General features: G+C 51.8%; 54 protein-coding genes and 1 tRNA gene (1 of these 55 running past the window's edge). 22 read left to right on the forward strand and 33 right to left on the reverse strand.

Going from position 1 to position 57,671, the window contains the following annotated elements:
• Nucleotides 1–75: 75 nt before the first annotated feature.
• Nucleotides 76–152, reverse strand: a tRNA-Pro gene (locus tag B3Z23_RS02410).
• 123 nt (nt 153–275) lie between these two features.
• The gene (gene eptB / locus B3Z23_RS02415) at nt 276–1,970 is read right to left on the reverse strand and encodes a kdo(2)-lipid A phosphoethanolamine 7''-transferase (protein WP_294901111.1); all 1,695 of its coding nucleotides are present in this window, start codon (nt 1,968–1,970) and stop codon (nt 276–278) included.
• Nucleotides 1,971–2,209: 239 nt separating this feature from the next.
• Here eptB and B3Z23_RS02420 point away from each other — a divergent pair, with 239 nt between their 5' ends.
• The 4 genes from B3Z23_RS02420 (at nt 2,210) to B3Z23_RS02435 (ending at nt 5,824) form a co-directional block, all read left to right on the forward strand.
• The gene (locus tag B3Z23_RS02420) at nt 2,210–2,812 is read left to right on the forward strand and encodes an HD domain-containing protein (RefSeq protein ID WP_294901113.1); all 603 of its coding nucleotides are present in this window, start codon (nt 2,210–2,212) and stop codon (nt 2,810–2,812) included.
• A 132-nt stretch (nt 2,813–2,944) separates the two neighbouring features.
• The gene (locus B3Z23_RS02425) at nt 2,945–3,658 is read left to right on the forward strand and encodes a DUF3053 domain-containing protein (RefSeq protein ID WP_038015497.1); all 714 of its coding nucleotides are present in this window, start codon (nt 2,945–2,947) and stop codon (nt 3,656–3,658) included.
• A 377-nt stretch (nt 3,659–4,035) separates the two neighbouring features.
• On the forward strand, nt 4,036–5,307 hold the full coding sequence (locus tag B3Z23_RS02430; protein ID WP_294901119.1) for an OprD family outer membrane porin: 1,272 nt from the start codon (nt 4,036–4,038) through the stop codon (nt 5,305–5,307).
• 154 nt (nt 5,308–5,461) lie between these two features.
• Nucleotides 5,462–5,824, forward strand: a complete 363-nt coding sequence (locus B3Z23_RS02435) for a YibL family ribosome-associated protein (RefSeq protein WP_294901122.1) — start codon at nt 5,462–5,464, stop codon at nt 5,822–5,824.
• A gap of 15 nt (nt 5,825–5,839) precedes the next feature.
• On the opposite strand, the gene B3Z23_RS02440 is transcribed toward B3Z23_RS02435, so the two are convergent.
• The 3 genes from B3Z23_RS02440 to B3Z23_RS02450 form a co-directional block, all read right to left on the reverse strand.
• Nucleotides 5,840–6,784, reverse strand: coding sequence for a VirK/YbjX family protein (locus B3Z23_RS02440; RefSeq protein WP_294901127.1), 945 nt, complete (start codon nt 6,782–6,784; stop codon nt 5,840–5,842).
• A 362-nt stretch (nt 6,785–7,146) separates the two neighbouring features.
• Nucleotides 7,147–7,764 carry a superoxide dismutase [Mn] gene (gene sodA / locus B3Z23_RS02445; protein ID WP_294901130.1) on the reverse strand — a complete coding sequence of 206 codons (618 nt, stop codon included), beginning with the start codon at nt 7,762–7,764 and terminating at the stop codon, nt 7,147–7,149.
• Between the two features lie 197 nt (nt 7,765–7,961).
• Nucleotides 7,962–9,302 carry an aspartate aminotransferase family protein gene (locus B3Z23_RS02450; protein ID WP_294901133.1) on the reverse strand — a complete coding sequence of 447 codons (1,341 nt, stop codon included), beginning with the start codon at nt 9,300–9,302 and terminating at the stop codon, nt 7,962–7,964.
• A 187-nt stretch (nt 9,303–9,489) separates the two neighbouring features.
• Between B3Z23_RS02450 and B3Z23_RS02455 the strand changes: the two genes are divergently transcribed.
• Nucleotides 9,490–10,269, forward strand: a complete 780-nt coding sequence (locus B3Z23_RS02455) for a DeoR/GlpR family DNA-binding transcription regulator (RefSeq protein WP_294901136.1) — start codon at nt 9,490–9,492, stop codon at nt 10,267–10,269.
• Here B3Z23_RS02455 and fdhD read toward each other — a convergent pair.
• The 7 genes from fdhD to B3Z23_RS02490 all read right to left on the reverse strand — a co-directional run bounded on the left by fdhD (nt 10,251) and on the right by B3Z23_RS02490 (nt 17,940).
• On the reverse strand, nt 10,251–11,105 hold the full coding sequence (gene fdhD, locus B3Z23_RS02460; protein ID WP_294901139.1) for a formate dehydrogenase accessory sulfurtransferase FdhD: 855 nt from the start codon (nt 11,103–11,105) through the stop codon (nt 10,251–10,253). The two genes, B3Z23_RS02455 and fdhD, sit on opposite strands and share 19 nt — an antisense overlap.
• Before the next feature lie 193 nt (nt 11,106–11,298).
• Nucleotides 11,299–13,368, reverse strand: coding sequence for a glycine--tRNA ligase subunit beta (gene glyS, locus B3Z23_RS02465; RefSeq protein ID WP_294901142.1), 2,070 nt, complete (start codon nt 13,366–13,368; stop codon nt 11,299–11,301).
• A gap of 9 nt (nt 13,369–13,377) precedes the next feature.
• Nucleotides 13,378–14,289 (reverse strand): glycine--tRNA ligase subunit alpha, encoded by a 912-nt coding sequence (gene glyQ / locus B3Z23_RS02470; RefSeq protein ID WP_038015522.1) that lies wholly within the window; start codon nt 14,287–14,289, stop codon nt 13,378–13,380.
• A 491-nt stretch (nt 14,290–14,780) separates the two neighbouring features.
• The gene (locus tag B3Z23_RS02475; protein ID WP_294901148.1) at nt 14,781–15,746 is read right to left on the reverse strand and encodes a GlxA family transcriptional regulator; all 966 of its coding nucleotides are present in this window, start codon (nt 15,744–15,746) and stop codon (nt 14,781–14,783) included.
• A 30-nt stretch (nt 15,747–15,776) separates the two neighbouring features.
• Entirely contained in the window at nt 15,777–16,316 is a 540-nt protein-coding gene (locus B3Z23_RS02480) for an isochorismatase family protein (RefSeq protein ID WP_294901151.1), read from the reverse strand.
• A 108-nt stretch (nt 16,317–16,424) separates the two neighbouring features.
• Nucleotides 16,425–17,072: a LysE family translocator gene (locus B3Z23_RS02485; RefSeq protein ID WP_294901154.1), complete on the reverse strand. Its 648-nt coding sequence runs from the start codon at nt 17,070–17,072 to the stop codon at nt 16,425–16,427.
• A gap of 49 nt (nt 17,073–17,121) precedes the next feature.
• Nucleotides 17,122–17,940 carry a helix-turn-helix domain-containing protein gene (locus B3Z23_RS02490; protein WP_294901157.1) on the reverse strand — a complete coding sequence of 273 codons (819 nt, stop codon included), beginning with the start codon at nt 17,938–17,940 and terminating at the stop codon, nt 17,122–17,124.
• A gap of 359 nt (nt 17,941–18,299) precedes the next feature.
• Here B3Z23_RS02490 and B3Z23_RS02495 point away from each other — a divergent pair, with 359 nt between their 5' ends.
• Nucleotides 18,300–19,175 (forward strand): SDR family oxidoreductase, encoded by an 876-nt coding sequence (locus tag B3Z23_RS02495; RefSeq protein WP_294901160.1) that lies wholly within the window; start codon nt 18,300–18,302, stop codon nt 19,173–19,175.
• A gap of 114 nt (nt 19,176–19,289) precedes the next feature.
• Nucleotides 19,290–20,546, forward strand: coding sequence for an AGE family epimerase/isomerase (locus tag B3Z23_RS02500; RefSeq protein WP_294901163.1), 1,257 nt, complete (start codon nt 19,290–19,292; stop codon nt 20,544–20,546).
• A gap of 45 nt (nt 20,547–20,591) precedes the next feature.
• Here B3Z23_RS02500 and B3Z23_RS02505 read toward each other — a convergent pair whose 3' ends face one another.
• The 5 genes from B3Z23_RS02505 to B3Z23_RS02525 form a co-directional block, all read right to left on the reverse strand.
• Nucleotides 20,592–21,062, reverse strand: a complete 471-nt coding sequence (locus B3Z23_RS02505) for a DUF1456 family protein (protein ID WP_294901166.1) — start codon at nt 21,060–21,062, stop codon at nt 20,592–20,594.
• A gap of 160 nt (nt 21,063–21,222) precedes the next feature.
• The gene (locus B3Z23_RS02510) at nt 21,223–22,266 is read right to left on the reverse strand and encodes an LLM class flavin-dependent oxidoreductase (protein ID WP_294901169.1); all 1,044 of its coding nucleotides are present in this window, start codon (nt 22,264–22,266) and stop codon (nt 21,223–21,225) included.
• 335 nt (nt 22,267–22,601) lie between these two features.
• Nucleotides 22,602–23,309 carry a DUF554 domain-containing protein gene (locus B3Z23_RS02515; protein ID WP_414716451.1) on the reverse strand — a complete coding sequence of 236 codons (708 nt, stop codon included), beginning with the start codon at nt 23,307–23,309 and terminating at the stop codon, nt 22,602–22,604.
• Nucleotides 23,310–23,333: 24 nt separating this feature from the next.
• Complete coding sequence (locus B3Z23_RS02520; RefSeq protein WP_294901171.1) at nt 23,334–23,954, reverse strand: UbiX family flavin prenyltransferase; 621 nt, start codon at nt 23,952–23,954, stop codon at nt 23,334–23,336.
• A gap of 21 nt (nt 23,955–23,975) precedes the next feature.
• The gene (locus B3Z23_RS02525) at nt 23,976–25,466 is read right to left on the reverse strand and encodes a UbiD family decarboxylase (protein ID WP_294901174.1); all 1,491 of its coding nucleotides are present in this window, start codon (nt 25,464–25,466) and stop codon (nt 23,976–23,978) included.
• Nucleotides 25,467–25,677: 211 nt separating this feature from the next.
• Here B3Z23_RS02525 and B3Z23_RS02530 point away from each other — a divergent pair, with 211 nt between their 5' ends.
• From B3Z23_RS02530 to mmuM, 3 genes are all read left to right on the forward strand, one after another.
• The gene (locus B3Z23_RS02530) at nt 25,678–26,577 is read left to right on the forward strand and encodes a LysR family transcriptional regulator (RefSeq protein WP_294901176.1); all 900 of its coding nucleotides are present in this window, start codon (nt 25,678–25,680) and stop codon (nt 26,575–26,577) included.
• Nucleotides 26,578–26,699: 122 nt separating this feature from the next.
• Nucleotides 26,700–28,118 carry an S-methylmethionine permease gene (mmuP, locus tag B3Z23_RS02535; protein ID WP_294901434.1) on the forward strand — a complete coding sequence of 473 codons (1,419 nt, stop codon included), beginning with the start codon at nt 26,700–26,702 and terminating at the stop codon, nt 28,116–28,118.
• Nucleotides 28,105–29,049 (forward strand): homocysteine S-methyltransferase, encoded by a 945-nt coding sequence (gene mmuM, locus B3Z23_RS02540; RefSeq protein WP_294901178.1) that lies wholly within the window; start codon nt 28,105–28,107, stop codon nt 29,047–29,049. Before mmuP ends, mmuM begins: the two co-directional genes overlap by 14 nt.
• A 48-nt stretch (nt 29,050–29,097) precedes the next feature.
• Here mmuM and oxlT read toward each other — a convergent pair whose 3' ends face one another.
• The 3 genes from oxlT to B3Z23_RS02555 all read right to left on the reverse strand — a co-directional run bounded on the left by oxlT (nt 29,098) and on the right by B3Z23_RS02555 (nt 32,482).
• Complete coding sequence (gene oxlT / locus B3Z23_RS02545) at nt 29,098–30,369, reverse strand: oxalate/formate MFS antiporter (protein ID WP_294901181.1); 1,272 nt, start codon at nt 30,367–30,369, stop codon at nt 29,098–29,100.
• A 260-nt stretch (nt 30,370–30,629) separates the two neighbouring features.
• Nucleotides 30,630–31,415 (reverse strand): ABC transporter ATP-binding protein, encoded by a 786-nt coding sequence (locus B3Z23_RS02550; protein ID WP_294901184.1) that lies wholly within the window; start codon nt 31,413–31,415, stop codon nt 30,630–30,632.
• On the reverse strand, nt 31,412–32,482 hold the full coding sequence (locus B3Z23_RS02555) for a FecCD family ABC transporter permease (protein ID WP_294901188.1): 1,071 nt from the start codon (nt 32,480–32,482) through the stop codon (nt 31,412–31,414). The genes B3Z23_RS02550 and B3Z23_RS02555 overlap by 4 nt, the downstream gene beginning before the upstream one ends.
• A 418-nt stretch (nt 32,483–32,900) precedes the next feature.
• Between B3Z23_RS02555 and B3Z23_RS02560 the strand changes: the two genes are divergently transcribed.
• Complete coding sequence (locus tag B3Z23_RS02560; protein ID WP_294901191.1) at nt 32,901–34,040, forward strand: ABC transporter substrate-binding protein; 1,140 nt, start codon at nt 32,901–32,903, stop codon at nt 34,038–34,040.
• 71 nt (nt 34,041–34,111) lie between these two features.
• Here B3Z23_RS02560 and B3Z23_RS02565 read toward each other — a convergent pair whose 3' ends face one another.
• Nucleotides 34,112–34,744, reverse strand: coding sequence for a TetR/AcrR family transcriptional regulator (locus B3Z23_RS02565; protein WP_294901194.1), 633 nt, complete (start codon nt 34,742–34,744; stop codon nt 34,112–34,114).
• A 171-nt stretch (nt 34,745–34,915) separates the two neighbouring features.
• Between B3Z23_RS02565 and B3Z23_RS02570 the strand changes: the two genes are divergently transcribed.
• From B3Z23_RS02570 to B3Z23_RS02585, 4 genes are read left to right on the forward strand one after another with little or no spacing between them, the layout of a single operon-like run.
• Entirely contained in the window at nt 34,916–36,382 is a 1,467-nt protein-coding gene (locus B3Z23_RS02570) for an efflux transporter outer membrane subunit (protein WP_294901197.1), read from the forward strand.
• The gene (locus tag B3Z23_RS02575; protein WP_294901200.1) at nt 36,379–37,974 is read left to right on the forward strand and encodes an MFS transporter; all 1,596 of its coding nucleotides are present in this window, start codon (nt 36,379–36,381) and stop codon (nt 37,972–37,974) included. The genes B3Z23_RS02570 and B3Z23_RS02575 overlap by 4 nt, the downstream gene beginning before the upstream one ends.
• 11 nt (nt 37,975–37,985) lie before the next feature.
• On the forward strand, nt 37,986–39,023 hold the full coding sequence (locus B3Z23_RS02580) for an HlyD family secretion protein (RefSeq protein ID WP_294901202.1): 1,038 nt from the start codon (nt 37,986–37,988) through the stop codon (nt 39,021–39,023).
• Nucleotides 39,024–39,044: 21 nt separating this feature from the next.
• Nucleotides 39,045–39,371 (forward strand): DUF190 domain-containing protein, encoded by a 327-nt coding sequence (locus B3Z23_RS02585; RefSeq protein ID WP_294901204.1) that lies wholly within the window; start codon nt 39,045–39,047, stop codon nt 39,369–39,371.
• A gap of 105 nt (nt 39,372–39,476) precedes the next feature.
• Here the strand turns inward: B3Z23_RS02585 and B3Z23_RS02590 are convergent, their stop codons facing one another.
• Nucleotides 39,477–40,028, reverse strand: coding sequence for a helix-turn-helix domain-containing protein (locus B3Z23_RS02590; RefSeq protein ID WP_294901206.1), 552 nt, complete (start codon nt 40,026–40,028; stop codon nt 39,477–39,479).
• Between the two features lie 101 nt (nt 40,029–40,129).
• Between B3Z23_RS02590 and B3Z23_RS02595 the strand changes: the two genes are divergently transcribed.
• Nucleotides 40,130–40,804 carry an AzlC family ABC transporter permease gene (locus tag B3Z23_RS02595; protein WP_294901208.1) on the forward strand — a complete coding sequence of 225 codons (675 nt, stop codon included), beginning with the start codon at nt 40,130–40,132 and terminating at the stop codon, nt 40,802–40,804.
• A complete protein-coding gene (locus B3Z23_RS02600; RefSeq protein WP_294901210.1) occupies nt 40,794–41,117 on the forward strand; it encodes an AzlD domain-containing protein in 324 nt (107 codons plus the stop codon). Before B3Z23_RS02595 ends, B3Z23_RS02600 begins: the two co-directional genes overlap by 11 nt.
• Nucleotides 41,118–41,182: 65 nt before the next feature.
• On the opposite strand, the gene B3Z23_RS02605 is transcribed toward B3Z23_RS02600, so the two are convergent.
• The 5 genes from B3Z23_RS02605 to dalD all read right to left on the reverse strand — a co-directional run bounded on the left by B3Z23_RS02605 (nt 41,183) and on the right by dalD (nt 47,665).
• A complete protein-coding gene (locus B3Z23_RS02605; RefSeq protein WP_414716450.1) occupies nt 41,183–42,157 on the reverse strand; it encodes an ABC transporter permease in 975 nt (324 codons plus the stop codon).
• Between the two features lie 8 nt (nt 42,158–42,165).
• On the reverse strand, nt 42,166–43,668 hold the full coding sequence (locus tag B3Z23_RS02610) for a sugar ABC transporter ATP-binding protein (protein ID WP_294901214.1): 1,503 nt from the start codon (nt 43,666–43,668) through the stop codon (nt 42,166–42,168).
• Nucleotides 43,669–43,721: 53 nt separating this feature from the next.
• The gene (locus B3Z23_RS02615; protein ID WP_414716452.1) at nt 43,722–44,660 is read right to left on the reverse strand and encodes a substrate-binding domain-containing protein; all 939 of its coding nucleotides are present in this window, start codon (nt 44,658–44,660) and stop codon (nt 43,722–43,724) included.
• A gap of 129 nt (nt 44,661–44,789) precedes the next feature.
• Nucleotides 44,790–46,259, reverse strand: coding sequence for a xylulokinase (gene xylB, locus B3Z23_RS02620; protein WP_294901216.1), 1,470 nt, complete (start codon nt 46,257–46,259; stop codon nt 44,790–44,792).
• Between the two features lie 11 nt (nt 46,260–46,270).
• Entirely contained in the window at nt 46,271–47,665 is a 1,395-nt protein-coding gene (dalD, locus tag B3Z23_RS02625; protein WP_294901218.1) for a D-arabinitol 4-dehydrogenase, read from the reverse strand.
• A gap of 192 nt (nt 47,666–47,857) precedes the next feature.
• Here dalD and B3Z23_RS02630 point away from each other — a divergent pair, with 192 nt between their 5' ends.
• Nucleotides 47,858–48,820, forward strand: coding sequence for a sugar-binding transcriptional regulator (locus B3Z23_RS02630; RefSeq protein ID WP_294901220.1), 963 nt, complete (start codon nt 47,858–47,860; stop codon nt 48,818–48,820).
• A gap of 167 nt (nt 48,821–48,987) precedes the next feature.
• Here B3Z23_RS02630 and B3Z23_RS02635 read toward each other — a convergent pair whose 3' ends face one another.
• The 5 genes from B3Z23_RS02635 to B3Z23_RS02655 form a co-directional block, all read right to left on the reverse strand.
• Nucleotides 48,988–49,764: a D-glutamate cyclase family protein gene (locus B3Z23_RS02635; RefSeq protein ID WP_294901222.1), complete on the reverse strand. Its 777-nt coding sequence runs from the start codon at nt 49,762–49,764 to the stop codon at nt 48,988–48,990.
• On the reverse strand, nt 49,761–51,089 hold the full coding sequence (locus tag B3Z23_RS02640) for an MFS transporter (protein ID WP_294901224.1): 1,329 nt from the start codon (nt 51,087–51,089) through the stop codon (nt 49,761–49,763). Before B3Z23_RS02640 ends, B3Z23_RS02635 begins: the two co-directional genes overlap by 4 nt.
• A 322-nt stretch (nt 51,090–51,411) precedes the next feature.
• Nucleotides 51,412–52,347, reverse strand: a complete 936-nt coding sequence (locus tag B3Z23_RS02645; protein WP_294901226.1) for a biotin-dependent carboxyltransferase family protein — start codon at nt 52,345–52,347, stop codon at nt 51,412–51,414.
• Nucleotides 52,337–53,065: a 5-oxoprolinase subunit PxpB gene (pxpB, locus tag B3Z23_RS02650; protein WP_294901228.1), complete on the reverse strand. Its 729-nt coding sequence runs from the start codon at nt 53,063–53,065 to the stop codon at nt 52,337–52,339. Before pxpB ends, B3Z23_RS02645 begins: the two co-directional genes overlap by 11 nt.
• A 60-nt stretch (nt 53,066–53,125) precedes the next feature.
• A complete protein-coding gene (locus tag B3Z23_RS02655) occupies nt 53,126–53,551 on the reverse strand; it encodes a VOC family protein (protein ID WP_294901230.1) in 426 nt (141 codons plus the stop codon).
• A gap of 125 nt (nt 53,552–53,676) precedes the next feature.
• On the opposite strand from B3Z23_RS02655, the gene B3Z23_RS02660 reads away from it, so the two are divergent.
• Nucleotides 53,677–54,579, forward strand: a complete 903-nt coding sequence (locus tag B3Z23_RS02660) for a LysR substrate-binding domain-containing protein (RefSeq protein ID WP_294901233.1) — start codon at nt 53,677–53,679, stop codon at nt 54,577–54,579.
• 17 nt (nt 54,580–54,596) lie between these two features.
• Here B3Z23_RS02660 and B3Z23_RS02665 read toward each other — a convergent pair whose 3' ends face one another.
• Nucleotides 54,597–55,499, reverse strand: a complete 903-nt coding sequence (locus tag B3Z23_RS02665; protein WP_294901236.1) for a LysR family transcriptional regulator — start codon at nt 55,497–55,499, stop codon at nt 54,597–54,599.
• 398 nt (nt 55,500–55,897) lie between these two features.
• On the opposite strand from B3Z23_RS02665, the gene B3Z23_RS02670 reads away from it, so the two are divergent.
• From B3Z23_RS02670 to B3Z23_RS02680, 3 genes are all read left to right on the forward strand, one after another.
• Entirely contained in the window at nt 55,898–56,578 is a 681-nt protein-coding gene (locus B3Z23_RS02670) for a nucleoside recognition domain-containing protein (protein ID WP_294901239.1), read from the forward strand.
• On the forward strand, nt 56,571–57,038 hold the full coding sequence (locus B3Z23_RS02675; RefSeq protein ID WP_294901242.1) for a YjiG family protein: 468 nt from the start codon (nt 56,571–56,573) through the stop codon (nt 57,036–57,038). Before B3Z23_RS02670 ends, B3Z23_RS02675 begins: the two co-directional genes overlap by 8 nt.
• A gap of 64 nt (nt 57,039–57,102) precedes the next feature.
• On the forward strand, nt 57,103–57,671 hold the 5' portion of the coding sequence (locus B3Z23_RS02680; RefSeq protein ID WP_294901244.1) for a M20 peptidase aminoacylase family protein. Its footprint extends 538 nt past the window's final position; 569 of the gene's 1,107 nt are visible here — the first part of the coding sequence; it begins with the start codon at nt 57,103–57,105; its stop codon lies beyond the right edge, outside the window.

Genomic DNA, 57,671 nt, shown 5'->3' on the forward strand with positions numbered 1-57,671 from the left:
ACCTCCTTCGGAGGTTCTCATCCTCTTTAAACTCCGGACGTAAATAAACCCGCTAAAAGCGGGTTTCCTTGAAAATGGTCGGCGAGAGAGGATTCGAACCTCCGACCCACTGGTCCCAAACCAGTTGCGCTACCAAGCTGCGCTACTCGCCGATGGGGGCGAATATTACTGCCGCACTCAGATAGCGTCAACCGCTTTTTAGCAAATCAGCCGCTGATTGACTAAAAAGCAGCCGTCAGCCCCACCATTTATTATCAGCACATATGAGCTCAGGACTATCTGACTGATTTATCAACGGATGACTGGCGGCACCAGTTATTCTTCGGATTAATGCCACCATCCGGTGACGTGTATCCCAGGCAACCCAGCAACGAGTCATATAACTCCCGGTGACGGAGAATAATACCGTCTTTCGCCTGTTGCTGAAGTAATGTAAACCTCTGACGGTTAGCATCATCCACCAGATACTTGTCAGAAGCCCACACCAGTACAGGCACGCGGAATTGCTCAGCGGGTGCCATCTCACGGGGAGTTCCATGGAAATGAGTATTGCTACTGATTGACTCCCCATGATCTGCCACATAAAACACGATAGCCTTCTTATCCCGCAACTGATTCAATACCCCTTCGAGCATATAGTCTACATAACGTATTGAATTATCGAATGAATTAATCAATTGTTCTTTTGAACAAGAATCATCGATACCGAGGCATTCGGGCTTATATACGGCAAAACTCCGTGGATAACGTTGCGAATAGAGATAATGAGAACCTTTAGTATGCAGTATCACCAGATGATGTCCCTGCGGATGTGCCTGTAAGGACTGCTGTAATTTCGGAAGCAATAACAAATCATCTACCGGCTTACCATTATTAACCGGCTCAGAACCTATCTGCTCGCGGAAAGCCATATTATTGACGTCGGTCAGCCCATAGAACCAGATTTCACTTTGCATGGCATACAGATCGGAGCTAAACCCCAGTTTCTTCATCACCGCGAATACATTTTGTTCTTTTAAGGTTCTGCCCGGGTCATTAGCAGCCCCCCCTTCCCGGACAAACATACAACGTAATGACAGCTTGGTCGCGGTATCACAGGATTCACCTTTAAAAGCCACCAGATTTTTTTCTTTCGACAGAAGTGGTGTGGTATTCCTTTGATAGCCTAACAGTCCCATGTGATCCCAACGGGTCGTCTCACCGATAACAAAGACAACATAGGTATCATCAATACCTTTCGGCGCCTGATAGGTAAAATGGCGGGCTGGGTCAAACAGATTATCGCCGGATAACTCTTCATCCAGTTTTGACCAGCCAAACAATCCGGTAGCAGTCAACCAGTTCACCGGAAGATAAGAGTGCGCCACCATTCCGCCATAGCTGGGAAGATCAACATTGGTTTGATGTTCACGGTGCTTGTACTGTTGATCCAGCAAACGTAACGGCAGCCATACCATTGCAATACAGACCACCAGTCCCGCCAGTGCCCGAAAACATTGCCTGCGGCTGGTCACTTGTGCTAATAAATTTCCTTCCAGCCGACCGTACCATATCAACCACAGTGGCCCGGCACTGGCAAAAACCAGCCACAGATAAAAATAATATCCCACCACCTCTTTCGAAAGGTCAGTATCCGTCGTGAGTACCGAGGCAATAATCCCGTAACCGATAACCACATTAAAGACCATCATGTAATATGCCGACGCCACGGATATCACTACCACCAGTGAAGCAGAGATCCGGAAAAACAACTTACCACCCAACGATAACATCCGAAAAATAACAAAGCTGGTGAGTAGTGCAGCGACTATTTCGGCTGCCGCAGATGACCATTTCAGCCAGTGGCCGTCTGACCATAACCATAGCCCCTGAAACCTGCGATTAAAAACCGACCAGTTAAGTAATAGTCCGATATATACTGCCAATATCCAGGAGAGCTGGCTGTGAGTTAACAACTTGATTTTATTCATTATTAAATTCCGGAATATCGGACGTGAGAAATTATATTTAACTCAGAGTCCGAATCCCTCCCGGAGTTCGACATAACTTTAAATATTATGAAACATACGGAATATTCCTGAATACACTAAAAATTAAATAAACTTAATATTATCCATTCGTCTGATACTAAAAACTATTATTCTCCACTTGCTGAATCTGTGGCCGGCATTCTATAGTCAGATTATAAATAACGGCCTGGAGAGGACCTATGCATTATTCACTGGAAGAAAAAGCAAAGTTGTTTGCCCGCCAGGTTCACCATCAGGCAGATCAGAAACGCAAATACAGTAATGCTCCCTATATAGTACATCCCCAGGCAGTCGCCGAACTGATTCGTCATACAGGAGCTGATGAGGCAATGCTGGCAGCGGCCTGGCTGCATGATACTCTGGAAGATACCCCGACAACTTTTGGCCAGTTACAACAGCTATTCGGCCAGGAAGTCGCCGTTCTGGTAGCAATGCTCACCAATCCTCAGACTTCCGAAAATGACACCCGGCTACAAAAAAAACAACGCCATCTGCAGCACACAGCCAAAGCCTGCGCCAAAGCACAAACCATAAAACTGGCAGATATCATTGATAACACAAAAGATATAGTCGATAACGATCCGGAATTTGCCCCGGTATATCTGGTAGAAAAGCAGATACAGATAGAGTTACTGCGCGACGGAGATCCGGGGCTCTGGCAACAGGCCGAGACACAGATAAGCCACGCCATTGCCCGGTTATGCCAGCCCCCCTACAATATGCCCGCCAGTTGGTTTACACATCAGGCGGAAAAATATCTGTCCGGCCCGCTGACCGGTTGATAAGACAGAAAGATGATATGCCGCACTTTTTCTGCCCAATTCCCCGTTGGCGGGAGCTGTGCTTTGCACTATCCTTGTGGTCTCTCTGCCTGTAAATATTACAGGTCGTCGAATAACAGGAGTCCGTTCCTTATGGCGTCAGGCATTTTACGTGTTGCGAAGCAGTCCGGAATACTGCTGGCCACAGTGATTATGGTTTTCCAGCTTGCAGGCTGCGGTGATAAAGAAGCCGGGCAAAGCAAGGCATTCAGTGATTTTCTGCAAAATACAGTCATGCGCAGTGGTTCACAGCTACCCACGCTGAGTGAAAATCAGAAAAAAAACTTCGGCAATTTTGCCGGCGACTATGCCATCCTCTATGGTTTTTCTCAGCAGCTTAATAAGGCGATTAACGACGGTATCCGCCCGGTCACCGATGAATTATCGGCAATTAAGGTGCCTGCCGACTATCAGTCACACCGTGACACCCTGCGTCAGGCCGCAGGAGCCCTGAATGTAGTCACTCAGCAGGTACAAAATGCCCGCAATCTGGCCGACAGCAGTAAGTCATCACTGAAGTTACCTGCCGACCTGCAAAAAACCTATGACGCCGCCTATGCCAAAGTAGTCACTCAGCCGGCCAATAGTGTGCTGCCATTACTGCCACAACTGCAGGCCCTTAGCCGCTCCGTTATCGATACCGGTGATTTCCTGCAGGCACAAAACAACAGTGTGAGTTTTGCTAACAACAATGTTCAATTTGCGACCCAGGACCAGGTGAAACAGTACAACACTCTGGTCGCAGACATCGCCAGTGCTGCCCCGGTATTGGTTCAGCTAAAAACCGCCATCAGCAACGTTCAGTAATACTGCCAGCTCCCCGCTATCGCGGGGACTGTCTTTTGTCTGTCCTGAATAGTGAGTTTTTTCTGATAATAAATAATCCGAAATTACCCGGATGATTATCCGTATTTCCCGGAGTTTATTATTAATCATTCTGTACACTCACCGGTTCACCTTATATTTTATCTTAGTCTTAACAAAAAGAGCGTTTTCCGTAATTTAAACAGAGGGTTAACCATATCTGTTGGCAGATAAAAGGCTGTTAATTAATTTATAAGCGTAATAAAATCCTTCGCGGTAATCTATCAGCTTACACAATAATTTTCTTTGGTATGACGACAGCGGAATATGTGGTCACCAGAGATAGATCTATTTTTATAAAAAAAAAGGCACACTAAAAAGTGAAAAAAGAAATACCAGTGATTCTTTGTGGGATATTATGCATGGCCCCGGCTCTGGCGAGCGATCAATCACAAAGTAACGGTTTTATTGCCGACAGCCATTTCGATGTTCTGTTACGTAATGCTTATATTAACCGTCACTATAAAGCTCAGGGAGTCCGTGATCGTGACGAATGGGGCCAGGCCCTTATCGCTGGCTGGCAATCGGGTTATACCCGGGGGGTTGTGGGTTTTGGTTTTGATGCTATTGGCCAGTATGCGGTGCGTCTGGATGGTGGTCGCGGCAGAAGCGGTGCGGGCGGTATCGATTTCTTTAAACAGGGCCATGACGGCAAAGCAAAATCTGATTTGGCAAAATTTGGCGCAACAGCAAAAATGCGCATCTCTGATACCGTCATCAGCTACGGTACTCAGCGCCCCGAGCTGCCGGTAGTCTCAGCCGATAATTCACGCCTGCTGGCAGAAACCTTCACCGGAGCGATGATCACCTCCAAAGAGATTCGTGGACTGGAAGTGAATGCCGGTTATCTGACCGATGAACAGCGTAAAAGTGATGACCGACATAACAGTGGCCTGAAAAGTCTGTCGTTCGGAGGAGCCAGCTACCAGTTTAACGATCAGTTCAGTGGCTCGTTTTACGCGTCAAACGTCAAACAAACGCTTAACAAACAATATCTGGGTCTGAGTTATAAACAACCGCTGGCAGCCGAACAATCTCTGGCAGTTAATTTCAATGGTTATAATTCCCGCTTAACAAAGAAATATGCCAGCCAGCTTGATACCGGACGTAGTAACACTATCTGGAGCCTGGCGGCAAATTATACCTGGTGGGTTCATACCTTTAAACTGGCTTATCAACAGAGCGACGGTAGTACCGGTTATCAGTATGGCGGATACCGTGATCAGGGCGGCGTCGGTGACGGCGGCAACACTATCTGGCTCGACAACTCCTACTGGTCAGACTTTAATGGCAAAGGAGAGCGATCCTGGCAGGCTGCCTATGGCATCGACTTTGCAGGCCTGGGAATCCCGGGACTGGCCTACAACATCGCCTATGTTCGTGGTGACAATATTAAAACCAGCCAGACCAGCAATGGCCATGAACATGAACTGTTTAATCAGATCCAGTACACCGTACAGAGCGGTGCAGCAAAAAATCTGACACTTAAACTGCGTTACTCCATTCTGCGCGTATCAGGAGATGCTGCTGACTACAACACCAGCGGTAACGAGATCCGTGTGTTTGCAGAATACCCGTTCAGCTTCTTCTGAATCGGACTTCGCCCCTTTATGCAATTTGGCATAAAGGGGCCATTCTCCCGACGTCCATGCTAAGCTATGGCATCATATCCAGCCGACAGACGGTTCTGGTTAAGTCCTCTGGAATTTTGGTGTATCCTTGCCCGCTGATTAACAGGAGTCAACGATGAAAGAACAAGAAAAAGCTGAGATTAAACGTCTGAGCGACCTGCTGGATGCGCTTAACCACAAATCACAGGCACTGATTACAGCCGGTGATATGGAAAAACTGGGGGAAATTCAGCAGGAAATACAGACGCTGGAAACTGAAATTACCCGTCTGCGTAATGTCCGTGAGCAGAAACTGAGCACTGAGGCTCAAAAACTGGAAAAACTGCCCTTCCGTCGGGTTATCACCAGGAAAGAGCAAGCAAATCTGGGAGCACTGAAAAAAACTGCCCGCGGAATTGTTATTGTCCACCCGATGACTGCACTTGGCCGTGAAATGGGTCTGAATGAAGTCACCGGTTTTGCTAAAAAGGCCTTCTGATCTGCCACTCAACGACTACCCGCGAGGTATAGCCAGCGCGTCGTTAAACTGCTGATGCAGTTCACTGAGCAACTGATAACGACGCCGGTATTCAGCCCGTTTTTTACTGGCGACCTCTTCCAGAGGTTTACGTAGCACCTGCAAAGGTAAATCGTAATTCCCATCACTGTTTTGCCAGCCCCCCAGGCTTTCCCAGAATTCACTGTAGCTGGCAAAGAACTTATCCTGCTTGCTGTAGCGGTAACGCAGGCTGCGAAATACATGGCTCTTTTCGCTGACAGCCTGAATGCCTTCAATTTTTCCAGCCGCCGATAACCAGAAAATCACATCCATCAACAATCTTTTCGGAAACACACCAAAACTGGCGCGGGTTGCCTGACGGATAATATCGGGTGAGACTTCGCTGCCTGGCCCCTGTAAACCGCCAATAAACAGGACTTTTTTACCGTTCAGTTGGATCACTGAAAACGTCATCATCGCCACGACCTGCTGCTGGTAGTAGAGGCATAACATGACCTCACCTTCCCGATCAAACCTGGCAGGGCCACAGGTCAGACAAAATAGTTGATCATCCTGAGTTGTCCATTGCAACAACGGGGTGGCCGACGGTTGAGTCAGCCATTGGCGTAAGCGTGGATTTTCCAGCCCCGACAGTAGCTGGTAGTGGCTGACAATAGCCTCTGCGCGTTGCCGGACACCTAATCCGGCACTCAGATAAGGGCGATGTATTTTCGCCGGTAGCAATCCCTGCCGCTCAAGCAGCGACGGAAATAACTCCAGTGTGGTCAGAGAATTCAGATAACGGTAGCTGACCGCGGGATAACAGCAGCAGCGCAGCAGAAACTTAAGGCTGAAGGATTTGCTCCTCCAGGCCCTATCCGGGCGATACTTGCCGCTGATCACTGACCAAAGTAGTGAGATGTTATTTTTTTTCAGTGAGTCATTAATAAGTTCAGACATAACAATGCCAGGAGTCCGGAATCAATCCACCTGAGCCTAACTGAAGCAAATTCAACGAAAGTACAATCATGAACAGTCATCAGCCGGGACCAGGCAAAATATGAGTGACGTTTACCTTGTGTTTATTTTTCGTAAGGAGTGATGGCATTTCATTAACAGGCAGTCTGTTTACGGTAAGGCAGGAGGGGGGGGGGGGGGGGATTAACNNGGGGGGGGGGGGGGGGGGGTGATTAACACCTTTTACACAGGACAAAAGCAACCAGCGTTTAGTTAGCCGGATATAGGCAGCATAAAAAAACCGGCAGCACGCAGGCTACCGGTTCAGTGACCGACGGTAAGATTACCGTCAGAAACGCATCAGATTATTTTGCTGAAGCAAAACGCGCTGCAGCTTCATCCCAGTTAACAACGTTCCAGAATGCTTTGATGTAGTCAGGACGTTTGTTCTGGAATTTCAGGTAATAAGCATGCTCCCACACATCCAGGCCCAGGATAGGGAAACCGGAAACACCGGCGACAGCTTCACCCATCAGCGGGCTATCCTGGTTAGCAGTAGAAACGACCGCCAGTTTGTCACCTTTTTTCACCAGCCATGCCCAGCCGGAACCAAAGCGGGTTGCAGCCGCTTTTTCAAATTCTTCTTTGAATTTGTCTACGCTGCCAAAATCTTTCTCGATGGCAGCTTTCAGGTCACCCTGCAGGGTAGTCCCGGTTTTCAGACCTTTCCAGAACAGGCTGTGGTTAGCGTGGCCACCGGCATTGTTACGCAGCGCGGTTTTTTTATCCGCCGGAACCTGATCCAGCTTAGTGATCAGTTCTTCTACCGGCAGACCAGCGAATTCAGTACCTTCCAGCGCTGCATTGGCATTATTAACATAAGTCTGGTGATGTTTGGTGTGATGGATTTCCATCGTTTCCTTATCGAAATGCGGCTCCAGCGCGTCATAAGCGTAAGGCAGGGATGGTAGTGAATAACTCATGTTCAACCTCTCCATTCTAATGTAAGGACAGCACATCCGAAGGGACGTACTGTATAAGCACTGGCTTATATTATAGTTAAATAATTGATCGGGAAAAGGAGAATCAGTGCATTATTGTCACTAAGGAATTGTTTTCTGGTAAAAAAAAGCTGCTGAAATAGCACAATTTCAGCAGTTTCTCAGAACTACGCTACCTGTCAGCGGCCAAGTTCAGTCAGTGACTTGTCCAGTGCCCCCACCAGCCAGTCAATATCTGCTACCTGAAATGCCAGTGGTGGGCGCAGTTTCAGCACATTTCCGTAAGGCCCGGCGACAGACGTCAGTACATGATGCTCACGCAATTTTTCGATCAGGTTAAGTGCCAGTGTTTTATCCGGGGTCTTGCTGTGACGATCTTCCACCAGCTCGAAGCCAATAAACAGCCCGGCACCACGCACATCCCCGATACATTCGTGTCTGTCCATCAGCTTACGCAGTTCAGCCAGCAGCTGTGCCCCTACCACACGACTGTGTTCCTGTAATCCCTCTTCCTCAATCACCCTTAACACTGCCTGTGCGGCTGCCATCGCCACCGGATTACCACCGAACGTATTAAAGTAAGGAATATCATCACTGAATGCTGCCAGAACATCACTTTTCGCCAGCAGTCCGGAGACCGGAATACCGTTCCCCATCGGTTTGCCGGTGGTAATAATGTCCGGCACTACTCTATGGCGACCAAAGCCCCAGAATGCATCACCGGTACGGGCAAAGCCTGGCTGAACTTCATCGGCAATAAAGATTCCGCCGTTTTTGTGTACCACATCGACAGCCTGTTGCAGGAAACCACGCGGGTTAGGTAACACACCATCCGAAGAAAAAATCGAGTCAGCCAGAAAACCGGCGAATTTGATCCCGTGAGCTGCCATATCATCAATCTGTTTCTGAATTTCGGCCGCAAACCAGGCGCCAAGGTCGGGGGCATCGACACGATAATCATCCGGGGGAGACACCAGCCGGGTGGTTGCCGCCAATGGCTGACCACTGCCCAGCGCCGGTGATGCCCCGGAAGTGAGATCACTGGTGCCATGATAGGCTTCTTTGGTCACTATAATACCGGTACCCCCGCTAAATGAACGGGCAACACGAATAGCCAGGTCATTAGCCTCTGAACCAGTGCACATATACATCGCTTTATTAATTTCTGCCGGCGCCGTGGCCAGCAGAGCCTCGCTGTAATCGAGGATAGCTTCATGCAAATAGCGGGTATGAGTATTCAGCATCTTCATCTGCTGAGTGACCGCTTCAATCACGGCCGGATGACAGTGGCCAATACTGGCGACGTTGTTATACACATCAAGGTATTTATCCCCGGCGGCATCCCACAGATACTGGCCCTCACCGCGCACCAGGTGTACGGGTTTACGATAAAACAGGCGATAAGAGTCACCCAGCACTTTACTGCGTTTGTCGGTCAGATGGCGGGTATCCGCATCCAGTGAGGCGGCATGTTCCGCCCGAAAGCTGTTGGTATCCATGATGGTAGAACGAGTGACCATAATTACTCCTGTCGCAATAATCAGTGGGAAAGCCGGGAAGAAATCATCTCTGGGCTCATCATCGCTGATTTTCAGAAAAATGCAACTAAATACACAAAAGCAACAAAATACACATACAGGTTAGCCGGGGCTGCGCTACACTGAGACAACTGTTATCATCCGGCGCAGTTTGCATTGAGGAAATCCTATGTTGCAGGAAACGCGATTACACCGTATACGCTCATTAATCAGTACTCATCATCAGGTCAGTACTGAACGCATTATCAATGAGCTGGGCGTTTCGAGAGAAACTGCCCGCCGTGACATTATCGCGCTGGAAGAACAAGGAGTGGCACGCCGGGTACATGGCGGGATTGTCGCGATAGATGCCCCCGCAGAACCTCCACTTCCTGTACGTTATGCTGCGCGGGAAAAGGAAAAACGCAGCATTGCCCGCTGCGCGACAGAACAGTTACATTCGGGACAAACGATATTCCTCGACTCCGGCAGCACCACAACCCTGCTGGCACGCGAACTCAGAACCATGTCCGGGCTCACTATCATTACCAACAGCTTGCAGGCAGCACTGGTTCTGACGGCAACCGAGGAAAATGAACATCAGCTGCAACATGAAGTGGTTCTGTTGGGGGGAAGCATGTCAGCCGGAACTCAACAAACTCATGGCGGGATCACGGTGAACGAAATCCACCGCTACCAGGCAGATGTGGCCCTGCTGTCACCGGTCGGAGTGGATGCCCTGACAGGTGCCAGTAGTTTTTCTCTGGCGGAAGCGGCAATTGCCGGCGCGATGGCCCGCCAGGCGAAACAGCTCATCCTGCTGGCCGACCACAGTAAACTGGGGATCACCAGCCGTTACTGCTACGCCCAGCCTGCAGATATCGGATTACTGATTTCTGATAGTGCCGCAGCTCAGCATTATGCCTGGCCTGCGCTGAGTCAGACGTTCAGTCAGGTGATGTGTGCCTGATACAGGCGTTGCGGATGGCTATAAATGATTGCACGACCTGGCTTGCTGAATCCCACCAGCGTCAGGCCGCAGCGTTCTGCCACCTCAACAGCGAGCGAGGTAGCTGCTGACACAGCAAACAAAATTTCAACGCCACACATCGCCGATTTTTGCACCATCTCATAGCTGGCACGGCTGGAGGCTACGACGGCTCCCTGCTGCCAACCCTGCCGGCTGCGATGCCCAAGCAGCTTATCTAACGCGACATGTCGGCCAACATCTTCACAGCCCCCGGTTAACTGCCCTTGCTCGTCCATCCAGGCTGCCACATGAGTACAACCGGTCTGACGTCCAATGGGCTGAAAGTCAGACAGTTGTGACAGGCCGCTATCCAGCGCCTGAAGGTTGAAACGGCGGGTAAAGGGCAACGGTGGAATCGGCTTACCGATTTGTTCAAGCTGTTCCACCCCGCAAACCCCACAGCCAGTACGGCCGGCCATCGCTCTGCGATGCTCTTTCAATGCCATAAAACGTCGTGTCGAAAGCTCAATATGGACTTCAATTCCCTGGCACTGCGGCAGGACATCAATACCATAAATTTCTGACGGAGAACTGATAATTCCTTCAGAAAGAGAGAAGCCCACAGCAAAAGCTTCCAGCTGTTGCGGTGTAGCCATCATGACCACATGAGAAATACCGTTATAGACCAGTGCTACCGGCACCTCTTCTGCCAGCCAGTCCTGACGGGATGCGGAGTGAGGCCCATCCTCAACGGCCTGACGCGTCCAGACCTGACGGGTGGTTAGCCCATCGATAGGCGATGCTTCTTCGCCAGAATTCGCAGAAGAAATATTCATAGGGTGGTTCCGCAGGCCTCACTGCTGAAATAGGTATCTCGGGGTTTTAGCATATTACTCCGCACGAGTGTTAACCACATCAGGGGATGTTATCGCAGCCAGGCAAAGCTTCCCTGTGCGGGTTACCAGTGGCAGAGACAAAAAAAGCGAGCCACTGGCTCGCTTATCTGAATCGTGTTTCACCAGTAACGACTTACTGCAGCAGAGAAATATCCGCAACCTGCAGGAACAAATCACGTAATTTAGCCAGTAATGTCAGACGGTTAATACGAATCGCTGGTTCTTCAGCATTCACCATCACCTGTTCGAAGAAGTTATCTACCGCTTCACGCAACTGAGCCAGCTCAATCAGCGCTTCCTGGTAACGGCCTTCGGCGAAGTAAGGTTGCAGTTTGCTGCTCAGTGCACTCACATAGGTTGCCAGGGTAATTTCCGCATTTTCCTTCAGCAGGGATGCCTGCACGCTGTCATTCAGCGGTTCATCTGATTTTGCCAGGATATTGGAAACACGTTTGTTGGCTGCCGCCAACGCAGCTGACTGCTCAAGCGTTCGGAAGTGAGAGACTGCTTTCATCCGTGCATCGAAATCTGCCGGTCGGGTTGGCCGGCGAGCCAGTACCGCCTGCAACGTATCAACGCTGTGCCCTTCTTCCTGATACCAGCTACGGAAGCGGCCCAGCATAAAATCAATCACATCATCAACTACCGAAGGATTGGTCAGCTTATCCCCGTACAGGCGTACCGCTTCTTCAGTCAGAGTCTGCAGATCCAGCGGCAGATTTTTTCCGACAATAATTCTCAGCACCCCCAGCGCAGCACGGCGCAGAGCAAACGGGTCTTTATCGCCTTTCGGATGTTGTCCGATACCAAATATACCGGCCAGGGTATCCATTTTATCAGCAATCGCCAGCGAACAGGACACCAGACTCTGCGGCAGTTCATCACCGGAGAAGCGTGGTTGATACTGCTCGTTCAGTGCCACAGCCACATCTTCGACCTCACCATCATGACGGGCATAGTGCATTCCCATCACGCCCTGGGTGTCGGTAAACTCAAACACCATATTGGTCATCAGATCGCATTTTGACAGCAATCCGGCACGGGTAGCATGACTAACATCGGCACCGATTTTACCGGCAATCCAGCCTGACAATACCTGGATACGATCGGTTTTATCGCGCAACGTTCCCAACTGTTTCTGGAACAGAACACTTTCCAGCCGCGGCAGTTGATCTTCCAGACGCTGTTTTCGGTCGGTGTTAAAGAAGAATTCGGCATCAGCCAGACGCGGGCGCACCACTTTCTCGTTGCCGGAGATAATTTGCTGTGGTTCGGTCGATTCAATATTGGCAACGAAGATGAAATTCGGTAGCAATTTTCCGTCCTGGCTGTAAACCGGGAAGTACTTCTGGTCACCTTTCATGGTGTACACCAGCGCTTCAGAAGGCACCGCCAGGAATTTTTCTTCGAAGGTCGCCGTCATCACCACCGGCCATTCCACCAGAGAAGCCACTTCTTCCAGCAGACTGTCATTCAGATCGGCTTTGCCCCCGAGTTTTTTGGCCGCCGCTTCCGCATCAGCTTTAATCACAGCCTTACGCGCTTCGTAATCAGCGATCACTTTCCCGCGCTCCTGCAGGATCTGCGGATATTGATCAGCATTCTCAATGCTGAACTCCGCTTCCCCCATAAAACGGTGACCACGGATTGTCCGCCCTGAACTCACCCCCAGCAAGGTGGCAGGGATCAGTTCATCTCCCAGTAACAGAGTCACGGTATGCACCGGACGGACGAACTGTACATCACTGTCAGCCCAGCGCATCAGCTTCGGTACCGGAAGTTTCGCCAGCACACCGGCAATCATCTCAGGTAACAGAGAAACGGCTGATTCTCCTTTCACCGCAGCGCGGTAAACCAGCCATTCACCCTTATCAGTCACCAGCCGGTCAGCCTGATCCACGGTGATACCATTACCCCGTGCCCAGCCTTCGGCAGCCTTAGTTGGCTTACCTTCTGAATCAAACGCAGCCGCAATCGCCGGGCCACGTTTTTCTACTTCACGATCGGCCTGAGAAGCACTGAGTGAAGCAATTTTTACCGCCAGGCGGCGCGGGGAAGCAAACCACTCCGTAGCACCATGGCTCAGTCCGGCATTGTCCAGTTCGCTGGTCAGTTGGGAGGCAAAAGATTCCGCCAACTGACGTAATGATTTTGGTGGCAGCTCTTCGGTGCCAATTTCCACCAGTAAGGTTTTATCTGTCATCGCTGCCTCTTACTTGTTGTTATTGCACATCGGGAAGCCCAGGGCTTCACGGGAAGCGTAATAGGCTTCGGCCACGGCTTTGGTCAGGGTACGGATCCGCAGAATATAACGCTGACGTTCGGTGACAGAGATAGCTTTGCGGGCATCCAACAGGTTAAAGCTGTGAGCGGCCTTAAGAATGCGTTCGTAAGCCGGTAGCGGCAGCGGTTTCTCCAGTGCCAGCAGGGTCTGCGCTTCTTTTTCGTACTGCTCGAAACAGTTGAACAGGAACGGGACATCGGCATATTCAAAGTTATAGGTCGACTGTTCCACTTCGTTCTGATGGAACACATCACCATAAGTGGTGGTGCCGAACTGACCATCACTCCAGACCAGATCATAAATGCTGTCAACGCCCTGGATGTACATCGCCAGGCGTTCCAGGCCATAGGTGATCTCACCGGTCACTGGCTTACACTCCAGACCGCCTACCTGCTGGAAATAGGTAAACTGGGTCACTTCCATCCCGTTCAGCCACACTTCCCAGCCCAGCCCCCAGGCCCCCAGCGTCGGGTTTTCCCAGTTATCTTCAACAAAACGAATATCATGAATCTGCGGATCAAGACCCAGCGCCTTTAATGAGCCCAGGTAAAGTTCCTGCATATTCTCCGGCGAAGGTTTAATCATCACCTGGAACTGATAGTAATGCTGCAGACGATTTGGGTTTTCGCCATAGCGGCCATCGGTCGGACGACGTGAAGGCTGGACATAGGCAGAGGCAACGGGTTCTGGCCCCAGTGCACGCAGGCAGGTCATTGGATGTGAGGTGCCCGCACCTACCTCCATATCCAGTGGCTGTACAATGGTACAGCCCTGTTGCGCCCAGTAATCCTGCAAGGTCAGGATCAGGCCCTGAAAGGTCTTGGTATCAAACTTTTGCATGTTGAATTCGCACGCTTTTGGCCGGATGAAAAAAGTGGGTCGTAGTATACCCTTTGACCGGCCGTTGTGCAGCCGGAAATCCGCACATCGCGGCGTTGTCCGCGAAATTCATGTAATACGGTTTTATCTCACGGGATCTATAAATAGCCTCCTGTGACTAGTGTTCCACGGTGAGCACTGTTGAAACCATTGTGGTTCTCAGGAAATATCCTGGCAGGATCGGCCTGTAATAAACTCACTCACCCTCTATAGCACCCGCATGTGAAACCATTGAACGAAGGCATCAAAGCCAGAATGATGGCCATTTGTGAAGGAAAAAAACACCGCGAAAGGGAGTCATGTCGGCCACTGTCTCTATGTATTTTTCTCCGAAAAAATACTGCCCCGGAAACACTGATGAAGTGACACAATGGTGAATTATGAAGATGAAACTGGATCATTATGAGAAAGCAGAGAAAATCAAATCCCTGGTGAGTGCTCTTTAAGCAGTATCAGCTCACTGTCAGCCTTGCGCCTCCAGCAACGGACTCACCGGAACTCTCCTGCAATCTGGATCGGGTACGCCGGAACTGTCTGGCGGAGGAGAATCCTGCCGCCAGCGCAGCTTTCTCGATTCCTTCTCCTTGTTGCAGGCGTTGCCCTGCGACCGCTACACGTAACTGTTGCTGATATTCATGTACAGAGATCCCCAGATAACGACGAAACAGCCGGGTCAGATGGCGGCTGCTGATATGCACGCGCTCCGCCAGCTCACTCAGCGGCCAGGTCTGTTCAGGGTGCTGACTTAACAAATCCTGAACCTTATGAATAGCCGGATGCAGGTGATTGCGGTAACGCAGCCACGGAGATAATTGCGGATCATCGCCGGAACGCCGGAACCAGACCACCATTTCCCGGGCCACTTCAAGCGCCTTACGGGGCCCGAACATCCGGCTAATCAGGTGCAGCGAGAGATCAATCCCTGTGGTGATCCCGGCACTGGTCCAGATCCCCCGATCTTCTATAAATACCCGGTTATCCAGCACACGGGAGTGGGGAGCCAAATCCCGTAAACGGTCCAGCACCTGATGATGTGTGGTACAGGCCACGCCATCCAGTAATCCGGAGCGGGCCGCCAGCAATGCCCCTGCACAGATACACACCAGTGTCACGTCTCCGCGACGGATGGCGGCCTGTTGTGTGATCAGCCAGTTTCCGGCTTCTCTGGCTGCTGTCTGTTCCAGTTGCCAGGCTGAATTTTCCACCCCGGGGATAATCAGTAAACTCCCGGTCGGCAACTGTTCCGGCAGGGGAACAATATCGCTGATGGTCATCTGCGTGGAACTCACCACCGTTGAACAGGGGCCGGTGTACCGCAGTTCGATTTCCGGACCGGCCAGCCGCAGAGTTTCCGCCGGACCGGTCATATCCAGAGCCATCACTCCTGGCAGGGTCAGAAACCAAACCGTTATCGCCATCGTCGTTACTCCACAGGATAGATATCAGGATTATTCGCTAAGTATCTGCAGGCATTCATCTACCGAACAAATTCGCGCAAACCTGCCATTCAGAACCAGTTCAGTTCGTCGAACAATCTGTTCAGCAGAATAAGTGACACCCAGCCACTGCATGTCGAATGTCAGGGTCGCTTCGCTGACAAACAGCACCTTAAACCCTAAGTCGCTGGCCACCCGCGCAGTGGTCTCACAACATTGCTCCGTCCGGAGACCGCTAATCACCAGTTGCTCCACCTGGTGCTGTTTCAGCCATTCCAGCAGCGAAGACTCCGTTAGCGCATTATGCACTCTTTTCTGTACACTGACTGCGGCATTGTGGTTCAAAAAGGACATCCGCTTAACATAGCCGGACTCCGGCGCAAACGGCCCGCTACTGATATGAAACACATCAACTACCGGTAAATCGAGTTGCTGGCACCCGGCGATAAGACGGGTTAACTGTCGGGAAAATTCAGGAAATTCGTCGTCTGACCAGAAATCCCGGTGTAAGAAAGAGTCCTGAACATCGATGACGAGTAATGCGCTTTTCATATCCACTCCTGGCGGCTGTGAGGTTCTGCCGACAGTATCACTGCGATAGCCACAGAAAATAATGCCAAATCGGGACATCCTTACGCCTGGAGCAGACCAGTTTGTGGTTCACAGTGAAAACCCCGCCCAGCGCCACAGAATAATCACCGCAAACAGAATCAGTATGCCGCCCGCCAGTCGTTCCAGTCGCCAGAGAATCCCGGATAATCGTTGCCTGATACTCTTCAGCCCGAGTAAACCCGCCACACCTAAATCCCAAAGCAGCACGACCATCACCATCCATACCCCACAACTAATTTGTTGCAGCAGCGTGATATCCTGGCCAGTCACGCTGGTCAGTAATGCCAGGTAGAACAATGCATTTTTGGGATTCAGCGCGGAAGAAGCCAGGCCACTAAAAAACTGGCGGGAAAATGAGGGACACTGCCCGGTCACAGTTTTTGGCAGACGACTATCTGGCTGACTTCGGGATAATTGCCAGCCTGCCCACAACAGATATCCGGCACCGGCCAGTTCTGTCAGGCTATACAGCCACGGGGTATGGCTCAGCCCACTCCAGCCGGCAATCGCTAATACAATATATCCGCCGTTACCGGCCGCAATTCCACAACAGACTCCGGCACTGCCGCGCACCCGGTAACGGAGAGCATAACTACTGAGCAGAAAAAAATCGGGACCGGGGCTGAGCAATGCCACAAAGTGGGCCAATGCCAGTAACCAGAAATGGCCAGGAAACAGTTGATGTAACAGTGACATGATAACCTCTGCAAATAAATACAGCGGTCATCCTATGAGCCAGATAAGATCAGGTATTGTCAGATATTGATCGCTCTGTAACATATTGGCCTGGAGTGGCGGCCATATAACTGACAAACATCTTGTGAAAATGGCTTTGGTCAGCAAACCCGCTGAGATAGCTGACTCCGGCAATCGTATCTCCTTCACGCAGCCCGGCTTTTGCCAGCTCCAGCCGCGCCTGGGTCAGATAACTGCCAGGGGTCATACCGGTATCACGCCGGAAGGTACGAATCAGCGTCTCTTTACGTAGCGAAAACTGAGTTGCCAGTAAATCCAATCCCGGGGGCGCTTGCAGATTTGCCCGGAGCTGCTGTTGCAACCCTATACTGGTCTCTGATAATTCGGCATCAGTCTGCCAGCACAATCCGGGTAAATCGACTAAGAACTCTGTCACCTGACGGGTAAGCTGGCTGGCAGATACAGTGGCTGAGTGCTCAACAATCTGCAAATAACGCCTGAATAATTGCGGATCACGGATAACCGGCAACTCACTACACAGCAACGGTGTATTATGCGTCACACTCATCTGCTGCCGACACCAGACACTGTTCAGGTACAACATATGATAACTGCGAGGCTGGCTTTCCAACGGGTTACAGCTGTGCATTGCGCCGGGCGGTATCACAATCAAATCGCCGGGCTGCAGAACCCACCACTGTCCGTTCAGCTCGCAGCAGGTTTGCCCGTCGGTAACGGCACCGACAGATAATTGCGGATGATAATGGCTTCTGTAAGCCTGAGTGCTGCGTGCCGTGGAGCGTAATTCAAACCAGGGGGAATCTCTCCTGCGGCGAAACTGCTGACTGATGGCCTTTACCTTGCTCATAACCCTGCCTGAATCCTTGAACAGACCGTCAGTATAGGAGCGCATTCAGAAATTTTCATCGTAAAATCATCTCCTGCGGCCCCTCTGGACACGCTCACCCGCGAGAGTTCCGGTCGCCAGCTCCCGCGCAATAATGATTAAAATAAGTCATCATTTTATCCGCATTCTGCCCCATTGTATCCCCCTTGCGAACATCAATCCGGTCGGTTCAACCCACCCACCGATTAGACAAATCGGCCCACGCTTCTATACTTAAATTATTCTGAAGATTGTGACCATCGGGTCAGACTGGCCTCTGTTGTTTAAGAGGTTGTTCAGGCAGAGGCCGGACCCGGCTGATAAACTCAAACGGAGGAAATATGGTTCAGAAGACAACAATTCATGCACAGTCGCAAACACTGCCAGGCAGTGATGCAAAACTACAACCCGAAGCCTTGTTTATTCGTGAGGACTACCGGGGAAGTGGTAAGCTTGCAGGAAAAGTTGCACTGATTACCGGCGGTGACAGTGGTATCGGTCGGTCTGTAGTCCAGCATTTTGCGCGTGAAGGGGCTGATATTGCACTCACCTGCCTGCCAGACAGTGAAGATGAAGCCAGAGATGCCAAAGTGGCCCGGCAACTGGCTGAGCAGGAAGGTCGTAAATGTGTGGTTTACCCGGTGGATCTGCGCAGTGCCGAAAACTGCCGGCAGTTAATTGCCAGTGTGGTCAGTGAATTTGGTCAGCTAAATATTCTGGTGAATAACGCAGGTACTCAGTATCCGAATGAAGATATCACTACCCTGAGTGATGAGCAGTGGATAAATACGTTTGATGTGAATATCCACTCCATGTTTTTTCTGACCAAAGCCGCGATACCTCACCTCAAAGAAAACGACAGCATTATCAATACCACCTCAGTAAATGCCTATATCGGCCCTGAAATTCTGCTGGACTATACAGCCACCAAAGGTGCCATTGTCAGCTTCACCCGCGCCTTATCAAATCAGATTGTCAGTAAGGGTATCCGGATTAATGCCGTGGCCCCGGGTCCGGTCTGGACTCCGCTGCAACCCGCCACTCTCGGTCACTATAATCCCGAATGGCTGGAAAATTTTGGGCACGAAACCCCAATGGGACGAGCCGGTCAGCCTTCGGAGCTGGGTCCTGTGTATGTATTTCTTGCCAGCCAGGATTCATCGTTTATCAGTGGCCAGGTTCTGCATCCGAATGGCGGAACCATGGTCGGCGGTTAGCCGTAAATTCTCGTTTTCGTGGGATGGCATAGCGCACCCACGACCGGTGTCTGAGAGGTGCCTGCCAGAGCGTGCCCTCAGACTAATGCCCGATACCACTGATTAACAGAGGGAATGATGCTATTTACTCATCTGACTGACAGCTGGCTAAGCAAACCTTATCACCATGACTGGCTTGAAAAAGAGAGCCGCAGACTCATGTCATTTTACCGTCGTTCAAAACACCCTGACGCCGGTTTTGCCGCACTGGACATTCACGGCGAGCTGCCTGCAGACAGCCAGCCAGACACTATGCTGACCGCCAGAATGACACACTGTTTCGCTATCGCCAGCCTGCAAGGGGAACCGGGTGCCGGCGCCCTGGCCCAATGGGGCGTGGAGGCTCTGCTGGGGCCCCTGCGTGATTCAGAGTATGGTGGCTGGCTGGAAGGTAAACCTGAGCAGACTCCGGACGGACGGAAGCAGGCTTACCTGCACGTTTTTGTGACCCTCGCCGCACTCAGTGCGTCACTGGCAGGGACAAAGGGTGCCAGCCAGTTGCTGGAACAGGCAACTTCGGTCATCGACAACCACTTCTGGTCGGAGGAAGAAGGTTGCCTGCAGGAAAGTTTTAACCGTCAGTGGCAGGATCCGGAAGATTATCGGGGCGGTAACAGTAATATGCACGCGACCGAAATGTTTGTTCAGCTGGCGGATGTTACCGGTGACAGTCGCTGGCGTCAGCGTGCGCTGTCAATTGTGACTAAAATCATCCATCAACATGCCCGGGCTAACCACTATCTGCTGGCCGAGCACTTTACCGCTCAATGGCAGGAATGGCATGAGTATAATAAGGACAAACCTACCGACGATTTCAGGCCTTATGGTGTGACTCCGGGCCATGCCTGTGAATGGTCCCGATTGTTGTTACACCTTGAAGCCGCATTGCTGCGACACCAGGAAACGACTCCAGAATGGCTGTTAGAGGATGCAAAGGGTCTGTTTGAGGCCGGGATAAGTTACGGATGGCATGTCGATGGCGCCCCGGGGATGATTTATACTCATGACTGGCAGAAAAAACCGGTGACACAGAATCGTCTGCACTGGACGGTGGCTGAAAGCTGTTGTACCGCGGCCAGCCTTCTGAAACGTACCGGTGATATGACCTATGAAAAGTGGTACCGGACATTATGGGACTATATCGCCAACTATCTTATTGATACCCGACACGGCAGTTGGTGGCATGAACTGGATGCCCACAATCAGCCTTCGTCGGTGGTCTGGTCCGGCAAACCAGACCTGTACCATGCCTGGCAACTGACCCTTAACAGCCGTCTGCCACTGGCCCCCACTCTCGGCACCGCTGTCAAAGCCGGGTTAGACAGGATATAACGCACTGAGGCTGGCCCGGCGGCGGCGACAGCAGCCAGGTCAGCGTTATTTTTTCGCTTTGCGAACCCTTTCCGCCAGCCCTTTCAGGACATAGCGCAGTACCTGGTCGCCACATTCGCGGTAATTTTTATGGCCTTCTTTACGAAATAACGCACTGAGTTCGTTTTCTGACATCGCGAAATCAACCGATTTCAGGATTTGCTGTAAATCTTCAGTTTTCAGCTCAAAAGCTACCCGCAGCTTCTTCAGCATCACGTTATTTGTCACCCGCTTTTCAACTTCCGGTGCAGGAAAACGCGGGTCACGGCCACGCCGGTAGAAAATCAGTCCATTAAGAAAATGCGCCATTACTTTATCATTACACACCTGATAACCGGCATCTTCTTCCTTCAGCAGATAAGCATGCATTTCCTGCAGGCTGACTTCAGCGCCGCCGGAGATCAAAATCTCCAGCATTTTTTCATCACGCAGATCAAGCATATATCGAACACTGCGTAAAACATCATTGTGCATCATAGTGGTAAGTTCCTGCCGCGCTCAGGCCATAGGCCGCAAGCTGTTTACGTTCATCCGGCGGGCATTATACAAGTCTGCCGGGCCGGGTCGCCTGTTAGTTGAAAAAATAGCGAAATAAACCCGGGTCACCGCAGAACCTGGCGGGGAAGTAGCCCCGCCGTCAGGCTGACTCGCCGAGGGCTTTATTGACCGCGGGCATCACCTTGTCGGCCAATAGTTCGATAGAACGGGCCACTTTTTCATACGGTTGCCCACCAATATCCAGTTGAGCCATAAACCGGCGATGACCAAACAACTCATGAACCCGCAGGATCTTATCGACTATCTGTTGTACCGAACCGACATAAACCGGCCCCTGTTCACTGGCCAGTTGCAGATAATCATTATAGTCCGGGGTCCAGCCATGCCGGCCGGCCGGCAGATTATTGCCTATATAATGAGAGTAATAGGGGAAGAATCCCTTCAACGCTTCCTGACTGGTCTCTGCCACATGAAAATGACCGGACACCGCCAGTGGCAGTTGCTGACGGGTAAAACCCTGCTGTTCACCGGCGCGATAGTAGCTTTCTACAAACGGCAGATGAGCGGCCGGTTTGCTGCCAATGATTGCCAGATTCAGCCCCAACCCGTACTTCGCCGCCCGCAGGGCGCTGGCCGGGGTACCTCCCGCCGCAATCCAAACTGGCTGTGAGTTCAGATGGCGCGGTATGATTTCGGCCTGTTGCAAAGAAGAACGAAAATTTCCCTGCCAGTCCAGAGGACGCTCGCCTTCTGCCACAATCTTTAACAACAGAGCCAGTTTTTCCTCATACAGTGCCTCATAATCGTCCAGTGAATAGCCAAACAATGGGAAAGACTCGACAAAAGCGCCTCGCCCGACCAGCAATTCCGTACGGCCATGACTGAGCTGGTCCACGGTGGAATAAGCCTCATATTCGCGCACCGGATCGGAGGAACTGAGTACTGTGACTGCAGTGGTCAGACGAATATTACGGGTGACAGCGGCCAGATGAGACAGTAACACCATCGGTGCCGATACGGCATAGTCAAACCGGTGGTGTTCACCAATACCAAACACCTGTAATCCTGCCTGATCGGCCAGCCGGGCAGCGGCAACAATCTCCTGCAGACGCTGATGAGCGGCAGTACTACCCCGCTGATTTCCGGCCAGATCACCGAAAGTGTAGACACCAAATTCCATCATAGTCACCCTGTCGCAGATACGTGGCAATAATCGTCAGGATACGTAGAGTACCTGGCAGTCAAGGGGGGAGTGTAGCGGAGACAAGGGTATGGATTAAGCCATCTGCAGGGAATTCATTATTTCCAAAGGGGAAACAATATCCCGGCAGGCGTCGTAGCTGCGAATGACAAATGTTCCGCAGAGAAATCAGAATCAGTGGCCGGTAACCGCACGGTTAATGGTATCCAGTACCTGGTGCATCGCCTGCACATCCACCTGCCCCGGGGCCGAAGGTACACCGATCATGCTAAAATTTAGGCGTAAATGTATTTCAATAAAATTAAATACCCGATATTTTAGAAAAAATTCGTCCAGGCCGCAGATATTGGTATAGCCAAAACCAGGGCTGGCAACATATTCGCCACCGGAAAATGTTTAATTCCGCAAATTCTAAATCCGGTCGCAAACATTAACACGCCACCCACCGCCGAAAAGTCTGCCTGCATATTGGCTGTAGTTAATGGCAGAATATATATCGCACCATATGCCAGCAGTAACTGAATAATCAGCTGTGGAACTGCCACAATGGCTACCGCAAAACCTAAAGAAGTGGCAAAAATCGCCGAGGTGAACAAATCCAGTAATGATTTCGCAATTAACACACTGGAATCCCCGGTCATTCCTTCATGCATTGATCCAAATATCCCGGTCCCGCTGGCACAAAACAGCACAATGATAGCCACATAACTTTGCAGAAACGCTTCCTGAGACTGTTGATCGCTGCCTTTGGGAGCAAATAATATCTCGACTAACCCTTTGGCTTTTGCCCCCAGCTTACCAATACCTTTTTCCAGATAAACCAGTTCACCCGGTAATGAGCCCAGGATGACAGATAACACCATCACCGGCATATGTGACAGCTTAACCACCAGTACCACGCCCATACACATCGAGGCGGCACCAAAAATCTGCGGCATACTGGTCCTAATGCGTTCCGGTAACCGGGTACTTAATACCGCACCCACAATACCACCGACTAAAACCGCAGAACCGTTAATACGCAGAACCGTTAATAAAGGGTCCTATTATCATTTATTATTACTCCCGCTTATTGCTGCTATCGACTCTCCCCAGCGCGGTAAATCGGCACAGTCCACACCCAGTAATCCCAGAGAACGGGCAGCACTATGAGCAATGATTTCTTCAACGCTTTGAGGACGAGCATAAAGTGCAGGCACCGGTGGAAAAATGATTCCTCCCATCTCTGTGACCTGCTGCATATTGCGTAAATGCCCTAAATGCAATGGCGTTTCTCTCGCCATCAAAACCAGTCTCCGGCGCTCTTTAAGAATCACGTCTGCGGCTCTGGTGAGTAAATTTTCGGTCATGCCTGTCGCAATGGCGGCCAGGGTATGCATCGAACAGGGGGCCACAATCATGCCATCGGTCCGGAATGAACCGCTGGCAATCGCTGAGCCCACAGCGCGGAAGGGGTAGACCACATCAGCCAGTGCCAGCACATCCTCTTCACTGAGAGTCGTTTCCTGCTCGCGGTTAAGGTGCGCTGAAAGGGAAATCACCACATGGCTTTCCACTCCGGCTTGTCTCAGATAATGCAGTATCTGTACTCCGTACGAGAAACCGGAAGCACCACTGATACCGACGATCACCCTTCTTTTTGCTGTTGTCTGTTGAGCAGACCCTGACATTTTCTTCTCCTCAGTCCATGATTATTTAGCGCTGAAACCCGGGATAAAACGATTCACATCCACTTCAAGGAATGCACTGCGCTGGAACCGGTCCTTCATATCAAAAGGTACGGTACAGTCGAAGATTGTTTTACAGGCAATACCATGACCACGGACAGAGTGACTAAATTCCGGATCGTTAGACGGATCTAACGGATGGCAGCGTACGCCAGGAATAAAAATGGTACTGACATCGCCCTGGTAGCGGGTGGTCATCGCCCACATCACGTCATTCATATCGTAGATATCGACGTCATCATCCACCAGAATCACATGTTTCAGTTCGATAAAGGCAGAGAATGCCAGTAAGGCAGCCTGCCGCTGTCTGCCTTCGTCGGAAGGGATGTTTTTTCTCACTTTCAGAACCGCCAGGAATTTACCGGTACCTGGTGATGGACAGTGAACTTCCTGAACAAATCCGGGTAATGCCCGCTCAACTAACTGCAAAATACTGGCTTCGGTCGGGATACCGGCCAGGTTGGTGTGTTCATCGCTTGGGCCGATACAGGTTTGCAGAATCGGATGTTTGCGGTGAGTAATGGCTTTGACTTTAATCACGGGTAATGCCGCATTCGCCGGTCCGGTGTAACCCGGAAATTCAGGCATCGCTTTGCCGGTATTTGAATTCTGGTCTTCACGCACGGTCACACCAGGCAGGATTTCCCCTTCGATGACCACTTCAGCATTCGCAATCCCGAAGGCACCTTTAACAGAAACCGCTTCGGTCAGCTCTACCGCCTGTTGACGCAGTGCTCCGGCAATCGACAATTCGTCAAAGCCCAGTGGAGTCGTAGGTGGCTCAAAGCAGGCACCGATTTCAATAGCCGGGTCAACACCGATACTGATGGTGATGGGTAACGCTTTACCGGCAGCTTCGGCTTTTTTACGGAACACATCCAGGTGGCGGCCGGGAGCAAAGTACATGGAGATTTCATCTTTGCTTTGCACGCACAAGCGGTGAATGGTGACATCGTGCTCACCGGTCTCAGGGTCAGCGGCATAGCACATACCCAGAGTGAAATACGGACCGGCATCTTCCGGAGTATTGGTCGGTGCTGGCAGAATTTTCAGGATATCGAAGTCAGGATCGGTAGCCCGATGAACCACTTCCTGGCATTTTGCCTGTGCATTTGGGATGACCACAGGAGCAATTGGAGTCGCCACTGCATCCTTCAGCATAAATGCCAGTTTTTCTGGTTCAGTACCGAACAGGCGGGCTACGCGTTTACGTGATGACAACAGGCCAATCAGCACCCGCATATCATCGTAACCTTTAATTTTGTTGAAGATCATCGCCGGGCCAACACGGGTAGGACGCTGGACGGTACCATGTGCACCGACATAACGATAAACCCCGGATAATTCGGCAATAGGATCGACCGGTTCATCGGTATAAATCAGTTCGTCGTCATACTGACTTAAGACTTCAATCGCACTTCGTAAGTCCGTTACTTTTTTCTGGTTATCTGTCATGGTAAAACCTCTCAGACTGATGTCATCGGTAAGAAATCAACGGCAAAAAATCTCAGGTATGTCATTATCATCCCTCAGGATTTTGATCAGTACCTACTGACCTGCGTCGATTTATTTCCCGTCCAGTCTCTGAATTTTGGTGATTATTGTCTAATCACAATAACCGTATTTTTAATAAGTAATCGTTATCAGAAACACCCCGGAGAGCGGCATGGAATACCGGCATTTACATGCATTTGTGGTCCTGTCTGAAGAACTTCATTTTGGCCGGGCGGCAGGGCGACTTAACATCGCTCAGCCCGCCCTGAGTCAGCATATTAAAGCGCTGGAACAGGAAACCGGACTGCATCTGTTTAAACGCGACCGGCGAAATGTGGAACTTACCTATGAAGGTCAGCAATTACTGCCGCAAGCCAGTCTGGCGCTGAGTCACTTCTCTCTATTCCGCGATCATGTCCGTATTCTGAAACAGGGGCTCAAAGGAAATTTAACTCTCGGTTATGTCGGCAGTTCGATTCTCGATCCGGCACTATCAATGTTAATTAACAGTTACCGGCAGCATCAGCCGACGATGGGTATCACAATTGAAGAACATAGCGTTGACGGTCAGATATCACGTCTGCTGAATGATCAACTTGATGCGGCATTAATTCGCTCACCGGTGCCCAGGATTCCGGAACTTGATTACCTGGATGTGGTGACCCGATCAATGATTGCTGTGTTACCGGCGGGCCATTCACGGCTGAAACAACCCTGCCTCACACTGGATGAACTGGCGGATGAAACTTTTCTGATTCAACAGGACCCTCCGGGGATTGGTCTGGGCTGGACCGTGATTGAAGCCTGTCGTCGTGCCGGAATCACCCCACGACAGGTCATGCAGACCCGCGATGTGTCGGTGGCCTGCGGGTTGGTATCCATGGGAATGGGTGTGGCTATTGTACCGGAAACACAGCGCTCGATTCTGATTCCGGGGATAGGCTACTGTGAACTGAAAGATAAGCAGGCCACCACTACCCTGACGATGGCCTGGCAGCGCCGTCGCTATCATCATGCACTGAAGGACTTCATTATGTTTGTGAAAGAGGTCTCCGGGAAAAACCATTACTGATCAACAGGCTTTTCGCACTTTCCTCCGGGAAAATCCAGCCAACAGGATTTTGCATTTTGTGATTATTGCCGGTATAACCATCGTCGCACCCGATTTGGATGTCTGTACGTATAGAAGGTTATATGCAGGTGGATACCACAAACGCGCCACTGAAGCGCACTATGAAATCCCGTCATCTGGTGATGTTGTCACTGGGTGGGGTCATCGGCACCGGATTATTCTTTAATACCGGTTACATTATCTCTTCCACCGGGGCGGCCGGGACATTGCTGGCCTATCTGATCGGCGCACTGGTTGTCTGGCTGGTGATGCAATGCCTGGGAGAACTGTCTGTTGCTATGCCGGAAACCGGCGCATTCCATGTCTATGCCAGCCGTTACCTTGGCCCTGCCACCGGCTACACCGTGGCCTGGCTCTACTGGCTGACCTGGACGGTGGCACTGGGCTCAAGCTTTACTGCCGCCGGTTTCTGTATGCAATTCTGGTTTCCACAGGTCCCGGTCTGGATCTGGTGTCTGGTGTTCTGTGTACTGATTTTCGGGCTGAATATTGTCTCCACCCGCTTCTTCGCCGAAGGTGAATTCTGGTTTTCACTGATTAAAGTCTTCACTATCGTCCTGTTTCTGGTGCTGGGTGCCGCAGCAATGACAGGGGTTCTGCCAATGCACGACGGCAGTCCTGCCCCCGGCCTGCATAATATTACCTCACAGGGCTGGTTCCCCCATGGCGGACTGCCGATTCTGATGACCATGGTGGCGGTTAATTTCGCTTTTTCCGGCACAGAGCTGATTGGGATTGCCGCCGGTGAAACCGAAAATCCGCATAAAGTTATTCCGATCGCTATCCGTACAACCGTGGTCCGGTTGATTATTTTCTTTGTGGGTACCGTGTTCATTCTGGCGGCACTGATCCCGATGCAACAGGCAGGTGTCGAGAAAAGCCCGTTTGTACTGGTGTTTGAAAAAGTCGGTATCCCTTATGCGGCCGGTTTTTTTAACCTGGTGATTCTGACAGCCATTTTGTCGGCCGCCAACTCAGGATTGTACGCTTCAGGCAGAATGCTCTGGTCACTGGCAAATCAGAATACACTGCCCAAATGCTTCACGCGGCTGACAGCGCGGGGGGTTCCGCTGACCGCCCTGTCCGTCAGTATGCTGGGGGGAATTCTGGCCCTGGCCTCCAGCGTGATTGCCCCGGACACGGTGTTTGTCGCCCTGTCCGCAATTTCAGGTTTTGCGGTCGTCGCCGTCTGGCTGAGTATCTGTGCATCGCATTTTGTGTTTCGTCGCCGCCATTTACAGCAGGGGAAATCTGCAACCGAATTGCTCTACCGCGCCCCCTGCTATCCGCTGGTGCCGGTACTGGGCTTTATTTTATGCCTGATCGCCTGTGCCGGGCTGGCTTTCGACCCGGATCAGCGCATCGCCTTATGGTGTGGTATTCCGTTTGTCGCGGTATGCTATCTGGCTTACTTTATTACCCGCCGACTGAAAAATCGCGGGACACCATCAGCGCAGGAGAAACAGTATGCCGCAAAATAATCCGTTACCCTTATCCGGTAAACATCAGTCGTTTCTGCTGCTGGACGGTGCGATGGCGACCGAGCTGGAAAACCGTGGTTGCGACCTGACCGATAGCCTGTGGTCTGCAAAACTGCTGAGCGAAAATCCTGAGCTGATAAGCCAGGTCCATTACGACTATTTTAGGGCCGGGGCACAGTGCACCATCACCGCCAGCTATCAGGCCAGCCTGCCAGGATTCGCCGCCCGCGGCATCTCCGCGGCTGATGCTCAGGCACTGATCCGCCTCAGCGTCACCCTGGCCGCGGATGCCCGCCACCGTTATTTATCGGAATCTCCGGAGGCCGGCCCGTTACTGATTGCGGGTTCGGTCGGACCATATGGGGCTTTCCTGGCTGACGGTTCTGAATATCGCGGGGATTATCACTGCACAGCGCTGCAATATCAGGAATTTCACCGCCCCAGGTTCGCTGCGTTGCTGGAAGCGGGTGCTGACCTGCTGGCCTGTGAAACTCTGCCCTCTTTTGAAGAAATTCAGGCCCTGGCTGAACTGCTGACTGAATTTCCCCGGGCCCGGGCCTGGTTCTCGTTTACCCTGCGCGATGCACAGCACCTGAGTGACGGCACACCGCTCAGCGAGGTGATTGCGTTTATCGAATGTTATCCGCAGATAGTCGCCGTCGGGATTAACTGTATCGCCCTGGCCGATACCACCGCCGCCCTGAGATATCTGCAGACACTGACACCTCTGCCACTGGTCGTTTACCCTAACTCTGGTGAGCAATACGATGCGGTGAGTAAACACTGGCACTCTGCAGGAGAAGGTTGCGCCAGTCTGGCGGAGTATTTACCTGACTGGCTGGCAGCAGGAGCCAGGCTGATAGGAGGTTGTTGCCGGACGACCCCGGCAGATATCGCTGCCCTGAAGCAATTACAACATCAGGACAGATAAGGGTATCCGCCCCGGTGTCCGGCTTCTGGCCTGACACCGGGGCTCCGGTTACCGCTGATGGCGTTTAAGAAAACGCTGACGTACCGGTTTCAGCACCAGCAATGCCAGAACTGCGGTCACAACGTCCAGCGTAATTGCGCTGCTGAATACCGGCATCCAGCTTTGGGTATGCTGATACAGCATCGCCGCCAGTGGCCCGCCTATCACCGAACCGACGCCCTGAGAGATGTACAGACAGCCATAGTTGGTGGTGGCATGCTGTGATCCGAAAGTATCTGTCAGGGTTGCCGGGAATAATGAAAAGATTTCGCCCCAGCCAAGAAAAACTACCCCGGATAACAGGACAAATAATACCGCATCGTGTCGGCACATCAGCCATAGCGTCATCGCCACAGCCTCCAGCGCAAAGGCAATAAACATGGTCTGTTCACGGCCGAGTTTATCCGAAATAAAACCAAACAGAGGCCGTGTCAGACCGTTGGTAAAACGGTCAATGGTCAGGGCCAGTGGCAATGCGGCCATACCGGCAATCACGATATGGCTGACACCAAAATCACGGGCAAAGGTCGCCATTTGCGAGGTGACCATCAGTCCGGAGGTTGACATAAAGGTCATCATAAAAAACATCAGCCAGAACAGCGGCTGGCGCAACATCTCACCGGCGGTAAACTGCTTCTGCCGTACAGAACCCCCACTCACCACTTCACTGGCGACTGAGACCGGAGCCTGCTTCAGGCCCTGACTGGCCAGTACCCCAATCACAGCAAACAGCAGCCCAAATGCGGTCAGAGTCATGTTCAGGCCATGCTTCTCCAAAGTCAGCGACACAGGGAAAGTAGTGACAATCGCCCCCATGCCGTAACCCGCCGCGACCATCCCGGCGGCAAAACCCCGTTTTTCCGGAAACCAGCGCACGACCAGCCCGACCACGCCGACGTAGACAATACCGGTACCCAGTCCACCGATACCACCATACACCAGATACAACATGGCAATACTGTGTACCTGAGCCGTTAATACCCAACTGAAACCAGACAACAGGGTGCCGATAGCAATCAGTTTTTTGGCGCCAAAATAGTCCACCAGCTTGCCCTGAAACGGAGAGAAAAAGGTTTGCAGGATAATCAGCAACGAAAAAGTGACCTGCAGTTCCGGCAACCCGACTGAAAACTGTTCCATCATGGGTTTAGTTAACAGGGTCCAGACATATTGCGGGCTGGAAATTGATGCCATGCAGATCAGACCAAATGCCAGTTGTTTCCATTTTTCACTGGCCGACACGCCGTCTCTCCCGGCGATTTCAGACGTATAAAGGCTCATACTCATCCCCCTGGGGTATTTTAATTTTTAATCGTCAGGAGAAAGCAATTTATGTGCCAGCCGTCACAGCAGGTAAACCCGCTTACCGGGCGGGCTTTATCGCTAAGCGCGATAAATCCTGACTGTTCGGGTGCAGAGGAAGGCAAAGTCTGGTGCAAAGGAGGCTAAGCTTTAGTGCAGCAGGTAAGCCGCAAAACCGTCGGGGACTAGTGAAATGGCCGGAACAGGCTGACATCGCCTGCCCGTTCCGGCCACAGGGATCAGATACCGCCGCTGACCAGCCCGTCAATATGGACCTGAGGGACACCCTGAGAGCACAATTCGATGCGCCCGCGGACTCCATAGACTTCAGCCAGGCTCTGCGGGGTGATCACTTCGGAAGGTGCGCCACTGGCCACAATACGTCCGGCTTTCATCATCACCACGTGATCACTGTGGCGCAGAGCGATATTAATATCGTGCAATACCACCACCGTGACCATATCACGGACCCGGGTTTCACGGGACACCAGGCTCATCACGTGATACTGATAGTTTAAATCCAGCGCGCTGAGAGGTTCATCGAGTAATAGTAATGAAGGGTTACGCACCAGCGACTGAGCCAGTCCGACCATTTGCTTTTGTCCGCCCGATAATTCATCCATATACCTCAGCGCCAGCGACCCAATACCCACCTCTTCCAGTAGCTGCATGATCCGCTCAGGCGTAAAAGCAGCACCGTGCTGGCCGGTCGCCCGGGCCGCCACCAGAATAGACTCCAGTACCTGCAAGTGGACTCCGGAAGGCAGGCTTTGCGGCAGATAAACCACTTTGTCGCCACGGTCTGCCAACGTCATCTGATTAAGATTCTGGTCATCCAGCCAGATCTCACCCTGTGCCCGGTTCAGCCCGGCCAGGGCACGTAATAACGTGGATTTGCCGCAACCATTCGGCCCCAGCAGTACCGTCACTTTCCCCCGGGGGATCTGTTCCAGGGTCATATTGTTAATCACCGGACGACGGCGGTAACCGGTGGTTAGCTGCCGTATATTCAGGGAATCGGTCATAAATTCCCCCGGTGACGCAGAATAATCACGATAAAGAACGGTACTCCGACCAGCGAAGTGATAATACCAATAGGAATGATGACCCCTGGTTCGATATTTTTCGAAACCACAGAAGCCAATGACAGCACCAGAGCACCAATCAGACCACTGGCCGGCAGATAGAACCGGTGATCTTCACCGACCAGCTGCCTTGCGATATGGGGGGCCACCAGCCCGATAAAACCAATCGGTCCGACAAAGGCCACCGCCAGTGCGGATGCCAGGCTGATACGTAACAATGAAGTCATCCTCAGCCGTGCCACATCAATCCCGAAGCTGGCTGCGCGGTCTTCCCCCAGGCGTAATGCGGTCAGTTGCCATGAGCTTCGCATTGCCCACGGCAGCAAAATAACAATGGCAGCCGCCATAATCCCCAGTTTCGGCCAGGAAGCACGACCCAAACTGCCCATCGTCCAGAAGACCAGTGACTGTAATGTATCTTCACTGGCAATAAACTGCATCATGGCGACCAGGGCATTAAAGGTAAACACCAGCGCAATCCCAAATAACACTACCGTAGTACGGGTTGCAGCCGTCCGCCGGCTGACCAGATTCAGAATAAAGGCGGTCAGCATGGCAAAGATAAAAGCATTGCCGGTCACCAGCCACTGACCCGGTATCCAGGGAATACCAATACCCAGTACCAGCGCCAACGCAGCGCCGAATGACGCCGCCGAAGAAACCCCAAGCGTAAACGGGCTGGCTAACGGATTATTCAGGATGGTTTGCATTTCACTACCAGATAATCCAAGAGCAAATCCAATAACCACAGCCATCAGGGTGAAAGGCAGGCGAATGTCCCAGACAATCACCCGTGTCGCATCATCAACCGCTGAGGGTTCAACCAGCGCAGTCAGTAAGGTGGTCAGGTTTAGCCGGGCAGGACCGATAGTAAAATCGAGGATGACACTACAACAAATTGCGATAATCAGCGCCAGAAGCAGTAACACGCGCTTACGGATAATTTTTCGATATTCAGCCCCAACGCCTTCATTCTGGCTGGCAACCGACTCTGTAACAGTACTCATTAATGATACTTCCGCGTTCTGAAAACTGAGGGCATTGTTTGTCAAAGGCACTGGCAGGTGATCTTCTTCTGCGGAAATGTGAAAACAGAACACTCAGAAGATAATGCTTATCCGTCGACAAAATAGAATAATAATCATTACGAATGATACCCTGAAAATATCCGAATTCAACGTTAAACAATTTACACCGTCTAAACAGCGGTAAGAATTTATAAGTCATCCACTGCTTTAACTGTAAATCCGCCAGCCGGCAATATTCTCTTCCGGATATTTACCAGTCGTAACAGATACCATTGTTTCCGGCTACTTTTCTGAAGATTGATTGTATATGATTTCAATTCTCATTATTGTTTAGAAGCAGTTTTACTTTACTGTGAGAAATTCGAGTCCATGGCCTATAAACTATTCAGGAATCCTCATGAAGCACGCTAAACAACGTATTCAGGGAGTGGTGCGCTATATTGCAGCCGCTTTGTGTTTATCCCCTCTGGCGGCCCTGGCGACCACTTATCCGCTCACGGTGAAAGATATGGATAATCAGACCGTTGTGATTAACCATGAACCTCAGCGAATTATCCTGCAGGACGGGCGTGATATTATGGCTCTGGCCCTGCTGGACCGCGATAATCCGTTTGCCCGGGTGGTCACCTGGAACAACCTGATAAAAAAACAAGACAGTCAGGAGTGGGCGTTGCTGCGTAAAACCTGGCCACAGGCAGCGGCTATTCCTGATATGGGGCAGTCGGACCAGGGAAATGTAGATCCTGAAACGGTGATTGCCAGCCACCCTGACCTGCTGATTGCCCAGTTGCGTGCGAAACCCGTGCTGGAACAGACCGGGGTCCTGAAACGTTTTCGCGAACTGCATATCCCTGTACTGTTTCTCGATTACGAACTGCATCCGATTCAGGATACAGTGCCAAGTATTACCCTGTTAGGTAAAGTCCTGAACAAAGAACAGAATGCCAAAGAGTTCACCGATTTCTATCTTTCGCGCCTGAAACAGATTAACGATGTCGTTGACCATCAACAGAAAAAACCGCTGGTGTTTATCGAGCCGATTGCCGGTAACTCCGACAACTGTTGCTTTACTCATGCCGGTAATGGCTGGGGGGGACTGGTGGCGGCAGCCGGTGGGATAAATATCGGTACAGAATTGCTGAAGGGTTCCAGCGGATTTATTAACCCGGAAAAAATTATTGCTATGCGCCCTGACTGGTATCTGATGACCGGCTCAAAACGTGGGGCCCCCGGCAATCCGGTACTGCCGTTTGGCTACAACACCAAAGTTTCAGATATCAAAGCCAGTTTTGATAAGTTGCTGCAACGCACTGCGGTAGCCAATATCCCTGCCGTATCGGAAGGTCATGTCGGTGGCTTGTATCACCACTTCTACAACCATCCGTGGAATATCATTGGCGTTGAAACTCTGGCCCACTGGTTCTACCCAAAACAGTTGCCAAACCTTGATGCGACCGCCGATTATCACTACATCGTGACCCATTTCACTAAGCTGCCCGATGAACCAGATAATCTGAGTTACCGTCCGGCAAAATAAGTCATCCACAGCAGGTGGGGCCCGCCGGGAACTGCCTGCTGTCAGTGACCGGCCCCCTCTCACACCGCGGGTTATTCAGAACAACGAAATGCCCGTAGAAAAGTATCGACTGCCTGCTCTACCCAGCGTTCAACCTGTCCGTCTGTCGGAATCGCCTCCGGATGCGTCAGATATTCATTATAGGATTCGCCCCGCAACAGGCTGACAAACTGGCGGGCAGCCAGATGAGTCCCTGTGCGCTGCAATGCAATATCCCCGGCCTGAACCGCATTCTGCAAATGTTCTTCGACCATTTTAACGATAGTCGCCGGTCCGCTTTGCCAGAAGATATGTCCCAGTGCCGGAAAACGCTGACATTCCCCCATCACAACCCGGTACAGCGCCAGTCCTTTCGGCGAAAAGATAATCCCCAGATAGGCAAGACCCAGTTTTTTCAGGGTACCTTCCAGATCACCACTGGCCGGCAAAATATTGCGTACCGCCTGAGTCATTTTGGCACACTGATGCTCAATAACCGCACTGAACAGTGCTTCTTTACTGGTACGAAACGCATAGACGGTGGCCTTCGATACCCCCGCCCGTTGCTGAATCATATCGGTGGTGGCGGCACTAAAACCATGTTCAAGAAACACGTCTGAAGCAGCCAGTAACACTGTCAGTTGTTTCTCTGTCAGCGGTTTCGCTGTCACGCCTTGATCCTGCATATTCTCTCCCTGACCGGTACTCACCGGTACATCTTTAACATCTCTGTACAAACCGCATTATAACATTATCTTATAGCACCACATAACTTGACAACTTTAGGAATATGCCATTAACTGTACCGGTTAGTACAGCTAATTATCCCCCCTGGTTATCAAAGGTCAGTCTATTTTATGAGTAGTCTTCGTTTTTGCCGTTTTCCGGCACCACTCTCTCTGGCTGTTTGTCTGCTATTGTCTGGTTGTCTGTCGCCTGCCGGAAAAGTGCCGGATGAGAGCACGGTCGGAGCACAAAGCCGTCAGTACTGGAAAGCTTTGGCTTCACAGCTGCCGGCAATGACGACTGCCGATGTTCCCGACCAATGGTGGTCGGTATTTAATGACCCGTTGCTGAACAGACTGGAGCAGAATGCCGGGCAAAATAATCCGGACATACAACTGGCCGCCACCCATGTGGAACAAAGTGCCGCAATGGCGGGTATGGCGGCTTCGGCACTTTACCCGCAGGTCTCGGTGAATGGCAGTGAAACCCGTTCAGCACTGAGTGCCGACTCCCCCTACGCCAGATTAGGTGCACCGGACAGCAGTTATGAGCTGTGGCAATACGGGATGCAGGCCAGCTGGGAAGTCGATTTATGGGGCCATCTGCGCCAACTGCGTAATGCCGCCGCCGAAAATGTGATGGCCAGCCAGTATGGCAAAGATATGGTTCAGGTCTCTGTCAGCAGTGATGTTGCCCGCCAGTATATTTTGCTGCGTGAACTCGATGCACGGCAAAACGTTCTTCAGGAAAACCAGAAGATTGCCGAAGATATGCTGAAAATTGCTGAAAGCCGTCAACGCAACGGTGTGGCGACAATGAATGAACAGGCATCAGCCAGTGCCGATGACCAGCAAATTGACGCAGAACTGATTGCTCTGCAACAGCAAAAAAATCTGTTAATGAATGCGCTGGCCCTGCTCGCGGGTCAGCCACCGCATCAGCTGGATAATCAGCTCAGTAGCGCCCCACTGCCTGCAATGCCGGCCAATATTCCTGCCGGTATACCTTCTGAGCTGGCACAACGCCGACCAGATATACTGCAGGCTGAAGCACAACTGCGGGCAGCAATTGCCGATACCCAGGCCGCCAAAGCCGATTTCTATCCTCGCATTGGTCTGAATGCCGAAGCAGGATTCCAGTCATACAGCTTCTCCGGGCTGGGCGAACCCCATAACCGCTTCTATGGACTGGGCCCGACACTCTATCTGCCCATTTTCCAGGGGGGACGTCTGAAGAGTCAGCTGGCTCTGAGCAAAGCCAGCCAGAAAGAGGCGGCGCTCAACTACCATAAAACGGTATTACAGGCCTGGCATGAAGTGATTAACGCCCTGGATGAATGGAATAGTCAGCAATTGCAATATCCGCGCCTGGTAGCTGCCGAGCAACAGCATCGGATCGCTTTACAGGTGGCTGAACGTTCCTGGCAACAGGGTGCCGGCGAATTTAGTGATGTGCTGATTGCCCGTCGTGGTCTGCTGCAAAGCCAGCTGGCCGTCACTCATTGTGCCGCTGCAGGAGAACTGGCACTGGTTGCCTTATATCGCTCACTCGGCGGTGGCTGGCAGGCTGGTCTGAGCCAGCAGAGGCATCCGTCATGAGTCAGCCCGCCACCACCCCTGCCCCTGGCAGTACGCCAGGGGCAGCGCCTGGCGCGCCACCCGCGTTTGGCCTGCGACTGGCCTGCGGGCTACTGGGAGTACTGCTGGCCGCAATGCTGGCGGGCCTCAGTGACCGGCTGCCCGGGCTGGCACTGGCCGATATCAGTGGCGCCCTGGGTTTCAGCCACGACGGCGCATCATGGCTGAATACCGCCTATGCGGCCGGAGAGCTTTCGGTGATGCCGTTTGCGACCTGGTGCGCGATTACCTTCTCGCTGCGCCGTTTTCATCTGTGGATGCTGGGCACGACCCTGGCACTGGCTGCAGTACTGCCGTTTTTACACGCCCTGCCGGTGATGATTATTGTCCGTGCCATTCAGGGGTTCACTGCCGGGGCGCTGATTCCGCTACTGATGATGTCAGCACTGCGCTTTTTACCCTTGTCAATCCGCCTGCACGGACTGGCGTTATATGCCATGACCGCCACCTTTGCACCCAATATCGCCTTATGGCTGGCCTCACTGGCGGTAGATAAGCTATCTGACTGGCACTGGATTTACTGGATAATGCTCCCGCCAGGTCTCCTGGCCTTTATTCTGGTCGCCTGGGGGATTCCGGTGATGCCACCGGCGCTGGCGCGTATTAAGCAGGGAAACTGGTTTGGTATGGCGTTCGGAATTCCGGGCCTCAGTCTGCTGGCGATTGGCCTGGATCAGGGGGTACGCCTTGACTGGTTCAACTCACCGGTCATCTGTGCGGCTTTTCTTTGCGCCGCAGTATTCTGCAGCATTTTTATCATCAGTGAATGGTTTCACCCCACCCCCTTCATCCGCCTGCAGCTACTGGAACGCCGTAATTTGTGGCTCGGCTTTATACTGTTTATCTGCCTGCTGGTGATCATGAGTACGGCAGTAGTTCTGCCGGCCACCATCCTCGAAGATATTCAGGGATTCCGTCTGCCTCAGGTCGCGGTGATGGGTCTGATGGTCGGTGTGCCACAGTTAGTGATTGGTCCACTGGTCGCCTTGCTGCTGTATCAACCGTGGGTCGATGCGCGTAAAACCTTTGCCCTCGGGTTATTATGTATAGCTCTCTCCTGCTGGCTGAACACCCGAATCACCGACCAGTGGATGACTGCTCAGTTTACCACTTCAGTGCTGTTGCAGATGATTGGTCAGCCGCTGGCCATCATATCCCTGCTGTTTCTGGCCACCAGTGTCGTACAGCCGATGGAAGGTCCGTATGTCTCGGGGATAATCAACACACTGCGTGCCGCCGGCACCGTGTTTGGCGCAGCGCTGATTGAACAAATCAGTTACCTGCGCGGCAGTTTTCACAGTGAAATGCTGTTAAACAACCTCGGCAGTCGCTGGCCGGAAGTCTCCTCTTCAGTGAGTACCGGACAGGTGGCTGAATGGGTCAGTCAGCAGTCCGCATTGCTGTCCACCGCTGACATTTATTACATCTTTACCTTTGTCACCCTGCTGTTAATTCCGGGGGTGCTATGCCTGAAATATATTCCGGCCCCGCGTTTGCCGGCCAGTACACCGCCTGCGCCAGCTTCTCCGTCAACGACAGCCAGTAATGGATAATACAACCCGCTATGAGTAAATCATCACGTTTTAAAATCACCGCCATCGTAGTTGCCGTACTGGTGGTTATTGTCGCCCTCTGGCTAATGAACCGGCCGGAATCTGACGCGTCATCGCAAACCACCGATGATGCCTACATCCAGGCAGATCTCACCTCGATTGCCCCACGGATTTCCGGGGTCATCAGTCAGGTGCTGGTCAGAGACAACCAGTCGGTGAGTGCCGGGCAGCTGTTATTTACACTGGACTCTCGTGACTATCAGATTGCGCTGCAACGGGCCGATGCCGGAATACGCAGTGCTCAGGCTACACTGGATTCACTAAAAGCACAGATCGAACGCCAGGGAAGTGAACAGCAACAGGCACAGGCAACTATCGATGCCAGCCAGGCCGATTTACAGTTAGCCGCAGAGAACCGTCAGCGCTTTAGTAACCTGGCCCGTGACGGCTCAGGCACCCGTCAGGCTCAACAAGCCGCTGAGGCTACCTGGAAAACTGCCCGTGCCACCTTAATGAAAAACAACGCCGCGTTACAGGCCATTAAAGATCAGACTCAGGTGTTGCGTGCCGATCAGGAAAAAGCTGCTGCTGACTTACAGCAGGCGAACGTCGCTCATGCCGATGCTCTGCTGAACCTCTCTTATTGCCAGGTGAAAGCACCAGAGGACGGGATTGTCGCACAGCGTGTGGTGCGTACCGGCGGTTACGCGCATACCGGCGAACAGCAGCTAACGCTGGTACCGTTAAATCGCCTGTATATCAATGCTAACTACCGCGAAACCCAGCTGGCGAATGTTCGTCCCGGACAGTCGGTCACGTTCCATGTAGACGCACTGCCGGGAGTCACCTTTACCGGTAAGGTCGAGAGTTTGTCACCGGCCAGTAACGTGAGTTTTTCTCCGCTCCCGGCACATAATGCTTCAGGGAATTTTACCAAAATAGTGCAACGTATCACGGTACGTATCGTTCCTGATGCCGGACAGAAAAACCTTGATCGTCTGAAAGTGGGTATGTCAGCAGAACCGACTATCCATACCGATAACCCTTAATCTTTGACTCAGGAGCCGGTGATGCAAGCAGGTTACCAGATTACCTTTTTCACCCAGCAGGAACGGGTACATAAACAGCAGCCAGTGGCCCAATGGCTAATGGCAACCGCCCGCCAGATGGGGCTTCGCGGTGCGACACTGACCGGCGGCATTGAAGGGTTTGGTCATGACGGACTCGATCACTGTATCACCCTGTTTGATGTCTCTGCTCAACCCGTCCAGGTGATCCTGGTCGTGACTGAACCTCAGGCTGATCAGCTGTTTGCCCTGCTGGCGGCCGAGGAAATTGAGGTGTTCTATACCAAAACAGCAGTCTCATTCGGCGTCAGTGGTGACAGCAGCCGCTGATTCCTTTGCGGTCAGGGGCGACCCGTACGATACTGCTGTGCGACGGTATCATGCCCGGCAGTTAATCTGCACACGACCATTCCCCGCCTGGGAGTGGCCGCCGGATTAACCACGATGTTCTGCAATCAGCAAAGCTTCAGTATCTGGCTCCAGTGCCCTGAAAATATGGGGTAAATCGCCCGGGTAACACAGATAGTCGCCCGGATTTAGCTCAACCGGGCTGTCTGCCAGCCCCACCAGCGCCCGTCCACGGACTAAAATAATATGCTCGACTGAACCGGGCAGATGAGGCTCAGACAGACGATCACTGCCTGGCTGAACATGCAACGAATAAACATCCCGCCGCGCCCCCGGCGGGCAGTTAGCCAGCAAAATCGCCTGATAGTTTGCCTGGCCTGAATTTACGGCCAAACCTTCTCCCTTGCGTAACAGACGCACTGTGCTCTGTTCCTCTTCCAGTAATCTGGCAAACGGCATATCCAAAGCCATACACAGCGACCAGAGGGTTTCCAGGCTCGGGTTTCCGCTACCGGACTCCAGCTGTGACAGGGTGGACTTGGCAATACCGGCACGACGTGCCACTTCAGCCAGAGAAAGCCCTGAACGTTGCCGTTCCCGGGAGAGACTACGGGCGATAACCGAGATAGGCGGATTCATAATTCCCCGAACGTTCGTCATAACGAACGAAATGTTCTTCTTGTAAAACACCGCACAGGTGTTCATTATATCGTACCAGCGTTCATTTTAACGGACTTACTATGGATAAACCACACTATTCCGCTCTCCCTCCGGATGTTATCAAAGCTATCTTACTGGTCTCTTTGGCGGATGGCATTGTCGCTCTCTCTTATGGCTCACTGGCCGGTAGCCTGGGTTTTCCACTCTGGGTCCCGTTAGCGTTGTCTCTGTTGGTGATGGCCGGAGCTTCAGAATTTATCTTTATCGGCATGGTCGCCGGTGGGGGAAGCCCACTGGCCGCCGCTGCCGCCGGGTTACTGGTTAATGCCCGGCACATCCCGTTTGGGATGGCCGTGCGCGATCTGGTAGGCCGTGGCCGACGTAGTATTGTCGGCAGCCATATTATGAATGATGAAAGTGTCATGTTTGGGCTGTCACAACCCGACAGGGTGCAGCAGCGGGCCGCATTCTGGCTGTGTGGTCTGGGTATTGCCATCTGCTGGCCCGGGGGCGTATTAGCCGGATTACTGATTGGTCGCCATCTGCCAGACCCTGGGGTGATTGGGCTCGATGCCGTTTTCCCGGCGATTATGCTTGCCCTGGTGATTCCGGCTCTGAAGAAAAGAAATACCCGTCACCGTGCCGGGGCGGGAGCGTTACTGGCACTACTGACAGTGCCGTGGTTGCCGGTCGGCTTACCGGTACTCCTGTCACTGGCCGGAGTCACACTCAGGGGGAAAAAACATGACCAGTAATCCACTGTTAATCACCGGTATTGCTCTGCTGGCAGCAGGCACCTTTCTGATGCGTTTTGTCAGCAGCCGACTGGGTCACCGGATAGCACTGCCGGATGAATGGCAGCAACGTCTGTCCGACGCCGCCACCACCTTGTTACTGGCCGTGGCGTTAATTGCGACCTTTTACCAGGGCGACCACTTTGCCGGTTTTGCTCGGCTGTGCGGGGTTGGCGTTGCCGTGTTACTGACATTGCGTAAACTACCGCTGATTGTAGTCATTGTCGCCTCCGCAGCAATCACGGCCGTCTTACGGTACTGCGGAGTACATTAACCTCTCACGGAACAGCCGTCATGCCGCCACTGCCAGCCGCAGCAGTGGCATGACGGCAGCGACTGTTAGTGACGTAGTCTGGATTTCAGCCCTTCCAGCATCACGGCGGCGATAATAATGACGCCTTTCACCACTTGCTGATTATAGCCGGAAATATTCATCAGGTTCATAAGGTTAGAAATAATACTCAGGATCATCACCCCAATGATGGTGTTCAGAACATTCCCCCGCCCACCCGCCAGACTGGCACCACCGACGACTACCGCGGCGATAACATCCAGTTCAAAACCGACCGATAATACCGGAGATCCTACCCCGGTGCGGGTCGAGGCCATGAGTCCCGCCAGTCCACAGGCAAAACCACTGACCGCATAAACAGCAAACTTATACCAACCCACCCGGATACCCGCAAAACGGGTTGCCGTTTCATTTGAGCCAATGGAGATCACCAGCCGGCCAAACACCGTGTATTTGTAAACCAGATAAGCCACGACAGCGAACAGCAGCAGAATATAAACCGGCAGCGGGATCCCGAACAGGTAACCGGTACCGAAATCCACCAGTGCCATATCGTCGATAAACACTGGCTGCCCCTTGGCGATGATCAGGGCTAACCCGCGGGCAATGGTCATCATCGCCAGGGTGGCAATAAAAGGCGCGATATTAAACAGCGTCACCAGCGTACCCGCTCCGGCCCCGATAATAGCCGCGGCAAACAGACTGGCGAACACTGCCGGCCAGAGACCAATCTCTGGGATCAGAATCGCAACCAGTACGGAAATAAATGCCATCACTGACCCGACCGACAGATCAATACCTCCGGTCAGGATAACAAATAGCATGCCTAACGCAGCCAGCCCGAGAGGTACACTCTGGCGTAATACGTTGGTAATATTATCGCCACTGTAGAATTTATCAGACAGGAAACCGGCAACCACCAGCATCAGAATAAAGACGATCAGTGTTGAGTTATTCAGTAAAAAAGTGACCACTTTACCGGATGAGGTTGCTGCCGGTTGCGATGTTTTAACCTGTTCCATAATGTTCCTCATTCAGCCAGTGCACGTTTAGGAATGGCATGCTTCATAATATTTTCTTCAGTAATGTGTTCACCCTGAAGTTCACAGGTAATACTGCCTTCACTCATGACATAGACCCGGTGAGAAAGATTGATCACTTCGATCATCTCGGAGGAGATCAATAAGATCGCAAAACCACGACGCGCCAGTTCATGGATCACATTATAAATTTCCACTTTGGCCCCGACGTCGACACCGCGGGTAGGTTCATCGAGGATCAGAAAATCGCATTCCGTATTCAGCCACTTTGCAATCACCACTTTTTGCTGATTACCACCGCTCAGACTGGAGACCGGATGTTCGGTCGAACCCATACGGATTTTTAATTTCTTCTGATAATCACTGGCCAGAGCCCGGTCGCGGGAATGGCTGATCAGTCCCCAGCCAACACAGGCCCTTTTAATGCGCGATAGCGAAATATTTTCACGAATACTTTGTGGCAGTATCGCCCCCTGATGCTTTCTGTCTTCCGGCACCAGGCCAATACCATGCCGGACTGCATCCGCCGGATGGCGGGAAGTAATTTTGCGGCCATTCTTGAAAACAGTCCCGCTGCTTATTGGGTCAATACCGAACAGACAGCGTGCGATTTCACTGCGCCCGGCCCCCACCAGGCCCGCCAGACCGACAATTTCGCCCTTACGCACCTGCAAATCGATATTGTTTAGCAAACTGCGGGTATTCAGATTTTCTACCCGCAGAATTTCTTCCTGCTGAGGAATATTTTTTTCCGGATAGAGATTTTCAAATTTTCTGCCCACCATCGCCGAAATAATGTCATCTTCGGTACAGGTATGCGGATCAAGTTCCCCGACTGATTCGCCATCTTTAATCACGCTGATAGCATCGGCAATTCTGAATATTTCTTCCAGACAGTGAGATATATAAAGGATCGTCACCCCCTGTCCCTTCAGTAATTTAAGCTGGCTGAACAGAATATCGATCTCACGTTCGGATAAAACAGCCGTCGGCTCGTCCAGAATTAAAATCTTCACATCACGGGCCAGCGATTTCGCAATTTCAACCATCTGCTGGTAGGCGACACTGAGATCACCTACTTTCTGTCCCGGCGCAATATCAAATCCCAGACGGCTTAATACCCGACCGGCCTGCTTATTTAACTCACTCCAGTGAACAATACCTTTTCCGCGGCCTAAACTGTCGAGATAAATATTTTCCGCCACGGTTAAATCAGGTGCCAGTGCCAGCTCCTGGTAAATAATGCCGATACCATTTTCACGGCTCTGTGCCGGTGAGGTAAAATGCAGTTCTTCGCCGTTAATTTTTAATATTCCGTCATCCTTTATATAAATACCCGACAGAATTTTCATTAATGTTGATTTACCGGCACCATTTTCACCGACAATCGCGTGTATATCACCATGCTTCACCTTTAATGAAACATCTTTCAGAGCATGAATTCCGCCAAAGCGTTTTTTGACATGCTCAATTACAATCGCGTAGTTTTCCATTGGCAGGCCCTCTGCAACCAGCCTCTCCCCTGATGACAAGGGAGAGGCTGTTATCAGAAAATCGAATCTTTTTTATAATATTTATCCACATTATCCTTGGTGATCAGAATAGACGGGATATAGACATAGTCAGGGAAGTCTTTCTGCCCGGCCTGATATTTCTTAATAACATCCAGTGCCGTATTGGTCAGTAAATCAGGGTTATTCGAGGCAGTCGCCTGTAAATCTCCGCGTTTAATAGCTTCCAGACCTTTTTTATAACCATCGTGGGAGAATACGCTGACATTTTGCAGTTTATTCGCCGCACGCAGAGAAAGGATCGCTCCTAAGGCCATATCGTCCATTTCACTGTACACACAGTTAATTTTATCGCCCTGAGCAACAATCATATCCTCCATGGCTTTCAGACCCCCTTGCTGGTCCCAGTTCCCCCAGCCCTGGCTAAGGATCGTCAGTTGAGTATGGTTATATTTACGCAACTGGGCTTCGAGGACACCACGCATAAAGTTATCCCGGCGCGCTTCTCCCACCAGATTTCCCTGATTACCACTGATTAAAACGCAGTTAAGCGGTTTGTCACCGAATTTGTCGACCGCATATTCACCAATCAAAATATTGTTTTTTACGTTGTTTGCCTGCACACGGGTAATCACCGGCGCATCCAGGGAAATATCACTGTCCAGTACCACGACGGGGACATTTTTCTGTTTGGCCATTTGTGTAATCCGCAAACCGGCTTCAGGATCCTGCGGGTTCAGAATTAAATAGTTGATCCCCTGAGAAAGCATATCTTCCACATCAGAGATTTGCTTATTCAGGTCACCACGTGCATCCGTAGTAATTAATTCATAACCGTGCTCTTTGGCATGAATTTTCATATATTCGGTCAGGCCGTTAAAAAAGGCACCATTCAGCGTTCGGTTAGCAAAACCGACTTTAATAGTATCCGCCGCATAAACGGCTGACGAAACAGAAGCCATAACCAGTGCCATACTACAAACCAGCGTTTTTATTTTCATCATGCTTTCCTATACGTAGGGACAGAGCAGCCAGAGTTTCCTTAAACAGAGGACGCTACCGGCATCGGTTACACCCTTCCCCCGGGATGCCCGGGGGAAGGGTTAAGCTAATATTTTTCGGACCTCCAGTTGCTGCTGATACATCAGCCGGAACGCTTTCAGACGTTTTTGCAGGTACTCCCAGTGGTCTGCCTGTGGTTGGAAACGTTGTTTTTCCGCCGGTTTGACGCACACCTGTGCTTCATCACCGCCATCGGCAAGCCAGGCTAGCCTGGCTGCGCCTAATGCACCGCCGGCTTCGCTGCCTTCATGGGTAATCATCGGCAGATTAAGGACATCCGCGATTAACTGAGACCATTCAGCACTGCGGGCCCCGCCTCCTACCAGAGAACATTCACTGAGTTCGGTCCCCGCTTCATTCAGCACCCGCAGACCATCGGCCAGGCCGAAGGTAATACCTTCAATCACCGCATAACCGAGATGAGCGCGGGTAACGTCATGTGTCAGATAATGAAAAGAACCGCTCGCCTGAGGATCATTATGCGGAGTGCGTTCGCCAGACAGGTACGGCAGGAAGATCGGCGCATTGCGTCGTTGATCCAGCGTCAGACTGCCAACTTCTGCCATCAGAGTCGCTTCATCACAGCCAAGGATCTGACAGACCCAGCGCAGTGCACTGGCCGCACTTAACATCACACTCATCTGGTGCCAGCGTTGGGGTAAAGCATGACAGAAAGCATGTACTGCCGATTGAGGGTTTGGCCGGTAGCACTCATTAACGGTAAACAATACTCCGGAGGTTCCCAGCGAAATAAAAGCATCTCCCGGCCTGACGGCGCCGATCCCCACCGCACTGGCCGCATTGTCACCGCCACCACCCGCCACCACCAGCCCGGCGGGCAACTGCCATTCGGCGGCGATCTCCGGGGTCAGACGCCCGCCTGCCGCAGAGCCTTCCACTAACGCCGGCATCATTTCCCGGCTCAGATCGCAAGCCTGTAACAGTTCATCTGACCAGTCACGTTTCGCCACATCCAGCCATAACGTGCCGGCAGAATCAGACATATCGCTGATGAATTCACCGGTCATCCGCCAGCGCAGATAATCTTTCGGCAGCAAAACATGCGCGATCCGTGCAAAAATATCCGGTTCATGACGGGCAACCCAGAGCAATTTTGGCGCGGTAAACCCGGGCATCGCCAGGTTACCGGCGATACGATGCAGAGAAGGTGCTTTTGCCGTCAGTTGCTGGCATTGCTCCGCACTTCGCGTGTCGTTCCATAAAATACAGGGGCGTAAAACTTCGCCCTGTTTATCCAGTAACACTGCACCGTGCATCTGACCGGATAAACCAATGGCTTTAATCGACGCCCAATGTTCCGCAGCTTTTTCGCGTAACTGACCCATCGCACGCTGTAATGCCTGCCACCAACTTTGCGGGTCCTGTTCTGACCAGTGAGGATGCGGCCGTTGAAGGGTTAATTCCGCACCGGCAAAGGCCACAATTTTCCCCTGCTCATCAATGACCAGGGTTTTTATTTCGGATGTTCCGACATCAATCCCAAGATACACAGTGCCTCCGGTCAGTGCGCTGCAGATGCCAGCAACGGTTTCAGTTGTGCAACCGTGTCACGCAGCAGTTGAGTAAAACCGGACTGTCTGGCCGCCAGTTCACCAAATAACGCCTCATTCGACGCGAAAAGACCCAGCGGATCTTCTGAATCAAACATCCGGTGCAATTCGTCGGCGTCCATGACCCCGTCCTGATATTCATAGGGCAGCTCACCACGATGCCAGCGCTGCATAAACAGGAAGAACAGTGCCGGCAGGACAGCCGTCGCACGCGGTATATCCCCTCTGGCATAACATTCCATCAGGGTCGGGGTAATAAAACCGGGGATTTTGGACAGGCCATCCGCCGCTACACGCTGGTTAGTATCCTGAATATAGGGATTACTAAACCGTGACAGGACAACATCGCGGTAAACCTGCAGGTCGAGCGGGCTCGGTGACAGGCAGGGAATAACATCTTCGGTGACATAATTCCATGCCAACTGTTTGATGGCCTCAGTGTTAGTACTTTCATGAATATAGGACTGGCCAGTCAGTGTTCCTGCCCAGGCAATACAGCTATGACTGGCATTCAGGATACGGATTTTAGCTTCTTCGAATGCCTGCACGGATTCCACCAGTTCGACATCCACATTCTCCAGTGCAGGTCGGCCGGCTATAAAATTATCTTCAATCACCCACTGGATAAACGCCTCCCCCATCACCGGTACGGCATCATGGATGCCAGTGGCTTCCAGGACCCGCGGCGCAATATCCGGAGTCGGACGCGGTGTAATACGGTCAACCATGGTATTCGGTGAGGTGGTCTGTTTTTCTACCCAGTCATGTAACTGTTGCTGGCCGGACAGTGTCAGGAACATCAGAAACCCCTGACGGAAACGTTCACCGTTATGCCGCAGATTATCGCAGCTCAGCAGCGTAACCGGTTCTCCTCCTGCCTGTAGCCGGCCGTTCAGGATACGTGTCAGGGCGCCATAGATAGTGCAGGCTCCACCGGCTAAATCGGCCTTTATATCTGCCTGCTGCGGGTCCAGCCGGTGTTCCGTATCCAGATAATAACCACCTTCTGTCACCGTAAACGCAATCACTTTGGTGACCGGCGAGGCACCCTGGGCAATCAGTGCACTCAGTTGCGGGTTGTGAGGTAAAATTTTACGGATCGAGGTAATGGTTTCATAGTCGCGTACCCCTTCCGGAGTGACGGTTTCCAGGGTGTATTGACCGCCCTGTTGTTCCAGTGCGGCTAACAGCGCATCGGCATCATTACGGATATTCCCCAGCGCAATTGACCAGCGTTCATCATGTTGTTGCAGTAAACGATGCAGATACCAGGCCTGATGTGCACGATGAAAAGAACCGGCACCAAGATGCATCCAGACATTCGGTGTAGTAGTGGTTTCAGACATAATCAGCACCTCCTCAGAGGAATTCATATTTTGGGCAAATGTTTATGTTGTGAATAATTATTTAAAATTAATATATGTGAACAATTGCCCTAAATATGAGCAATAAATCACATTTTTATTATTTTAAATCAGCCTGACGGGATTATCAGGCGCTATAGTAGTCATGAACACCCCGGATACGATGGATGAATAATGGCGAAATCAAATAAAAAACAGGAACTTGCAGCAAGGGCAGCATGGATGTACTACGTAGGCGGACAAACCCAGCATCAGATTGCTGAGGTCCTCGGTGTCTCACGTCAGGTTGCACAACGACTGGTCGCCGCCGCCAGTGAACTCGGGCTGGTAAGGGTTAATATCAATCACAATATTGCAGAATGTGCTTCACTGGCCGCACAACTGGCAGAAAACTTTCAGTTGGTCCGCTGTCAGGTTGTTCCTTCTGCGGGACTGGATTCCGCCACTTTAAACCGGATGATCGCCGTGGCCGCAGCCGAAGAACTGGAACGGGTGATTAACCGTGAGCCGCCGCAGATTATCGCGTTAGGCTCCGGCCGCGCGCTTCGTGCTGCGATCAAACAACTGCCAGATTTACACTATCCTCAGCACAGTTGTCTGTCGCTGATTGGCGCGATCGCCTCAGATGGCTCCTGTACCCAATATGATGTTCCGCTCAGTATTGCGGAGAAGATCCATAGCAAATACTTTATCCTGCCAGCCCCTCTGTTTGCCGACAGTCCGGAAGATCGGGATATCTGGTGTAACCAGCGGATTTACAAGCTGATCTCCGGTAAAGCCAGCCAGGCCGATGTGACTTTCCTGGGTATCGGACAAATCAACTTTCAGTGTCCGCTACATGCCGACGGCTTTATCGATAGCAGTGACGTACAGCGACTGGTGTCGGCCGGGGCCGTCGCTGAAATGTTAGGTAATTTTATCGATCAGAACGGTCAGCTGGTGGGGGATCTGCTGGATCAGCGCCGTACCAGCATTCCGCTGACACCCTGCCCGCAAAATGAACGGATTGCCTTTGCCGGGGGCTCCGAAAAATTCCAGGCAATACAGGCAGTACTGCGGGGACGCTGGATTAACGGACTGGTGACCGACGAAGATACCGCACGAAGGCTGCTGTTTAACCATCCGGCAGAAAGCTAATCGCCACAGAGCTTAAGAGAAAGAATAACGGTACCGGGCCGTTCATTTTCGGTGAGGCCACGCGGAGGAATGGCAACAGCGCCTGTCAGACGCTGCCTCTACGTTGTGGCTGGCCGTAGCATTATATGCCGGCTTCCGGAATTCCGGGAGGGGGGGTGTTCTGCCGGTCAGCCTTGTTGTAACGAGAAAAAATCCACACTGTCATCCAACACCAGCATATGGCCGGGATAGTGACTGCACATCCACTCTGGCTTCAGCGGAGGCAGTACAATCTGCGGAGTCACCCCACAGGCCCAGAAGACCGGCACATAGCCCTCTTCCAGCCCCGGGTAGACGCCAAAATCTGGCGCAGTAATATCGCTAATTCCAATGGTTTCCGGAGATCCGTAATGCACCGGCATACCATGACCTGAGGCGTAACGCGCGGTCACTCCGGTGGCCACCGCAATTTTAGAATGATGTACAGGTCGCATGCTGACTGCCATAGGCCCACTGATTTTCCCTGCACTGACACAGGGAATATTGGTGATATAGACCGGAGGGGCCTGATGGCTGACCGGTATTCCCGCCCGGCGAAGCGGGCCATCAAAGGTATGGCTGCACCCCAGCAGGAAAGCGACGGCATCTTCCCGCCAGTGTTGCTTTAAATCATAGGGTTCATCGGCCAGTTCACCGTGGTGCCAAACCCGATAGCGCGGCAGCATACTGCGCACGTCGAAACGGGTGTTTCCGGCAGTGAGCAGATACTCTCCGGGTTCACCTACCGCCAGCAACGGGCAGACTTTAGGATTACGGACACAGAACAGCAACAGATCCCATGCCTGCGCCGCAGGTACAATCACCAGATTAGCCTGCTGGAAATCATCCAGCATTCCGGCGGTTGGTTGCCGCCACTCTCCGGCGGCGGCCAGTTCACGCAGCTGTTGCGGAGTCGTCACCTTCACTTTGACAGCTCCTGTTTATGGGTATCACGCATCCGCAGCAGTACCCACAGACCCGGTACTGCTGCACAGGCCATAAAGATGCCAGGCATAAATAACCAGCCGGTTTTCTCGATCAATGCAGTTACCAGGTAAGGGGTGATCCCGCCACCAAGAATCGCGCCAATGTTGATACTCAGCGCCATTCCGCTATAACGAACCCGGGTCGGGAACTGTTCCGCATAAGTCGGGTAGCCAACTGACTGTACAATCGGCATCGGCAGGCTGGCGATAAACATCGCAATACAAGCCAGCCAGTAGTTATGGTGTCCCATGACTGACATCATCGGCAGTACCAACACCACATAGCCCAGGAAACCAATTTTCAGAACTTTACTGCGGCCCAGTTTATCGGACAATCCGCCCCAGAAAGGCATCATTGCCGCCATGGCCAGACTAATAAACGCCATTAACCAGAACACCTGCTGCTTGTCATATCCAAGCCAGGTCGTCAGATAGATGTTCATAAACACAATGCCAATCCAGTAGCCGGCATTCTGTCCGAAGGTCAGTACAATCACGCGCAGTAACGCAAAACGGTGTTCGCGGATCATGGTGATAAACGGTGTATGTTCCGGTTTTTTGCCCTGACTGAACTCTTTAAAGGCCGGAGTCTCCTCTACCTGATGGCGCATTACCGCCGACAGAATGACCAGTGGAATGGTCAGCAGGAAAGGTATCCGCCAGCCCCAGTGCTGTAACTGTGCGGCATCCACCGTATGTAACATACATCCACAGACAAACGCGGCCAGAGCACCGCCGAGCGCAACGCCAACCGGCGTAAAGGAGCCATAGAAACCGCGTTTACCCTGCGGGGCTGACTCTGCCACGAAGGCCGCGGCCCCTACAATTTCTGCTCCGGCAAAGAATCCCTGTGCCAGTCTTAATACCACCAGCATGACTGGCGCGGCAATGCCGATGGATGCAGTATCCGGTAATACCCCAATGGCAGCCGTAGAACCCCCCATGCCAAGCACGGTGAGCAGTAATATTTTTCTGCGCCCAAGACGGTCGCCCATCCGGCCCAGTAAAATCCCGCCCAGTGGGCGAATCAGAAACGCGCTGCCGAAGACAGCCAGAACGGATAATAATGCTGCCGCAGGGCTGGAGCCGGGGAAAAATAATGGCCCAATAACCGATGCCATAAAACCATAAATACCGAACTCATAATATTCAATTGCAGTTCCGGTCATGGCTGCGACCGCTGCACGCCGGGCCAGTAAATGACGGGCGGCATTTTTCTGGTGTACAGACACCGGCACAAATTCCGCTTCAGTTTCATAGGACATGGTGATTTTGCCTCACAGGTGAATTATTAACAGAACTGCCACAACATCCGGCGTTCTTTTTTATTGTGTGGATATAACAAGCAACCCGGAGACCAATTCCGCCATTGATAGAAATTATTCGTCAGTCGTTACCCGGTATTAAAATAAATGCGGATAAAGGGTTATGAATAATATTCATTCTCATTAAAAGACTAAAAAAGACAATATTTCACCTGCCGGATAGCGACGGCAATTTAAAAGGAAAACGGATAAGGAGGAAATATATCCCGGACATTTTCACCAAAATGATCCGGGCTCACCAAAAAGGTGCGTCAGAGGATAATCAGCAGGAGGGGATTTTTTCCAGCCACTGCTGGCGTTGCCAGGAAAGCTGTTGTGCAGTATGTAATGATATTTGTTGAAAGCTGTATTGTGCACCGGGTAATGATTGTGCCAGATAAGGCAGATCAATCGCCGCAATGTGCGCAATTTTCGGGTAGCCGCCGGTGGTCTGGCTGTCAGCCATCAATATAATCGGCAATCCGTCAGCAGGTAATTGCACTGTACCGCAACTGACGGCTTCAGAATAGATATTCGCCGGTTGCAACAGAGACAGCTTCTCTCCCTGTAAGCGATACCCCATCCGGTTTGAGTTTTGACTCACGGTAAACTCACCGTTAATAAATTGTTTCTTTGCTTCTTCGGTTAATAAATTCCAGTGTTTGCCCGGAATAAAACGTAATGTTTGCTGAGGCTGCGGGAAAATATCCGGCATCCCAAAAGGTGCCCGTAACCGGCTGATATTATGGAGTGGCCAGCGAAAGTTCAGTCTGTCACCCTTTTGCAGATTACGCCCCGAATACCCCCCAAATGTTGCAGCGAGGCAGGTACTCTGGCTGCCCATCACTTCCGGCTGAGCAAATCCCCCCTTGACCGCCAGATAACAACGCGCCCCTTTACGCCGCGCACCAAAACTCAGTATTGAGCCGGCCGGCACACTCAGTGGGCGCAGCATTTCCACCGGCTCACCATCCAGTGTCGGAGAGAGATCCGCTCCGGTCAGTACAATCACGGCACGCCGCAGAAAGCGCAGTTTCGGTCCCTGCAATGTCATCTCCAGAGTCGCGGGATCATCACTGTTGCCTGCCAGCCGGTTGGCCAGCTGGTGAGAAAACAGGTCCATCACTCCACAGACCGGAACCCCGAATTGTTGCCAGCGATAACGGCCACTGTCGTACAACGCGCTGGCCAGCCCGGGATGTAAGATTTCAATGGCCACGCAGTGCCTCCTGTTGCAGCTTATCAAACTGTTTACGACTGATGGCCGAGAATCGCACGCTGTCTCCGGCCTGTAACAGGCAGGGGGTGGGATGGTGAGCGCGGAACATCAGTAACGGGGTACGACCAATCAGATTCCAGCCGCCAGGACTCTGCTGCGGATAAATCACGCTTTGCCGGTTGGCAATCCCGATAGCGCCCTGAGGCACACTCAGTCGGGGAGTCGAGCGGCGTGGCATGGCAAAACAAGGATCCAGCATTCCGAGATAGGGGTGACCCGGCAGGAAACCAATCATCATCACATCCACGGCAACAGACTGATGGCGTTCAATCACCTGTTTCGGCGTTAAACCACAGTGGTCAGCGATTTGCGGCAGGTCAGGAGCAAATTCAGGGTGATAACAGACAGGGATCACCACTTCCCGTGGCGTATGTCTGCTGGCAGGTCGCCAGCTGTTGAGCAAGATTTCCAGCCGGTTATACATCTGGCTGTAGGGTGACAGTTGATTGTCCTGTGCCCAGAGTAAGCCGGGCTGATAATAGATTCCCAGAGTGGCGACCCCGGGCACAATATCGGTGACACCGGGCAACGCCTGTGAGGTCAGCCACGCTGCCAACTGACTGGTCAGCCGCCACGGGGTTTCCGGAACATCCAGGGTAACTATCAGGCAGTCTTCACCCGACGGGTCACAGCGCCAGCGTAGCGCAGAATACGACATTATTGACTCCACAAAGATGCCGGGAAACTCTCCCGGCAGACACCCACTGACCGTTTATTATTATTTTGCGAACAGTTGAGACATATCTTTAAAGGCTTTGAATTCCAGAGCATTACCGCAAGGATCCAGCAGGAACATGGTTGCCTGCTCACCCACCTGTCCTTTAAAACGGACATAAGGTTCAATCACAAATTTGGTGTTGAAATCGCGCAGACGGGCCGCCAGGCTTTCCCACTCATCCCAGTTCAGGACAATCCCAAAATGAGGTACCGGTACATCATGACCGTCCACCGGGTTGGTGTGAGCAGACTCCTGGGTCGCAGTACGCGGATGTTCATGAATCACCAGTTGGTGACCATAAAAATCGAAATCGACCCACTGGGTACTGGAACGACCTTCAGACAGACCAAACACTTCACCGTAGAAATGACGGGCTGCAGGTAAATCATAAACCGGGATTGCCAGGTGAAAAGGACTTAGTGCCATAATTATATCTCCGACTGCTCAGTATTAGCTCAAGGGTGAGATGCCATTTTTATTGATATATTTTTTGATGAAAAGCGAATATTATTAGTTTAAATCAACAATTATTTTGATGAGTGGTAATCCTGATGCTAAGAGAACTCAAAACCTTCGTTGCGGTCACTCAGTACGGGACCTTTGCCGCTGCCGGACAACGCATTGGGCTGACACAATCCGCAGTCAGTGCTCAAATGCGAATTCTGGAAAATGCCCTGGGTGTTCAGTTATTTGACCGCTCCGGACGCAGTGTCATGCTGAGTGCAGCCGGTAACCGGATTCTGCCGATGGCCGAAGAGATCCTCGGTATTTTTGCCCGCATGTCCCAGCCAAATAATGTCAGTGAATATCGTGGAGTGGTTAAAATTGGTGCCATTTCTACCATTCAGTCCGGGCTTTTACCCGAGGTTCTGGTAGATATTCAACAGGTTGCTCCACATCTTGAAACCCGACTGGTGCCTGGCGTTTCGTTCAATCTGTTGTCGATGGTAGAAACCGGTGACGTGGATCTGGCGATTACCATCAAGCCCTCATTCAGTCTCGCTAAAGAACTCTGGTGCGAAACACTGTTACGCGAACCCTATGTGCTGATTGTTCCAGAAGGGGTAGACGGAGACGATGCCAGAACACTGCTGCGCGAACAACCTTTCGTTCGATATGACCGCACCTCATTCGGTGGCCGTCTGGTCAGTCAGTTTCTTCGCGAGCAACGACTGGAACCACGACAAATCCTTGAACTGGATGAAATTGAGGCCATTGTCAGGATGGTCGAAAATCGTCTGGGCGTTGCGCTGGTACCCCTATCCGGCCAGTGGCTGAGCCGCAATGCCAGAGTACGGATTGTTCCGCTGCAGTCCAGAACCTTCTATCGTGAACTGATCATTGTTATGCGCCACGCCAATCGTCGTTCGTCACTGCATATGATGCTCACCCAATGCCTGTTGTCAGGTGCTAAAAGGCTGGAAAGCCACTGGCCGGCAGCCGATGCTGAGTGAAATTCCGTGAGTGCAACTCAGGGCTGGGTATCGGTGAAATAATTACGCAGCAACTGCCACATATGCTGAGCAGCAGGGGTAAACCGACGGTCCGAGTTACGCAGCAGGTGGCACTGTGATTCATGGGCAATCGGATGGTCTATCGGAATCGCCACCAGCTTACCGGCAGAAATCATCTGACCCGCGGCCCTGGCCGACATACAGGAAATCCCTAACCCCGCCACACTGAGTTCCATCGCCGTCGAAAACAAATTACAACGGTAGGCCGGGGTAAAAACTAACCCGCAACTGCGAAACATTGCGTTCATGTAACGTTGCAGACCAAACTGTTCGGTCAGCGCTATCAGACGCTGATCCGCCAGGGTTTCGATGGTTATCGTTTGCTCGCCGCTCAGGGGATGGTCTGGTGACATCACTGCACATACCGGCCCCCAGCCAAAACTGTGCCGTTTCACTTCAGGGCTGCCGATCGGCCCGAAAGCCATGGCCATATCGGTTTCACTATGAATGACCGCATTCAGCATCTCCTGCATGCTGGCTACCGTAATTTCAACAAACACCTGCGGATAAGATTTAGAAAAATGGGTCACAATTTCATGAATAAAAGTTGTCACCAGCCCGCCGCCAATCCGGATGGATACACTGCCCCCTTGCATATGGCGCAGATCTTTCAGATGCCCTTCCAGTTTCAGCCTGCGCTGACGGCTTTCAAAAAAATCCTCAGCCAGCAAACGTCCTGCTTCGGTCAGTACCACATTACGCCCACGACGCTCCAGAAGCGGCAACTGTAAATCACGCTCCAGTTGCGCAATCTGCCGGCTTATCACTGACGGATTAATTCCCAGAATATCGGCAGCACGGCGAATACCTCCCTGGATACCGACTTCATACAGGTAGCTCATTGGCTTTTCATGAAACATTTGCGGGGGATCCAGGGTAAGTGTTGACCTGTAAGCAACAATAACACCGTTTATCTGATATTTATATTCTTAAAACGCTTTTAGATAATCGGACTGAATAACGGCAGGTGACAGGCAGTAAATTTTGTTTTTATCACTGCACCATAATAGCGCCACTGCACCAATATAATGCCACTTATTTACTGATAACCTCATTGATATAACTCATTCTGAGCTGTCGGTTATAAATTTATACCAATATAAACAATCGCCCGGAAAGATATTAGTTATCAGCAAGCTTCATCTTTTTTTTGCAGGCACAATCCCTGCTAATAATCTATTTTGTGGACAGACAAAATAAAGCCCGGAATCTTCCAGCACCAGGGAAATAACCGACTGAAATATGACAGAGAATAATTATGAGCGATAACAACATGACCAAACCAAGCCCGGCGGAGGATGAAACCGCCCTGAAAGTCACTCCCGGGGCATGGATCGCCCTGATAGCCGTGTTACTGGTTTTTTCCGGCCTGTTTTTTAAGGTCAAAGGAATGGAGTGGCTGGGAGCCTTTGATTTTACGACGTTGGGAGGGGCTTTTGGCACCATGAAATCCGCAGGCGGCACCTTTGTCGGCAGTGGGGGATTCGGCGCCAAAGCCGGCTTCCTGTTTGCCTTGTCACTGGTTCCCACCGTCATGCTGTCCCTGGGATTACTGGAAATTTTCACCCACTACGGGGCGATCCGCGCTGCTCATAAGCTACTGACACCGCTACTGAAACCACTGCTAGGGCTGCCAGGCTTTACCGGGCTTGCGCTCATCACCGACCTGCAAAGCACCGATGCAGGGGCCGCTCTGAGCAAGGAACTGTACGACAGCAAGCGGATTACCCGTAAGCACGTGATTATTATGGGTGCCTGGCAATATTCCGGCGCAGGACTGATTAATAACTATTTTGCGATTGGTTCAGCGTTGTTTGCCTCATTAACGACTCCGCTTATCGTGCCACTACTGCTGATGTTCGTTCTTAAATTTGTTGGCGCAGGGCTGGTCAGACTGGCCTTAAACACGGTTTATAAAAAGGATTTCATCAATGAGTAATCAGCTAAATACCCGCGCAAACCCGTTCGACATTTTTGTGATTGGTGCCCGTAAAGGGTTCAATATTGATATCAATAATCTGATGCCAAACGTGGTCATGGCCTACGTAATTGCCGAAATGCTGAATTTGCTTGGAGTGATGCAGTTTATTGGCCATGTTTTCGCGCCGGTGATGGGAATTTTTGGTCTGCCCGGTGAAGCGGTCACAGTATTACTGACGGCCTGGCTCTCCTCTTCTGCCGGAACCGGAGTCGCCGTCAGCCTGCTGACAAAAGGTACCCTCGATCCTGCACAAATCACCATTTTAATTCCGGCTATCTTCCTGATGGGCGCTCAGTTGCAGTACATGGGCCGACTGCTGGGTGTGGCAGATGTACCGAAAAAATACTGGCCGTTGCTAATGCTGACCAGCATCGTCAATGCCGTAATTTCTATGCTGATTATGCGTTTTATTGCCTGAAACTATCCACGCGTTCCCGGCGGCGTTCACTGGCCGTCGGGCAGAAAAGATCAAGGAGAGAAGTATGTCACGCACTCTAGAGCACTTTAACGTGCTGCACGAAATTCCCGAGTTAGGTTTTAAAGAGTTTAAAACTTCAGCTTACATCGCTTCGGCGCTGGAAGCCGCCGGATTCAAGGTGACCCGCAATTTTAACGGCACTACGGGTATCATTGCCGAACTGGACAGCGGTAAGCCAGGCCCGGTATTAGCCTTACGCGCCGATATGGATGCGCTGGGACACATTATTGACGGGCAGCATGTCGCCCGCCACACCTGCGGCCACGACGGTCACTCTTCGGTGGTCCTGACTGCCGCAGAAGAAACGCTGCGTGAAGGCCTGGTGAAGAAAGGTCGCCTGAAGATATTGTTCCAGCCTGCCGAAGAGTTGGGAACCGGAGCCATCGCACTGGTCGAAGGCGGAGCGCTGGATGATGTGGATATGTTGCTCGGTTTCCACCTGCGGCCTCTGGAAGAGTGTTCTATGGGTCAGGCTGTCGCAGCGATGTACTATTCTGCCTCCGCCACCGTAGAAGCGGTATTTACCGGCAAAGCTGCCCATGCTGCACGTCCACACCTTGGGGTCAATGCTCT

Source organism: Tatumella sp. UBA2305 (assembly GCF_002345795.1).
GTDB classification, from domain to species: domain Bacteria; phylum Pseudomonadota; class Gammaproteobacteria; order Enterobacterales; family Enterobacteriaceae; genus Tatumella; species Tatumella morbirosei.

Bases quoted from the DNA above. Each gene is read 5' to 3' on its own strand.
- eptB (WP_294901111.1), bottom strand. From the start codon at position 1,970: ATGAATAAAATCAAGTTGTTAACTCACAGCCAGCTCTCCTGGATATTG.
- B3Z23_RS02420 (WP_294901113.1), top strand. From the start codon at position 2,210: ATGCATTATTCACTGGAAGAAAAAGCAAAGTTGTTTGCCCGCCAGGTT.
- B3Z23_RS02425 (WP_038015497.1), top strand. From the start codon at position 2,945: ATGGCGTCAGGCATTTTACGTGTTGCGAAGCAGTCCGGAATACTGCTG.
- B3Z23_RS02435 (WP_294901122.1), top strand. From the start codon at position 5,462: ATGAAAGAACAAGAAAAAGCTGAGATTAAACGTCTGAGCGACCTGCTG.
- B3Z23_RS02440 (WP_294901127.1), bottom strand. From the start codon at position 6,784: ATGTCTGAACTTATTAATGACTCACTGAAAAAAAATAACATCTCACTA.
- sodA (WP_294901130.1), bottom strand. From the start codon at position 7,764: ATGAGTTATTCACTACCATCCCTGCCTTACGCTTATGACGCGCTGGAG.
- B3Z23_RS02450 (WP_294901133.1), bottom strand. From the start codon at position 9,302: ATGGTCACTCGTTCTACCATCATGGATACCAACAGCTTTCGGGCGGAA.
- B3Z23_RS02455 (WP_294901136.1), top strand. From the start codon at position 9,490: ATGTTGCAGGAAACGCGATTACACCGTATACGCTCATTAATCAGTACT.
- fdhD (WP_294901139.1), bottom strand. From the start codon at position 11,105: ATGAATATTTCTTCTGCGAATTCTGGCGAAGAAGCATCGCCTATCGAT.
- glyS (WP_294901142.1), bottom strand. From the start codon at position 13,368: ATGACAGATAAAACCTTACTGGTGGAAATTGGCACCGAAGAGCTGCCA.
- glyQ (WP_038015522.1), bottom strand. From the start codon at position 14,289: ATGCAAAAGTTTGATACCAAGACCTTTCAGGGCCTGATCCTGACCTTG.
- B3Z23_RS02475 (WP_294901148.1), bottom strand. From the start codon at position 15,746: ATGGCGATAACGGTTTGGTTTCTGACCCTGCCAGGAGTGATGGCTCTG.
- B3Z23_RS02480 (WP_294901151.1), bottom strand. From the start codon at position 16,316: ATGAAAAGCGCATTACTCGTCATCGATGTTCAGGACTCTTTCTTACAC.
- B3Z23_RS02485 (WP_294901154.1), bottom strand. From the start codon at position 17,072: ATGTCACTGTTACATCAACTGTTTCCTGGCCATTTCTGGTTACTGGCA.
- B3Z23_RS02490 (WP_294901157.1), bottom strand. From the start codon at position 17,940: ATGAGCAAGGTAAAGGCCATCAGTCAGCAGTTTCGCCGCAGGAGAGAT.
- B3Z23_RS02495 (WP_294901160.1), top strand. From the start codon at position 18,300: ATGGTTCAGAAGACAACAATTCATGCACAGTCGCAAACACTGCCAGGC.
- B3Z23_RS02500 (WP_294901163.1), top strand. From the start codon at position 19,290: ATGATGCTATTTACTCATCTGACTGACAGCTGGCTAAGCAAACCTTAT.
- B3Z23_RS02505 (WP_294901166.1), bottom strand. From the start codon at position 21,062: ATGATGCACAATGATGTTTTACGCAGTGTTCGATATATGCTTGATCTG.
- B3Z23_RS02510 (WP_294901169.1), bottom strand. From the start codon at position 22,266: ATGATGGAATTTGGTGTCTACACTTTCGGTGATCTGGCCGGAAATCAG.
- B3Z23_RS02520 (WP_294901171.1), bottom strand. From the start codon at position 23,954: ATGTCAGGGTCTGCTCAACAGACAACAGCAAAAAGAAGGGTGATCGTC.
- B3Z23_RS02525 (WP_294901174.1), bottom strand. From the start codon at position 25,466: ATGACAGATAACCAGAAAAAAGTAACGGACTTACGAAGTGCGATTGAA.
- B3Z23_RS02530 (WP_294901176.1), top strand. From the start codon at position 25,678: ATGGAATACCGGCATTTACATGCATTTGTGGTCCTGTCTGAAGAACTT.
- mmuP (WP_294901434.1), top strand. From the start codon at position 26,700: ATGCAGGTGGATACCACAAACGCGCCACTGAAGCGCACTATGAAATCC.
- mmuM (WP_294901178.1), top strand. From the start codon at position 28,105: ATGCCGCAAAATAATCCGTTACCCTTATCCGGTAAACATCAGTCGTTT.
- oxlT (WP_294901181.1), bottom strand. From the start codon at position 30,369: ATGAGCCTTTATACGTCTGAAATCGCCGGGAGAGACGGCGTGTCGGCC.
- B3Z23_RS02550 (WP_294901184.1), bottom strand. From the start codon at position 31,415: ATGACCGATTCCCTGAATATACGGCAGCTAACCACCGGTTACCGCCGT.
- B3Z23_RS02555 (WP_294901188.1), bottom strand. From the start codon at position 32,482: ATGAGTACTGTTACAGAGTCGGTTGCCAGCCAGAATGAAGGCGTTGGG.
- B3Z23_RS02560 (WP_294901191.1), top strand. From the start codon at position 32,901: ATGAAGCACGCTAAACAACGTATTCAGGGAGTGGTGCGCTATATTGCA.
- B3Z23_RS02565 (WP_294901194.1), bottom strand. From the start codon at position 34,744: ATGCAGGATCAAGGCGTGACAGCGAAACCGCTGACAGAGAAACAACTG.
- B3Z23_RS02570 (WP_294901197.1), top strand. From the start codon at position 34,916: ATGAGTAGTCTTCGTTTTTGCCGTTTTCCGGCACCACTCTCTCTGGCT.
- B3Z23_RS02575 (WP_294901200.1), top strand. From the start codon at position 36,379: ATGAGTCAGCCCGCCACCACCCCTGCCCCTGGCAGTACGCCAGGGGCA.
- B3Z23_RS02580 (WP_294901202.1), top strand. From the start codon at position 37,986: ATGAGTAAATCATCACGTTTTAAAATCACCGCCATCGTAGTTGCCGTA.
- B3Z23_RS02585 (WP_294901204.1), top strand. From the start codon at position 39,045: ATGCAAGCAGGTTACCAGATTACCTTTTTCACCCAGCAGGAACGGGTA.
- B3Z23_RS02590 (WP_294901206.1), bottom strand. From the start codon at position 40,028: ATGAATCCGCCTATCTCGGTTATCGCCCGTAGTCTCTCCCGGGAACGG.
- B3Z23_RS02595 (WP_294901208.1), top strand. From the start codon at position 40,130: ATGGATAAACCACACTATTCCGCTCTCCCTCCGGATGTTATCAAAGCT.
- B3Z23_RS02600 (WP_294901210.1), top strand. From the start codon at position 40,794: ATGACCAGTAATCCACTGTTAATCACCGGTATTGCTCTGCTGGCAGCA.
- B3Z23_RS02605 (WP_414716450.1), bottom strand. From the start codon at position 42,157: ATGGAACAGGTTAAAACATCGCAACCGGCAGCAACCTCATCCGGTAAA.
- B3Z23_RS02610 (WP_294901214.1), bottom strand. From the start codon at position 43,668: ATGGAAAACTACGCGATTGTAATTGAGCATGTCAAAAAACGCTTTGGC.
- B3Z23_RS02615 (WP_414716452.1), bottom strand. From the start codon at position 44,660: ATGGCACTGGTTATGGCTTCTGTTTCGTCAGCCGTTTATGCGGCGGAT.
- dalD (WP_294901218.1), bottom strand. From the start codon at position 47,665: ATGTCTGAAACCACTACTACACCGAATGTCTGGATGCATCTTGGTGCC.
- B3Z23_RS02630 (WP_294901220.1), top strand. From the start codon at position 47,858: ATGGCGAAATCAAATAAAAAACAGGAACTTGCAGCAAGGGCAGCATGG.
- B3Z23_RS02640 (WP_294901224.1), bottom strand. From the start codon at position 51,089: ATGTCCTATGAAACTGAAGCGGAATTTGTGCCGGTGTCTGTACACCAG.
- pxpB (WP_294901228.1), bottom strand. From the start codon at position 53,065: ATGTCGTATTCTGCGCTACGCTGGCGCTGTGACCCGTCGGGTGAAGAC.
- B3Z23_RS02655 (WP_294901230.1), bottom strand. From the start codon at position 53,551: ATGGCACTAAGTCCTTTTCACCTGGCAATCCCGGTTTATGATTTACCT.
- B3Z23_RS02660 (WP_294901233.1), top strand. From the start codon at position 53,677: ATGCTAAGAGAACTCAAAACCTTCGTTGCGGTCACTCAGTACGGGACC.
- B3Z23_RS02665 (WP_294901236.1), bottom strand. From the start codon at position 55,499: ATGTTTCATGAAAAGCCAATGAGCTACCTGTATGAAGTCGGTATCCAG.
- B3Z23_RS02670 (WP_294901239.1), top strand. From the start codon at position 55,898: ATGAGCGATAACAACATGACCAAACCAAGCCCGGCGGAGGATGAAACC.
- B3Z23_RS02675 (WP_294901242.1), top strand. From the start codon at position 56,571: ATGAGTAATCAGCTAAATACCCGCGCAAACCCGTTCGACATTTTTGTG.